Genomic DNA, 57,671 nt, shown 5'->3' with positions numbered 1-57,671 from the left:
TTTCCGGATACGTCCGCCAGGCGGCGGGCCGCCTGGCCATCCTGGCCGGCGCAGGCCTCACGCCCGCCAATGTCGCCGGCCTCATCGCGGCCACCGGCGTCGCCGAAGTGCACGCGTCGGCGAAGGCGCGGCGCGCGTCGGCGATGGCGTTCCGCAATCCGGCGCTGACTGGACTGGAATACGACCGCCAGGAGACCGATCCGGCGATCGTGGCGGCATTCCGCGAGGCGCTCGCGACCGCCTGAGCCACGCCCGGCCGGGCGGCGCGGGAAGGTGCGCGGCAGACCGCGGCGGGGAGACACCGGACGCTTTTCGCGCAGTTCCTTCATGCGCCCGTCATCAAGCTGTGGCAGCCCCTCGTTCTGGGGTCTTGCAACACCTTGATTCCAAAGATTTATTTCGATTCAAAAATCGCCTCCCGAGCGATTGCTGCGGTGCGGAATGCGGCTTGCGTTCACCCATGCTTAATTTGGATCGATCCAGAGAGAGGCATTCGAGTCATTGGAACGATTCAAGTGCAGGGTTAGATCGAGAGAAATTTCTGGACGCCGCCGTACCGCAAGTCAAAAAAACCACACCAACACATCACCCCGAGTACTTCGCAAAATGGCTCAGTCCCCGCGTTATCGTCGCAACGTCCTAAGCAGCGCGTTGTTGCTGGCGATGCTCCCCACGCTGTCCGTGGCCGCCCAGGAGGCCACCTCCGAATCCACCAAGGAACTCGACACCGTCACCGTCACCGGCTCGCGCATCAAGCGCGCCCAGGTGGAAGGTCCGGCGCCGGTCCAGGTCATCTCCGCCGACCAGATCAAGAAGGAAGGCTTCACCACCGTCTACGACATGCTGAGCACGCTCAATGAAGCGATCGGCACGGTCGAGGCGGACGTGCAGTGGGGTTCGCATACGCCGAATGCCAGCCCGCTGAACCTGCGCAACATGGGCCCGGGCCGCAGCCTGCTGCTGGTCAACGGCCGTCGCGTGGCCGACTACCCGCTGCCCTACGGCGGCCAAAGCAATTTCGCCAACTACAGCAACATTCCGGCCGCCGCCGTCGAGCGCGTGGAAGTGCTGACCGGCGGCGCGTCGGCCATCTACGGTTCCGACGCGGTGGCCGGCGTGGTCAACATCATCCTGAAGAAGAATTACGAGGGCGACGAGTTCCGCATCCGTGGCGGTTCCTCCACCGAGGGCGGCCGGGATACCTGGGACATCTCCTGGGCCGGCGGCAAGGTCGGCCAGAACTGGAGCGTGACGTACGCGGCGCAGTACACCGAGCGTGATCCGCTGTTCGGTCGCGATCGTCCGGGCATGGACGACTCCGACGATGCCCCCTACGGCTCCTGGAATCCGGAACAGCGCAAGGTGGGCTTCCGCCCGTTCAGCGGCCTGGCCCTGATTGACGCCAATACCGGCATGCGGCTCGCGCCGCCGGCCGGCACCTGCGAGAAGTTCGGCGGCGAGTTCTATCTGGCCGACCGCCTCACCTACAACCGCAACAGCGACACCATCACCAACACCGGGCAACTGTGCGGCCTGAGCTCGGACTTCGGAAACTGGCTGATCCGCGGCGGCAGCAAGGACCTGTCCGGCTACCTCTACGGCACCTGGGACTTCGAGAACGGCATGCAGGCGTGGGCCAACGTGTCGGTGTTCAGTTCGGAGGCCGAGTGGGGCACCTCGCCTCCGGGCGTGCAGTTCCCGGCGGGCCTGGATGCGCCGGCGTTCTACGATGTCGGCAGTGGCATGTCGCTGATCGGCGTGCGCAACTTCACGGCGCAGGAAGTGGGCGGTGACGCGAATCTGCGCAACCACAACCAGGAACGCTCGTGGGACATCAGCGCCGGGCTGCGCGGAACGGTCGGCCGGTTCGACTGGGATGCTTCGCTGGGCCGCTCGTACTACTCGGTGCGCGAGAGCATCTCCACGGTGGACTGGGACATGGTCAATGCCTATTTCCTGGGACCGCAGGTCGGCGTGGTCGACGGATTGCCGGCCTACAACCTCAATCGTGATCGCTACTGGAATCCGGTCACCCCGGAACAGTACCGCCAGTTCGGCACCCATTCGATCAACCAGTCGGCGTCCTGGGTCAACCAGGCGGCCTTCACCATCAGCGGTGATCTGTTCGAGGGTTGGGCCGGCCCCATCGGTTTCGCGGCGGTGGCGGAAGTCGCCCAGCAGGGCTACAAGCTGAATCCTGATCCGCGTGGCAACCTGGACTACGACGTGCAGAACATCGATCGCGGCGGTGGCGAACGCACCCGCTATTCGACCGGTGTCGAGTTCAGTGTTCCCCTGCTGAACACGCTGACCGCGACCTTGGCCGCGCGCTATGACCGCTACGGCGACTACAAGTCGTACTCGGATGCCTCGACCAACATCGGTACCCAGAGCGAAACCACCTGGAACGCCGGCCTGCAGTGGCGTCCGCTGAGCAACCTGCTGGTTCGTGGCAGCTATGCGACCAGCTTCCGCGCGCCGGACATGCACTACCTGCTGGCCGAACACAGCTCCGCCCAGGTGCGCACGCTGGATCCGTTCCGCTGCATCGACAGTGGCGATTACCTGACCAACAACTGCACGTCGGAGAATACCGACGTCACCTATCCGTTCAACATCAACCGCCAGGGCGCATCGGATCTGAAGTCGGAGCTGGGCAAGTCGTGGACCGCCGGCTTCGTCTGGGACATCCTCGACAACCTGTCGCTGACCGCCGACTACTGGGCGATCAAGCTGGAAGACGAAATCCGCGATATCGGCGAGGACATCGTGCTGCGCGACGAGGCGGGCTGCCGTACCGGCCTGACCACCACGCCGGGCCAGAGCTGGTCCAATCCGGGCGGGGCTGATTACTGCGCCTCGATCATCGACCGGGTCACCCGCGACGAAAACGGCTTCATCACCGATGTGCGCCGCGGCCCGATCAACATCGCGCAGCGTGAAGTGGAAGGCATCGACGTGTCGACCCGCTACCGTCTGTCGACCGAGCGCTGGGGCGATTTCCAGTTCGGGTTGAACTACACCAACCTGCAATCGATGAAGGAGCAAACCTACCGCACCGATCCGAACCCGGAGCGCCGCGACCGCGACGTCCGCAGCAAGATTCGCGGCAGCGTCAGCTGGGCCTACGGCAACTGGAATGCGACCGTATACGGCGATCGCATCGGCGCGGTGCCGGGCGTGCGCTATCACTGGGACACCAACGATCTCGGCAACTCCGGCGGCTGCATTCCGTTCGCCGATGGCGGCGTGCCCAGCGACAAGGCGGGTTGCGTGGACACGGATCCGAACAGCCCGACCTTCGGCCAGGCCACCAAGAAGTACTACGGCCGCGTCGGACCGGCGATCACCTGGAACTTCAACGTGGGCTACCGGATTACCCCGCGCGCGAAGATCAACGTGTACGTGACCAACGTGTTCAACAGCGCCGGCTGGAACCACAAGGACCCGTACAAGCTGGACTACGAGTTCTACAACAGCCGCCTGTTCAGCCCGGTGGGTCGCGAAGTGGCGATGGAGTACGTGTTCAACTTTGAGTAACCCCGGAATCTCTCCCGTCCTCCGGGACGGTCCGGGCAGTCGGCCCGGCTTCGGCCGGGCCATTTTTACCGCTCCAGCAAGTCGCAACACCCGGCATACAATCCGGCGGCATCGCTCCAGGCGGTGCCGTCCGGATCCAGGAAGCTACAACCCGCGGCCGCGATGGCCGCAAGCACACAGGTAATCAGACCGCATGGCACCCACGTCCCGAGTACCGACTTCCCCGCGTCTTCGCACCGCCTCGCTGGCCTTCGCCGGCCTGCTGGCGTTGACGGTTCCCCTGGTCCAGGCCGCTCCGGGGGCGGATCCGGTACGCGAGGTGAATACCTTCATCGGCAGCAAGGACGATGGCAATACGTTCCCCGGCGCCTCCGCGCCGTTCGGCCTGATCCAGGTCAGCCCCATCGGCGAGCACTATTCGGGCTGGCGCTACGACGATCCCAAGATCCGCGGTTTCGGCCATTCGTTCCTGTCCGGCGCTGGTTGCTGGGAACAGGGCGGCCAGGTGTCGGTCCTGCCGGTCACCGGCACGATCGGCCCGGGTGGCGATTTCGACACCAAGGACCCGAAACGTTTCAACCACAAGACCTACGCCTCCCGCTACAGCCATGACGGCGAGGTGGGGCAGGCCGGCTATTACAAGGTGCGCCTGCTCGACTACGGTGGCATCGATGCCGAGGCGACCGCGCTGACCCGCGCGGCGGCCGAGCGCTACACCTTCTCCGCCAACGCCAGCGAAGGCCACGTGCTGGTCAACGTGGCCCAGGCCAACGAGCGCCACTCGGTGATCGGCAGCACCGTCGACGTGGTCGGCGACCGCGTGGTGGAAGGCAAGCTGGTGACCCGCAGTTTCTGCGGTGGCCACCAGTACACCACCTGGTTCCGCATCGAGTTCGATCGCCCGTTCAAGGCGTTCGGCACCTGGGGCGAGGCCGGTGGCCTGCCGGGGGCGCGCCACAGCATGGAAGGCGAGGCCAAGCCGAACGGCGCGTGGCTGAGCTTCGATACGACCAAGGGCAAGGCGGTCACCGCGATCAGCGCGATCTCGCATGTCGATGCCGAGGGCGCGCGCAACAACCTGCGCAGCGACGGCATGCGTGGCGGCAAGCTGCTCGGCTTCGACCAGATGCGCAGGCAGGCCCAGGACACCTGGCGCAAGGAACTGGCGAGCGTGCGCGTGCAGGGCGGCAACCAGGACGACCGCACGGTGTTCTACACCGCGCTGTACCACGCGTTGCTGCAGCCGCTGACCGGCAGTGACGCCGATGGCCGCTACCGCGGCTACGACGAGCAGATCCATCGCGCCGATGGCTGGACCTACTACGAGTACTTCTCGCTGTGGGACACCTATCGTTCGCAGAACCAGCTGTTGGCGATGCTGCGCCCGGAGCGTGCGCGCGACATCGGACGCTCGCTGCTGGCGATCCATGAACAGGGCGGCTGGCTGCCGCGCTGGGGCTATGCGAATTTCGAGACCAACGTGATGACCGGCGATCCGGTCACCCCGTTCATGGTCGATTTGTGGCGGTTCGGCGCGCTCAAGGGCGTGGAGAAGCAGGCCTACGCGGCGCTGCGGCAGAACGCGTTCGAGATGCCGCCGACCAATTCGCGCCACGCCGGCCGCTCGGGCAACGCCAGCTACCTGGCCAACGGCTTCGTCCAGTACGACCGCGCCTGGCCATCGAAGGGCATGGACGTGGATCCGCACCACGGCGGCTCGGCCACGCTGGAATACGCGCTGGCGGATTGTTCGCTGGCACAGATGGCCGATGGTCTTGGCCTGGGCCAGGACGTGGCGGTGCTGCGCGAGCGCGGCCGCAACTGGCGCAAGGTGTGGGATGCCGGCGTGCGTGACGAGGAGGCCGGCTTCGAAGGCTTCCCGCGCCCGCGCATGGAAGATGGCAGCTGGTACGTGCCGGCCGACGGCCACTACAGCCCGCGCTCGCACCATGGTTTCCATGAAGGCACCGCCTGGCAGTACCAATGGCTGGCGCAGCAGGACGTGCCGGGCCTGGTCGAGGCGATGCACGGCGTCGAGCAGACCGGCAAGCGCCTGGACATGTTCTTCGCCTACGACGCGCTGGTGAAGGATCCGCTGCACGCCGCCCGCAAGGAATGGGTGGTGGGTCCGTACAGCTATTACAACCAGTACCGCTACAACCCCAACAACGAACCCGACCTGCACACGCCGTGGATGTACACGCTGATCGGCCAGCCGTGGAAGACCACCACCGTGCTGCGCGCGGCCCAGCAGCTGTTCACCAACGCGCCCAACGGCGTCACCGGCAATGACGACCTCGGCACGATGTCGGCCTGGTACCTGTTCAGCGCGATGGGGCTGTATCCGGCCGTGCCCGGTACCGGCCAGTTCCTGCTGCATGCGCCGCGCTTCAGCCGGGTCGAGATGGATCTGGGCCAGGGCCGCACCCTGCGCATCGACGCGCCCGGCGCCGATGGCCGCACGCTGCAGTACGTGGATGGCGTGCGCGTCGACGGACAGGCGCATGCGCCGGTCTGGCTGGACTGGAACCGCCTGCAGCAGGGGGGCCGCATCGAGTACGCGCTGACCGCCACGCCGCCGACCACCGGCTGGGGCACCCGCGCGGGCGATCTGCCGGCATCGTTCTGCGCCGTCCCGTCCGCGGGAGGCCAGTGAGTTGCGCCATGTCCGCCGCCGCGCCGGCTCTCTCTCCCACCGGTCCGGCGGCCGGCATGGCATTTTCCCCCGCGCGATCGTTTAGGCTTGCGGCTTCCCGGGACGTTACGAACAGATGAAAGACAAAGCCACCGCGACAGGGAAGGGCGCCCGTGCAGGGACCGGCCGCAAGGCCGCCGGCCGCCGGGCGGTCACGGTCACCGACATTGCCAATGCGATCGGGGTTTCGCGCGCGACCGTATCGCTGGTCCTGCGCGGCAGTCCGCTGGTGCACGCCGATACCCGCGCGCGGGTCGAAGCCGAACTGCGCCGCCAGCGGTACGTCTACAACCGCGGCGCGGCCAACCTGCGCCGGCAGACCTCGTCCAGCGTCGCACTGGTCATCAACGATCTCTCCAACCCGTTCTTCGCCGAGTTCGCGGCAGGGGTGGACGAGGCGCTGGGTGCGCGCGGCTACGTGACCCTGCTGGGCAGTACGGCCGAATCGCCCGAACGCCAGCAGGCGGTGCTTTCCACGTTGATGGAACACATGCCCGCCGGGCTGATCCTGTCGCCGGCCGAGGGCAGCGACAGCGCGCAGCTGCGGCAGGTGCTCGGCGCGCACGGCAACGTGCTGCTGTTCAACCGCGAGCTGGACGGCGCGGACTGGGATTTCCTGGCGCTGGACAACCAGCGAGGCGCCTACATGGCGACCCGTCACCTGATCGATCTCGGCCACCGGCGCATCGCCTTCTTCGGCGGCCACGCCGATTCGTCCTCGTGCCGCCAGCGCCGCGCCGGTTACGCGCAGGCGCTGGAGGAGGCCGGGCTGAAGGTGGAGGACGATCGCATGATCGAGTCCGCGCCCAACCGCCTGGAAGCGGCGTCGCGGACCGGCGAGCTGTTCGCCCGCGAACCGGCCCCGACCGCGGCGGTCTGCTACAACGACACCGTCGCGCTGGGCCTGATGCTCGGCCTGGCCTCGCGCGGCATCCATCCGGGACGCGATTTCGCGATCACCGGTTTCGACGATATCTCCGAGGCCGCGGTGACCACGCCGCCGCTGACCACGCTGGCGGTGAATCCGCGCGAGCGCGGCAGGCAGGCCGCCGAGCTGCTGCTGCGCCGTCTCGGCGAACCCGAGGCGCCGCCGCAACGTACCACCGCGTCGGTGGAGCTGCGCATCCGCGAAAGCAGCGGGGCGCCGCGCCCCTGATGTCTTCTTCCTATTCCGCACCAACCGCATCCTGAGGCGAGCCCCGCATGGCCTTTGCTCCGACACCCCAGCCCCGGACCTCCGCCGGCGCCCCCGTGGTCAACACCCGCGTAGCCCTGTCCGTGGTCACCACGATCTTCTTCATGTGGGGCTTCCTGACCTGCCTCAACGACATCCTGATCCCGCACCTGAAGGCGGTGTTCGAGCTGAACTACGCGCGCGCGATGCTCGTGCAGTTCACCTTCTTCGGCGCGTACTTCCTGATGTCGCTGCCGGCGGGTCGACTGGTCGCGCACCTGGGTTACAAGAAGGGCATCGTGGCGGGCCTGGTGATCGCCGGGATCGGCGCGCTGGGCTTCTGGCCGGCGGCCGAACTGCGCATCTACGAGGCCTTCCTCGGCGCGCTGTTCGTGCTGGCCACGGGCATCACCGTGCTGCAGGTGGCGGCCAATCCCTATGTCGCGCTGCTGGGACCTGAGCAGACCAGCTCCAGCCGACTGACCCTGGCGCAGGCGTTGAACTCGCTGGGTACCACGCTGGCGCCGTATTTCGGCGGCGTGCTGATCCTGTCCGGAACCATCAAGAGCGCGGAGCAGATTGCCGCGATGCCGGAGGCCGAGCAGATTGCCTATCGCGTGCAGGAAGCTCAGGCGGTGCAAGGCCCTTACCTGGGCCTGGGTATCGCCCTGTTCCTGCTGGCGGTGTTCGTGTTCCTGTTCCGTCTGCCCGCGCTGACTGAAACTACCGAGCAGGCCGATCACGGCAAGCATACGTTGCGCGAGGCGCTCAGCCATCGCCACGTTTTTTTTGGCGTGCTGGGCATCTTCTTCTACGTCGGTGCGGAAGTCGCCATCGGCAGCCTGATGGTCAACTATTTCTCGCTGCCGGAAATCGCCGCCATTACCGAGGAAAAGGCGTCCAAATACCTGATGGCCTACTGGTTCCTGGCGATGGTTGGACGCTTTGCCGGTTCGGCGATGATGGTGAGGCTCTCGCCGCGCAAGCTGTTGGCGGCCTTTGCGGCCGGAAACATCGTGCTGCTGGCGATCACCATGAGCAATACCGGCATGGTGGCGGTTTACAGCCTGATCGGCGTCGGCCTGTTCAATTCGATCATGTTCCCGACCATTTTCGCGCTGAGCATCGAGCGTCTTGGTCCATTGACCAACAAGGCGTCCAGCCTGCTGATCATGGCCATCGTCGGTGGTGCGGTCATTCCACTGCTGCAGGGCATGCTGGCCGATCGCATCGGTCTGCATCACTCCTTCATCCTGCCGCTGCTCTGCTACGGCTACATCATCTTCTATGGCCTCTCGGGTTCGCGCCCGGACGCCTCGGCGGCCAAGGGAGCGTAAGGCCAAAATGTCGAAGATCGTCTGTTTCGGCGAGGTTTTGATCGATCTACTCGCGCAGCCTCCGGCCACGCCGGACACTCCGCGCGCGTTCCTGCAATACGCCGGCGGCGCGCCGGCCAACGTGGCGGTGGCCGCTGCACGGCTGGGCGCGGACACCCATTTCGCCGGCATGCTGGGTGAAGACATGTTCGGCGACTTCCTGCGCGAGAGCCTGGAATCGGCCGGCGTGGCCACCGATTGCATCGTGCGCACCGGAGAAGCCAAGACCGCGCTGGCCTTCGTCGCCCTGGACGCGACCGGCGAGCGCAGCTTCAGTTTCTACCGTCCGCCGGCGGCGGACCTGCTGTTCCGCACCGAGCATTTCCAGCCGAACTGCTTCCATGGCACCGGCAGTTTCCATGTCTGTTCCAACAGCCTGACCGAGCCGACCATCGCCGAGACCACCTTCAACGGCATGTTGCGCGCACGCGCCGCCGGCGCGGTGGTCAGCCTGGATCTGAACCTGCGTCCCGCGCTGTGGCCGGCCAACGTGGACCCGGCGCCGCGCCTGTGGGAGGCGCTGGTCAATGCCGATCTGGTGAAGCTGTCGCAGGAGGAGCTCGACTATCTGGCGCGGCCGTTCGGCGGCGGCGCCGATGGCGAGGCCCGGGTGCGCGAGCGCCTGTTCGAAGGCCAGGCGCAGTTGCTGATCATCACCGACGGCGCCGCGCCAATCCGCTGGTTCACCCGCGAGGCATCCGGACAGGTGACCAGTTTCCGGGTGGAAACCCGCGACACCACCGCGGCGGGCGACGCCTTCGTCGGCGGCCTGCTGTTCCGGCTGGGCGAACGGGGCGGGGACGGCGCGGGGTTCGCCGCGTTCTGCCGCGATCGCGCGGCCATCGAGGACACCCTCCGTTTCGGCGCCGCGGTCGGCGCGCTGGCGGTGACCCGCAAGGGCGCCTTCGCCGCCATGCCCACCCTGGCCGAAGTCCAACAACTGCTGCAGGACCAACATGAGCACGCCTGACATCGCGCCGGACTTCCGGTCGCCCGCGTTCCTGCGCGAACACATCGCGCAGACCATGGCCTTCTACCATCCGCGCGCCATCGATGCGGCCGGCGGGTTCTTCCACTATTTCCGCGACGACGGCAGCGTCTATGACGCCGGCCATCGCCACCTGGTCAGCAGCACGCGCTTCGTCTTCAACTACGCGATGGCGTTCCGCGAGTTCGGCAATCCGGAATACCTGGATGCGGTGAAGCACGGCCTGCGCTACCTGCGCGAGGTGCACCGCAACCCGGCCACCGGCGGGTATGCGTGGACGCTGCGCGATGGCGTGGTCGAGGACGACATGAACCACTGCTACGGCGTGGCGTTCGTGCTGCTGGCGTACTCCTGCGGTGTCAAAGCGGGTGTCGAGGAAGCGCGCGGCTGGATGGATGAAACCTGGAACCTGCTGGAACAGCGCTTCTGGGAGCCGGAGTACGGCCTGTACAAGGACGAGGCAGACGCACGGTGGAATTTCACCGGTTATCGCGGCCAGAACGCCAACATGCACATGTGCGAGGCGATGCTGGCGGCGTTCGAGGCCACCGGCGAGCGGCGCTATGTCGAGCGCGCCCTGCAACTGGCCGATCACATGACCCGCCGCCAGGCCGCCAAGGCCGACGGGCTGGTGTGGGAACACTACGACACGCAGTGGAACATCGACTGGGACTACAACCGCGACAATCCCAAGCACCTGTTCCGCCCGTGGGGATTTCAGCCCGGTCACCAGACCGAGTGGGCCAAGCTGCTGATGATCCTGGACCGACACGTGGACGCCGACTGGCTGGTGCCGACCGCGCGCCACCTGTTCGACGTGGCCGTGGCGCGATCCTGGGATGACGCGCGCGGCGGCCTGTACTACGGCTTCGCGCCTGACGGCACGGTATGCGACGACGACAAGTATTTCTGGGTTCAGGCCGAATCGCTGGCCGCGGCCGCGCTGTTGGCGCAGGGCACCGGTGACGCGTCCTACTGGCAGTGGTACGACCGCCTGTGGGACTACTCGTGGAAACACTTCGTCGATCACCGCCATGGCGCGTGGTACCGCATCCTGGACGCGGACAATCGCAAGTACAGCGACGAGAAGAGTCCGGCCGGCAAGACGGACTACCACACCATGGGTGCCTGTCATGAGGTACTGAACGTGGTGCGCCCGCGCGGCTGAGCCGGGGCACCACACCGAGCGAGGAGGGAAGGGCTTTGCACGGAATACACGCAGCAAATTTTGGATCGATGCAAGGTTGGTTGGCGACGGCACTGTTGCTGCTGGCATCGGGCTTTGCGAACGCACAGGCATCGGCGCCTTCGCTGGTGCCGCTACCGGCATCGGTGAAGCCGGGAACCGGCACGTTCGTCCTGTCGCCGGCCACGCGGTTGTGCGCGGAAGGCAAGGATTCGCAGGCCAATGCCGACCTGCTCAATGCCTGGCTGCGCGAGCGGCAGGGCTGGGCGCTGCGGGATTGCGCCAACGCGTCGGCGAAGACCGCCGACGTGATCCGGCTGGTGGCCGCCGGCAAGGATGCAGCAACCGAGGCCTACCAACTGCACGTGCAGCGGCACGGCATCACCCTGCGCGGCGACGCCGCCGGCCAGTTCTATGGCCTGCAGACACTGATGCAATTGCTGCCCATCGAACGCGCGCCGCGGCTTGAACTGCAAGCGCAGCGCATCGACGACACGCCGCGTTTCGCCTATCGCGGCATGCACCTGGACGTGGCGCGCCACCAGTTCCCGGTCGCTCTGATCAAGCAGATGCTGGATCGGATGGCGCACTACAAGCTCAACCGCTTCCACTGGCATCTCACCGACGACCAGGGCTGGCGGATCGAGATCAAGCGTTACCCGCGCCTGACCGAAGTGGGTGGACAGCGCAAGGAGACCGACGGCGACGGCAAGCCCTACGGCGGCTTCTACACCCAGGACGAGGTGCGCGAGGTGGTCGCCTACGCGGCGAAGCTGCACATCACGGTGATTCCGGAGATCGAGATGCCCGGCCACGCGCTGGCGGCGCTCGCCGCGTATCCGGAACTGGGCTGCACGCCGGGTCCGTTCGAGACCGGCACCACCTGGGGCGTGTTCGACGACATCTTCTGCCCGACCGAGCCGACCTTCACGTTCCTGGAGAACGTACTGGACGAAGTCATTCCGCTGTTCCCGGCGCCGTATGTCCACATCGGCGGCGACGAGGCGCCGAAGACGCGCTGGCAGCAGAGCGCCGTGGCGCAGGAGGTCATCCGCCGCGAAGGACTGAAGGACGAGCATGAGCTGCAGAGCTGGTTCATCCGCCGGATGGAACGGTTCCTGCATTCGCGCGGCAAGCGCCTGATCGGCTGGGACGAAATCCTCGAAGGCGGGCTGGCGCCGGACGCCACCGTGATGTCCTGGCGCGGCGAGGCCGGCGGGATTGCCGCCGCGCGCCACGGCAACGACGTGATCATGACGCCGACCCGCTGCTGCTACTTCGACTATGGCCAAGGCCCCAAGGACGGCGAGCTGTGGCAGAAGGGCGGCGAGCTGCCGATCGAGACGGTCTACGCCTATGACCCGGTGCCGGTGGAACTGGAGGCGGACAAGCGCCACCACATCCTCGGCGTGCAGGCCAATGTGTGGACCGAGCGCATTCCGCGCGAGGTAGTGCTCGAGTACATGGTGTTCCCACGCCTGCTGGCGCTGGCCGAGATCGCGTGGACGCCGCAGGCGCTGCGGCAATTCGAGGCCTTCGATCGGCGCCTGTCCGGCCAGTACCCGCGCCTGGCGAGCGCCGGCGTCGGCTTCCGCATCCCGGCGCCGTGGGGCCTGCGCGACGACATGGCGGTGGAGCAGGATCGGTACACGCTGGATCTGCGCCCGCGCGTGCCCGGCAGCCGCATCCACTACACGCTGGACGGCAGCGTCCCGACCACGGCCTCGCCGCAGGCGACCGGGCCTGTCAACGTCACCGTGCCGGCTGATGGCGCGGTCACGGTGCGTACGCTGACGATCACCGCCGACGGACGCGAGAGCGGCATCCATCGGGCCACCCTGCGCAACCGCCGCTACCAGCCGGCGCAAGCCGAGCCGACCGGCGCCCGCGAACCTGGCGTCTCGTACCGCTACTACGAAGGCACCTTCGATCGCTTCGCGGAAATGGAAGCCACTTCGCCGGTCCGCAGCGGCAGCGCGACGTCGTTCGACTGGCGCGACTACGGGCGCCACGAGCACTTCGGATTGCGGTTCGAGGGCTGGCTGCACGTTCCGGAGGATGGCCTGTACCGATTCCGCGCGCAGGCCGACGATGCTTCGGCGCTGTACATCGACGATGAGGCGGTGGTGCGCAACGAGACCTACGATCAGCCGGTCGAGGGCAGCCTGCCGCTGCGCCGCGGCTGGCACCGCCTGCGGCTGGACTTCTACCAGCGCTCCGGCGACATCGGCCTCGGGCTTAGCTGGGCGAAGGGCGAGGCGCCGCTGGAACCGCTGGACGCGATGCAGCTGCGGCATTGAGGCATGAGGTCCGGCCGGCTCCGGTAAACCGGGGCATGGAGGGACACACGGGTTGCCGTCGCCTGCACGTCGCGGCAACGGCGCAGGATCAGGCCACGCGGGCTCCGTCGCGACACGGAGCCGGGCCGGCCGCGAGGAGAAGCGAGATCATGAGAGTCCACCGCATTGCCGCCATCGTTCCCGCCTGGGTGCGGCTGGCGTTCTGCCTCGGCTGGCTGCTGCTGGCCTTCACCGCTGCCGCGAAGCCGGCCGCAACGTCGCAGGCGGTCAGTGCCGACTGGCGTTTCCGCCTGCTGCCGGGCGATGGACAGGCCACCGCGCATCCGCAGGCCGGTGCATGGGCGAAGGCCCACGTGCCCGGCACCGTCCACACCGATCTGTTCGCCAACGGCGCGATTCCCGATCCCTACGCCGGCGCGCCAGAAGCGGGATTGCAGTGGATCGGCCTGGCCGACTGGGAATACCTCGGCCGCTTCGACGTCGACGCCGCCACGCTGGCGCGTCCGCACGCGGAACTGGTGTTCGAAGGGCTGGACACATTCGCCGAGGTCGAGCTCAATGGCCAGCCGCTGCTGAAGGCCGACAACAGCCACCGCACCTGGCGCGTGCGCGTGGATGGCCGGCTGAAGGCCGGCGGCAACGAATTGCGGGTGGTGTTCCGTTCGCCCATCCGCACGCTGCTGCCGAAGGTGCAGGCGATGCCGCACAAGATCGCCGGCAACTATCCCTCGCCCTACGGCGACGAGCCGAAGGACGCGATGGTCGGCAACTTCGTGCGCAAGCCCGGCTATCACTTCGGCTGGGACTGGGGGCCGCGCTACGTGACCGCCGGTATTTGGCGCCCCATCCGGCTGGAAAGCTGGGACGCGCTGCGCATCACCGATCTGGCCGTGCGCACCGACGCGCTGGACGAAAACCAGGCGAGGCTGGCGGTGCTGGTGGAGGTGGACGCCGCGCGCGCGGCGCCGGCGGAGGTGGAAATCGAAGTGCTGGATCCGGAAGGCCGCCGGGTCGATGTACTGCGCCGCAAGGCCGCGCTCACCGCCGGCGTGCAGCCGGTCACGGTGGACGTGAGCCTGCCCAAGCCGCGCCGCTGGTGGCCGGTGGGCTACGGTGAGCAGGCGCGCTACACCTTCCGCGCCACCGTGAAGGCCAAAGGGGGGCAGGCGAGCAGCGAGCGCCGCACCGGCCTGCGCACGGTCGAGCTCAAGCGCGACGTCGACGCGGACGGGCAGGGCCAGGGCTTCGCCTTCGTGATCAACGGCGTGCCGGTGTTCGCCAAGGGCGCGAACGTCATTCCGTTCGACGCCTTCCCGCCACGCGCCGACGAGAAGCGCCTGCGCGTCGCCCTGACCGCCGCGCGCGATGCCAACATGAACATGCTGCGCAACTGGGGCGGTGGCTACTACGAGGATGATGTGTTCTTCGACATCGCCGACGAGCTGGGCCTGCTGGTCTGGCAGGACTTCATGTTCGGCGGCGGCATGCAGCCGGGCTACGATCCGGCGTTCCGCGCCAACGTGGTGGCCGAGGCGCGCGACAACATCCGTCGCCTGCGCCATCACCCCAGCATCGTCCTGTGGTGCGGCAACAACGAGGAAGAGACCGCGTGGAAGGACTGGGGCCACCGCAAGCAACTGGTCGCCGCGGATCCGGTATTCGCCGACAAGGTCTGGCAGGGCTACGTGGCGCTGTTCGGCCAGGATCTGCGCCAGGTGGTGGGCGAACAGGGACTGGGCGTGCCGTACTGGTCCAGTTCGCCCAGCAATGACCTGGACGAGAAGGCCAACGATTCGCGCAAGGGCGACAAGCACTACTGGGACGTGTGGGCCGGTTCCAAGCCGGTGCAGGCCTATCTGGATGAAACCCCGCGCTTCATGTCCGAGTTCGGCCTGCAGGCATGGCCGGACATGCGCACCATCGCCAGTTTCGCCCGGCCGGAAGAGCAGGCCGTCGACAGCCCGGTGATCAAGGCGCACCAGAAATTCCTGGCGGGCGAGGGCAATACCCGGTTGTCGCTCTACATCGAGCGCGAGTACGGCAAGCCGCGCGACTTCGCCGGTTTCGTGTACCTGAGCCGGGTGATGCAGGCCGACGGCATCGAACTGGCCGCGCTGCATCACCGCGCCTCCCGGCCGTACACGATGGGGTCGCTGTACTGGCAGCTCAACGATGTCTGGCCGGGCGCGTCCTGGTCGAGCGTGGACTTTTACGGACGCTGGAAGCCGCTGAATTTCCACGCGCGCCGCTTTTTCGCCCCGCTGGCGATCGCCGCGCTGCGCAAGGAAGGCGTGACCCGGCTGTCGCTGCTGTCCGACCAGACCACGCCGACGGACGCCGAATGGCGCCTGCGGGTGATGGATTTCAATGGCCGCGTACTGAAGGAGCGTCGCCAGCCGGCCACACTCGCGGCGTTGGCGGCCACGCCGGCCGGCGAGTTCACCGATGCCGAACTGCTGGAGGGCGCGGATCCGGCGCGCACGCTGGCGGTGTTCGATCTGGTGCGTTCCGGCGAGGCCCTCTCGCGTGGGCTGGTCTACTTCACCGCGCCGAAACAGTTGCGCCTGCCGGTACCGCGCATCGAGACCGATCTGGCCGTCGACGGCGATGGTTATCGCCTGACCCTGCGTTCGCCGGTGTTCGTGCGTGCGTTGTGGCTGGACTTCGGCGACCTGGACGCGACGGTTTCCGACAATGCGCTGGACCTGTTGCCCGGCGAAGCCATCCGCCTGCGCGTGTCCTCGAAGGCCGACGCCGCGGCGTTGCGCAAGTCGCTGACCCTGCAATCCCTCGCCGACGCGATGTCCGTGCCGGCACCCTGACGTTCTCCGCAAAGAGGAACTCCCATGCACGACGTATCGAACCCGACGAATCCCTCCCGTCGCGCCCTGCGTGGCCAGCGCCTGGCCGGCGCGGTAGTGATGGCATTGACCTTGTTGGCCGGCACCGCCTGCAGCCAGAAACCCGAGACCGAAACGGCCATGCCCGCGGCCACCGGAACATCGGCGCCGGCGGCCAAGGCCGCGAACGCGGACGTGCCGGCGGTGGACGAGACCGAGGCCGCGCGCCTGGCCGAACAGGTCAAGGCCGAAACCCGCCACGCCTGGCAGGGCTACATGCAGTTCGCCAAGGGACACGATGATCTCAAGCCGATCAGCGGCCAGCCGCGCGACTGGTACGAGAAGTCGCTGCTGATGTCGCCGGTGGACGCGCTGGACACCCTGATCCTGCTCGGCCTGGACAAGGAAGCGGCGGAAGCGCGCGAACTGATCGCCACCGAGCTCTCGTTCGACCACGACATGGACGTGCAGAACTTCGAGATCACCATCCGCCTGCTTGGCGGCCTGATCTCGGGTTACCAGCTCAGTGGCGACGAACGCCTGCTGAAGCTGGCCGAGGATCTGGGCAAGCGCCTGCTGCCGGTGTTCGAGAGCAAGACCGGCCTGCCGTACACCCATGTCAACCTGCGCACCGGCAAAGTCCGCGGCAATATCAGCAATCCGGCCGAGACCGGTACCCTGCTGATCGAGTTCGGCGCGCTGAGCAAGCTGACCGGCAATCCGATCTACTACGACAAGGCCAAGCGGGCGCTGGTGGAAACCTTCAACCGCCGCTCGAAGATCGGCCTGGTGGGCCTGAACATCAACATCGAAACCGGCGAGTGGACCAATCCCACCAGCCACATCGCCGGCGGCATCGATTCCTACTACGAGTACCTGTTCAAGTGCTGGAAGCTGTTCGGCGACGCCGACTGCAAGCGCATGTGGGACGAGAGCATCGGCCCGGTCAACCAGTACCTGGCCGATGAAGTGCGCGAGGGCGAGCTGTGGTACGGCTATGCCGACATGAACACCGGCAAGCGTACCCAGACCACCTACGGCGCGCTGGACGCGTTCATGCCGGGCCTGCTCGCTTTCGGCGGCGATCTGGAGCGCGCCAAGCGCCTGCAGGAATCCGGCCTGAAGATGTGGCGCCTGCACGGCATCGAGCCGGAGGCGATTGACTACGCGAAGATGGAAGTGACCTCGCCGGGTTATCCGCTGCGGCCGGAGATCGTCGAGTCTGCGTACTACCTGCATCATTACACCGGCGATGCGCGCTATCGCGGGATGGGCAAGGAGTTCTTCGAGGACTTCGTCCGCAACACCCGCACCGAGCATGGTTTCGCCGCGTTGAAGGACGTGCGCAGCAAGGAGAAGAACGACTCGATGGAGAGCTTCCTGTTCGCCGAGACCTTCAAGTACTACTACCTGTTGTTCGCGCCGAAGACCGCACTGGATTTCGACGCGGTGGTGTTCAACACCGAAGCCCACCCGATCCGGAAGACCTGGAAGGATTGAGTCCCGGCTCCATCGCGATGTCGAACGGAATGCCCGTCCCCAGGACGGGCATTCTGTTTTGGGGGACAGCCGCCAGGGCGTCGCCCATCGAGAGGATGGGAGAGCATGCGAGAGTCTTTGGTGCCCTGCGCCGCGGGTGACGCGATCGGTAACCGTTCTCACTACGAATCCGATATGCTGCAAGCGTAATCAAAATCACAAGAATCCAGGCACCCACGCGCTTGATGCCATGTCCGAAGCCACCTTGACGCCCGCCCGCATCGCGGTGACGGAAGACGACGATGAACTCCGCGAACTGATCGTGTCGGAACTGATCGAGCACGGCTTCGAGGCCTCGGGTTTCGCCAGCGCCGAAGCGCTCTACCGGCATCTGGCCGTGCAGGCCTGCGACATCGTGCTGCTGGATATCGGGCTCCCTGGCGAAGACGGCTATGCGGTCGCCCGCCACCTGCGCCAGATCGCCTCGGTCGGCATCGTGATGCTGACCGCGCGTGGAAGGAGCGACGACATGGCGCGTGGCCTCAGCACCGGCGCGGACCTGTATCTGGTCAAGCCGGTGGACATGGACGTGCTCGCAGCGGGCATCGCCAGCCTGCGGCGTCGGATGTCGATGACGCGCCGCGCGATCGCCCCTTCTGAGCCGGTGCCGGCGTGGTCGCTGACCTCCGGCGGCTGGAAGCTGCGCACGCCCGACGGCGTGGAACTGGTGCTGGCCGAAGGAGAGCGCGCGTTCCTGCAACCGCTGCTGGCCCAGCCCGGGCAGACCATCCAGCGCGACGCGCTGATCCAGGCGCTCACCGACGATCCGGCCGCATTCGATCCGCATCGGCTGGAAGTGCTGCTGCATCGCCTGCGCACGCGGGTGAAGAAACAGACCGGTCGCGAACTGCCGATGCGGGCCGTTCGCGGCAATGGTTACCTGTGGCTCGGGGAGAACGGCTGACGGGTTCCGCGCACCGGGCGAGAGGTTTCGAGAGCCAGCGAAAGTGTGCGTGATGTTGTGTTATTGAGGTGATAATAGTCACAAACTAGACTGCGCGCGCCTGTCGGCGTGCACATGCTTTTCACACGCGCCGTCCGGCACCACCGGCCATCGGTGGGCCAACACCATCCGAATCAAGTCGTTCGTTGCGGCCGTCCCGGCCGATGCGGCGGCATCCGTTCGCGATGGCGGAACCGCCGCCCCCACGCGGCGAAACGGAACAGGGGAAACGCGTGTACAAGCAGGACGAGAAGGCGAACGCCGGTGGCGTGTCGCTGGCGGCTGGGTTTTGTGCGGAGCATCGGAACCGGAAATCAGCGGGCCGTGCGACATGTGTTTCCCGTTGGGGCGCGTTGCTGACGACGCTGCTGTTCGCACCGCTGGCGCAGGCCGCGGTGGTCGCCACTTCGGTCGAGTCGCCGCCGGATATCGGCCTGGGCATGACCGCCGATATCGACGTTCACTGGTCGCGCACGTCGAACACGACCGGCGACACCATCAGCATCCTGATTCCCAGCCAGCTCGCGGTAGAACCGGCCAACCTGCCGGCCGGCTGCACCTACACCGCCCCCAACCTGGTGTGCGCGGTACCGAACGGCACCACGGGCGCCAGCGGCACGATCACCTTCCAGGTGCGCGGACAGGCCGTCGGCGGCTTCAACCTGACCGCCACCGGTACCGCGCCGCCGCCGGCGACGGTGTCGGCGGAGGTGCGCAACAGCGGCGATCTGCGGGTGGGCAAGACCCGCACCACGCCCGCGGCCGGTCCGGTGGTATCGGGCAGCCAGGTGCAGTTCCAGCTCACTCCCGGCATCAGCAGCGGCACCGATGTGCCCGCGGGCGCATCGATCATCGTCACCGACAACCTGCCGGGCACCAGCACCGACTTCAATCTCACCAACCGGACCTTCTCCGGTCCGCTGACGCCCACCTGCAACTCGGTCGCCAACGCCAACAGCACGCGCCGGCTGACCTGCACCTACAGCGGTCCCTTCACGATCGCCGACCTGGGAGCCAGCACGATCACCGTGATCGGCACCCAGGGCACCAACGGTTCGTTCACCAACGAAGCGTCGATCGCCTCGGCCAACGCCAGTTACCTGGACACCGACAGCGGCAACAACAGCGCCAACGTGCCCTATACCGCGGTGCCGGGCACCGACATCCAGGCGCAGGGCACCTTCCCGGCGAGCTACCAGGCGACCGGCGCGACCCAGAACCTGGTGATCCGTTTCCGCAACAACGGACCGCAGTCCTCGACCGGCGGTACCGTGAGCACGATCATTCCGGCCGGATTCGTCATCGGCACCTTGCCGGCCGGCTGCACCGCGCAGACCGGCCAGTCGCTGACGGTGGGCGGCAACACCTACACCGGCACCCGGGTGACCTGCACCACCGGCACGGTGGCGGTGAACGGCTCGCAGCCGTTCACGCTGCCGTTGACCATGCCGACCAGCGCCACCGACGGCCAGTTCCCGGTCGTGGTCGATCCGCCCGCCGGCATGGGCGACGCCAATCTCGGCAACAACAGCGTGCTGCTGCCGTTCCAGGTCGCCGAGCCCTTCGCCGATCTGCGCGCCACCAAGGCTAAGAATCCCGGCAGCGGTGCGATCGCGCCGGGCGACACCATCACCACGACGGTGACGGTGACCAACGACAGTGGCAGCACGCACGATGCCACCTACACGGTCGCCAGCCCGCTGCGCGTGGTCGACTACGCGCGACCGGAGGAAGTGGCGGGCGGGCTGGTCACGGCGCTCACCGCGGGCTGGACATGCTCGGCGACAACGGGTGTCACGCCGCCGGCCTTCGTCGGCGACAGCAACCGCACGACCCGGATCGAATGCCAGACCACGGCGGATGGCGTACTGGCGCGCAGCGCCAGCACGCAGGTGCAGTTCCGCACCACCGTGGGCGCGCTGGGCAGCACGCCCATCGAGCTGAGCAACCGCGCCTGCACCGGCACGCGCGCACTGGATGCGCTGGGCCTGGGCGCCAGCGCCGGCCCGAGCCCCGCCGATGGCGGACGCACCGGCAATGATTGCGCCGACGCTGGCAACGGCTTGAACGCCACACCGATCATCAGCGGCAGCGCCGTGGTCAACGTGGTCAAGGAATCCTCGGTCAACGGCTCGGCCTGGTTCGATGCGGTCGGCGACGGTCCGACCCTGGCGGGCGACGCCGACGCCCTGTACTGGCGCATCACCATCACCACCCCGACCACCGCGGTGAACCCGTCGCAGCAGACGATTCCGACCCTGCGGCTGGTCGACAACCTGCCCGGCATCATCAACTTCAACAGTCCCGGCGCGCCGGCCCCGGCGCATCGCACGCCGGCGGTGTCGATCACGACCAGCGTCACCGGCGGCGCAACCGGCAGTTGCCCGGCCACGCTCGCCGCGGGCAATCCCAACCTGGCCTGCACGTTCAGCAACGTGCCGGCGGGCGAGACCATCGTCGTGCGCTTGGCGGTGATGCGCCCGGTAGGCAGCGGCAACCTGGACAACACCGCGACGCTGACCTCGCCCAACGCCATCCTCAGCGGCACCCTGCAGGACGACGCCCGCGTCGTGGTGACGCCGCGCATGGACGTCGCGCTGACTACCAAGGTCGCGAATCCGACGACGCCGGCGGTGGGGCAGGTGATGAGCTTCACCCTCACCACGCAGAACCTGGGACCGGATCCCATTCCGATCCACGGGATCACCGTCACCGACAACCTGTCCACCGGCACGCCGACCCTGACCGATCCGGCCTACGAGATCGTCGAGGTGACGACGGCGAACGCCGCGATGAACTGCTCGGCCAGCAACTACGCGACCGGCGCGATCTCCTGTACGAACGACGGCGTCGTGGCGCGGTACGAAACCCACACGATCACCATCCGCGCGCGCATCAAGAAGCCCGGCAACCTGTCCGGCGCCTCCGGCAGCGTGCTGTATCCGAACGCCACCAACACGGCCAGCGTGGCGCTCAATCCGGCCTACTGCGAGTACCGCACCGAGACCTCGACCACGCCGGTGCAGCTGTCCAGCGCCTGCAACGACGCCGCCGCGCGCTCCAACAACAGCAAGACGGCCACCTTCGACGTGACCGTGCCGGCCATCGATCTGCAGCAGGGCAAGGTGGCGGTGTATCCGGCCGGCCAGACCCGCTTCACCCTGGACGACCCGCTGCGCTACCGCTTCAGCATCCGCAACGCCGGCCCCTCGCGCGCCGAGGAAGTGGAGATGACCGACATCCTGACGGTGCCGGCGGGCTTCACCCTGCAGCAGAGCGGCAACGCGGCCAACGTCAATGCCGCGCCGGCCAGCGCCGGCTACTCGCTGGTCAACAAGCCGGTGCAGTGCAGCCAGTCCGCGGCCAACGCCAACGTCGTCTGCCGGCTGGGCGCGACCCCGGCCGACAGCTTCCTGGACGCGGGCCAGGAAGTGAACTTCGAAGTGGTCATGACCTTGAACGGCACCGCCACCGGTCCGGTGGTGTTCGGCAACCGCGCCTACGTGTGCGCCGACGAGACCAACACCTACGAAAGCTCCGGTCGCTGCACCGACGACGTCACCCAGGCCGGCAACAACATCGCCTCGGTCAACAGCACGATCTTCCCGGCCGCGGATCTGGAACTGGTCAGCAAGACCACGGTGACGCCGTCGCCGGTGGACGTTGCCCAGCCGATCGAATACAGCATCGTCCTGCGAAACAACGGCGCGGCCACGGTCGAGAAGATGCGCCTGATCGACATGTTGCCCAGCGGCTTCGAATGGCTGTCCGGCGGCGCGCAAGCGCCCGTCGCGGTTGCCAATGGCGCGGCGACGCTGTCCGGTCCACTGGCGGTCTCCGCCTCGGTGCCGGCGGCGGGCAGCGACAACGTCTGCTTCATCTCCAACGGGGTGACCAGCGTCACCGCGCCCGCGCAGCGCCAGCAGATCACCTGCGACTTCGGCGGCCAGTTCCCGGGCGGCGCGGGCAATACGGTCACGGTGCGCCTGTACGCGCGGGCCGTGCCGGGCGTCTATGACGGTTCCGCGGCCGCGCCCTTCGACACCAACCGCACCAACGAGGCGCAGGTCCAGCCGGGCAAGGACGCGGACGGCGGCGACGTGTCGATCGACGGCAATCCGGCCAACAACAACGGCAGTTCGGAAGTGCAGGTGCGCAACGCGCGCATCGGTGGCCGCGTGTTCCTGGATCGCAACGACAACGGCGATCAGGACGGCACCGGCGCCGGCGCCGATCAAGGCATCACCGGCGTCACCCTGGTGCTGACCGGCACGGATCGCTATGGCAATCCGGTCAATCGTTCGGTCACCACGAATGCCGCCGGCGACTACCAGTTCACCGGCCTGGCTCCGGCCGACGCCGCGGGCTACACCATCACCCAGACCCAGCCGGCCGGTTACGACAACGGCCTGCCGCAGCCCAACCGGCCGCGCCCGCAACGCAATGGCACCAGCACCGGGGTCGCTCCCGCCGGCGCCGACTACGCGACCAGCAACACCGCCGGCAACAGCGTGATCTCCGGCATCGTCCTGGACAGCGGCGGCAACGGCGTGGAATTCGATTTCCCGGAGCCGCGCCTGTTCTCGCTGTCCGGTTTCGTCTACGTCGATCTCAACAACAACAACGTGCGCGACGCGGGCAGCGATGCGCCGATTCCGGGGGCCACGATCGAGTTGCTGGTCTGGGACGCGGGGAGTTCGGCTTATGTGGTCGAAGCCACCACCATTACCGCGGCCGACGGCAGCTACCAGTTCACCGGCCTGAGCCCGGCGCGCCGGTACGCCGTGCGCGAACCGCTGCCGAACGGTTACCGCAACCAGCCGCTGGCGATCAATCCGGGCACCATCGGCGGCGCGCCCTGCGCGGGTTGCGCGGGCCGCACCAGCGCTTCCGGTGACGGCACCGACACCATCGAGGAGATCGAGCTGACCGGCAACGGCATCCAGTTCAACTTCGGTGAACTGGCCACCGCGGCGATCAGCGGCCGGGTGTACCTGGATCGCGACGACGACGGCACCCAGGACGGCGGCGAACCCGGCTTGCCGGGCGTGCAGATCGTCATTGAGGGCGCCGGCCCGGACGGCGTGTTTGGCAACGGCGACGATACCCGCGAGGCCCTGACCACCGACGCCAACGGCGGCTACCTGTATCCGGACGCCATCGCCGGACAGAACTACCGCGTCACCGAGCAGCAGCCCGGCGGCCTGGCCAATGGCCAGGAAAACTCCGGCAACGTCATCAACATTACCCAGTTGCCGCCGACCGGCTCCAGCAACAACAACTTCGGCGAACTGGCCGCCACCATCAGCGGCAGCGTCTGGCTGGACGCCGACAACGACGGCGTGCGCGATGCGGGTGAACCGGGCATCGCCGGCGTCGTGGTCACGCTGCCTGCCGGCACCCTGGACGTGCTGGGCAACCCGGTGACCCAGGCGATCACCGACGCCAACGGCGACTATCGCTTCATCGATCTGCCGGCGGGGACCTACACCGTCACCGAACAGCTGGCGCAGCCGGTGGTCGGTGGCCTCACCACCCTCAACGGCACCACCGTGGCCGGCAACGTCGGCGGCGTCGCCACCGGCACCGCCACCACGACCGGCACCGTGCCCAGCGCGGTGAACAATCTGGTGCTGCCCGCCGGTGGCCATTCGCAGCGCAACGATTTCGGCGAAACCCTGGGCGTGTCGGTCTCCGGCCGGGTGTTCTTCGACGCCAACAACGACGGCGCGCAGGCCGGCGCCAGCGAAACCGGCATCGAAAGCGTGACCCTCCGCCTCACCGGCACCGACGACAGCGGCGCATCGGTGACCCTCACCACGACCACGGATGCCAACGGCGATTTCCGTTTCGAAGGCCTGCGCCCGGGCACCTACACGGTGACCGAACCGCAGCAGCCGACCGGCACCAGCAATGGCCAGACGATGGCCGGTACCGTCGGCGGCACGCCGTCCGGCACCGCCACGCCGATCACCACCGTGCCGAGCGCGATCAGCGCGATTGACCTGACCACGCCGGGCACGGTCTCGGAGAACAACCTGTTCGGCGAGATCCCGCTCAACAGCGCGATCAGCGGTCGGGTCTGGCGCGACCTGGACAATGACGGCGTCATCGACCCGTCGGAGCAGGGCATCGGCTCGGTGGTGGTGCGCCTGACCGGCACCGATCTGGCCGGCAACACCATCACCCGCGAAGTCACCACCCAACCGGACGGTGGCTACGCGTTCACCGAACTGCCGCCGGGCACCTACACCGTCACCGAACCCGAGCAGCCGACCGGCACGCTCAACGGCACCACCGTGCCGGGCACCGGTGGCGGCACCGCCACGCCGCCGACCACGGCGCCGTCGGTGATCGACGGCATCACCCTGGGGGTGGGCGAGGAAGCCCGCGACAACAACTTCGGCGAGGTGCCCGCCGGCACCATCGCCGGCCGGGTCTACAACGACGGCAACAACAACGGCGTCGTCGACAATGGCGAGGGCGGCTTCCCGAACGTGCAGGTCGTGCTGACCGGCACCAACGATCTCGGCGAGACCGTCAACGTCACCGTCACCACCGACAGCGAGGGTCGCTACCGTTTCGAGGATCTGCGTCCGGGCACCTACACGGTGACCGAACCGACCCAGCCGGCCGAAACCCTCAACGGCATCACCACGCCGGGCACCATCGATGGCACGTCGACCGGTACCGCGACCCCCGTGGCGACCACGCCGTCGGCGATCAGCGGCATCGTGCTGCCGCCGGGCGGCCAGTCGATCGACAACAACTTCGGCGAGATCGGCGATTCGCCGGACCTGGTGGTCAGCAAAACCGCCACGCCGACCACCTTCACCGTCAACAACGTCGGCACCTACACCATCCGCGTGCGCAACATCGGCCAGCAGCCGAGCGCGGGCGAGTACGTGGTGGAGGACCGCCTGCCAGCCGGGCTCACCCTGGCCTCCACGCCGACCGGCGCCGGCTGGGTCTGCACCGGCGCCGCGGGCGACAGCCGTTTCCGCTGCGCGAGCAGCACGGTGCTCGCCGCCGGCGCCACCGCGGCCGACACCATCGTCGCGCGGGTGCGCGTGGCGGCGACCGCGGCGGCGGCATCGCCGGTGCACAACGCGGTGCTGGTCGAGGGTGGCGGCGAGAACGAGTTCCGCACCCCGACGCCGGAGGAGCGCGCCGATTTCGAAGGCAACATCGACGATCTGCCGGCCTGCGATCCGGCCATCACCCAGAACGCCTGCCGCCTGCCGACCCCGGTGCAACTGGCCGCGTCGGTCTCGGGCACGGTGTGGTTCGACCAGGGCAGCGACTTCGGCCTGATCGATGGCGGTGATCGCCGCCTGGCCGGCTGGACCGTGGAAGTGGTCAATGCCGACGGCAGCGTCGCCGCGACCACCACCACCGCGGCGGACGGCAGCTACGCGGTGCCGGACCTGGTGCCCGGCGTGCGCCTGTCGATCCGCTTCCGGGATCCGTCCTCCGGCGTGATCTGGGGCTGGCCGGTCAGCGGTGAAACCGCGGCCGGACCGCCGGCGCCGTGCGACGCCGACACCGCGATGGGCAACGGCAGCGCCAGTTCCTGCCGCAGCAGCGAAGGTGGCAACACCGAGTTGTCCGTGGTGCTGGCGCCGGGCGCCAACCTGCCGCAGCAGAGCCTGCCGCTGAATCCGGGCGGCGTGATCTACGACGCCGTCACCCGCAGTCCGGTGCCGGGTTCGCGGGTCACCCTGACGCCGATCGGCGCGTGCGCGGGCTATTCGCCGGAAGCGCACCTGCTCAACGCCGCGTCGGGTGGTTACAGCGTGGAAGGCAGCAGTGTCTCGATGACCGTGGGCACGGAAGGCTTCTACCAGTTCCTGCTCGCGCCATCGGCGCCGGCCTCGTGCCGCTTCCAGATCGCGGTGGTGCCGCCGGCGGGCTACACGTTCCAGTCCGGGATGATTCCGGCGGAAACCTCGCCGCTGACGCCGCCGGCCACGCCGGGCGTGGGTCATCCGGTGCAGACCAATGCGACCGCGCCGACCGCCCCGGTGGGCAGCGGCACCACGTACTACCTGGAGGTCAACCTGGGCTCGGGCGTGGCCGCGCCGGTGCACAACCACATCCCGCTGGATCCGCAGGTCGCGCCGGGCCTGGTCATCACCAAGACCGGCGATCGCAAGACCGTGGAAGTGGGCGACAGCCTGGTCTACACGATCACCATCCGCCAGACCGCGGGCGCGGCGCTGGGCACGGTGAACGTGGTCGATCGCCTGCCGCATGGATTCACCTTCATCGCCGGCACCGCCCGCGTGGACGGCAGCGGCATCGCCGATCCGCTGGGCAAGCCGGGTCCGACCCTGGTGTTCGACGTCGGTTCGCTGGCGGTGGGTGCGCAGAAGGTGCTGAGCTACCGCGTCCGCGTGGGCGTCGGCAGCCAGCAGGGCGACGGCATCAACCGCGCGCGCGCCTGGGGCTGTTCGATCGCCGGCGGCTGCGTGGATCCGAACACGCTGGCGCCGTACCCGGATGGCGGCACCGTGCCATCCAACCCGGCCGAGTACCGCGTGATCGTCAGCGGTGGCGTGTTCGCCGACGAGGGCTGCGTGCTGGGCAAGGTGTTCGTGGACTGCAACGTCAACCACGTGCAGGACAAGGAAGAACTGGGCATCCCCGGCGTGCGCATGTACTTCGAGGACGGCACCTGGCTGATCAGCGATTCGGAAGGCAAGTACAGCTACTGCGGCCTGCCGCCGAAGAGCCACACCCTGAAGGTCGACGCGTCCACGCTGCCGGTCGGCTCGCGCCTGACCACCAGCAGCAACCGCAACCTGGGTGACGCCGACAGCCTGTTCATCGACCTCAAGAACGGCGAGCTGCATCGCGCCGACTTCATCGAGGGCAGTTGCTCCAATCCGGTGATCGAGCAGGTCAAGGCCCGCCGAACCCAAGGCGAGATCCGCGCGCCGGAAACCGAGACCGGGCAGGCGCCGTTGCGCTTCGAGAGCAAGCCGGCGCGCAGCCCGCAGCAGGGCACCGATTCGGCCAACCAGCGGCCGATCGTGGATCCAAGGCCGACCGCCCCGAGTCCCGCCGCCGGCACGGAGGTGCAGCCATGAGCCGCACCCCGCGTCCCGCCCGCGTCCGCCAGGCCAGGAATCCCATGCGTCCCCAACGTTTCTCCCGCAAACCGCTGAGCCTGGCGCTGTCGCTGGTGCTGATGCCGGCCATGGCGCTGGCGCAGAACGTCTCCGGTGATCAGCGCTTCACGCCGGTGCTGGGACAGGCGGCGCCGCTGTTCCCGCAATCGCCACAGGGCCAGCAGACCGCCTCGCAACCCCTGTATGCGCAACCGGGCAACGTCGACTACCGGGTCAATGCCGGCGTGCAGCGGGTGGTGGTGGAAGTGGACCGCGATGGCGCGCCGGCCGATGGCCAGTCGCCGGTGCATGTGGTCGTCCACCTGTACGGCGCCGACGGCAAGCCGCTGGCCGGCGAGTCCTTCGCCACGATCGAAAACTCCGGCGGGCGCATCAAGCTGCCCGACGGCCGCACCGACGAACTCGGCCCGGGCCACCTGGACGCCGACAAGGTCACGCCGGGCGTGCAGTTGCCGGTGCGCGATGGTCGCGCGGAGTTCGACCTGCTGGCGCCGCACGACCCGCAGGACGTGCTGCTGCGGGTGACCGCCGGCGGCGAGACCGCCGAGGGCGTGGTCGGCTTCGTGCCGGAAATGCGCGAGATGATCGCCACCGGCCTCATCGAGGGCGTGATCAATTTCCGCCGCAAGGGTGACAACCTGATCGACGGGGGTACCCGCGGCGATGGATTCGAGCGCGAGATCCGCCGTTGGGAAAAGCAGTTCAACAACGGCAAGGCCAATGGCGCAGCGCGCGCCGCATTCTTCGTCAAGGGCCGGATCAAGGGCGAGTACCTGCTGACCGCCGCCTACGACTCGGACAAGGAAGTGCGGGCGCGCCTGCTGCGCGACATCCAGCCGGAAGAGTTCTATCCGGTCTATGGCGACGCCTCGCTGCGCGGCTTCGACGCGCGTTCGGCCGAACGCCTGTACGTGCGGGTGGACAAGGAGCGCAGTTATCTGCTCTACGGCGACTTCCAGACCGGCGACAGCATCGCCACCCAGACCGGCGTGGACTTCGGTGCGCGTGCCTCGCAGCGGGTGCTGGGCACCTACAACCGCACCGCCACCGGCCTGGGCTGGCACTTCGAGAACGAGCGGATACGCGGCAACGTGTTCGCCATCGAGGATTCGCTGCGCCAGGTGATCGAGGAGCTGCCCAGCCAGGGCAGCGGCCCCTACGGCCTGCGCAACAACGCGGTGCTGGAAGGCAGCGAGCGGGTCGAGGTGGTGGTGCGCGATCGCAACCAGCCTTCGCGCATCGTGTCCGTGCGTCCGCTGGGCCGGCTGGTGGACTACAGCTTCGAGCCGTTCTCCGGCCGCATCCTGCTCAACAGCTTCCTGCCATCGTTCGATGCCGATCTCAACCCGGTGTCGCTGCGCATCACCTACGAGCTGGACCAGGGCACCGAGAAGTTCTGGGTGGTCGGCGGCGACGCGCAGTTGCGGATCGGCGAGAACGGCGAAGTCGGCGGCTCCTACGTGGACGACCGCAATCCCTTCGCCAGCTTCGAGATGGGCAGTGCCAACATCGGCTACCGTTTCGGCGCCAACACCTGGCTGGTGGCCGAGGCCGCGCGCACCCGTAGCGAGGTCAACACCAATTCCATCAACCAGTACGGCACGCCCGCGTTGCAGGGACTGAGCGGCCTGGTGGAAGGCAACGCCTGGCGGGTCGAGCTGGGCCATGCCGGCGCGAAGACGGACCTGAAACTGTTCGCCGGCCAGTCGGATCCGGAGTTCAACAACCCGGCCTCGCCGCTGTACGGCGGTCGCGGCGAATACAGCCTGACCACCCGCTGGCGCCTGACCGACCGCTTCGAACTGTATGCCGAGGGCCTGCGCAGCGAGGATCGCAATCCCGATGGCGGCGAGCGCAATGCCGGCAGCGTCGGCACGCGCATCAAGGCCACCGACAAGCTGACCCTGGATTTCGGTTACCGCGCGATCCGCGAGACCGTCGGCGCCTACTACACCTGGGCGACCAACAGCGGCTACGGCAACCTGGGCGGCCTGTCCGGCGGCTACGCGACCGGCGCCGGCGGCGGCGCGCTGGGCTACGGCCAGCAACCGCTGGATCCGCTGACCGGCCTGCCGATCATCAACAGCGGCAATCCCAACGATGTCGCCAGCGGCCTGCCGGTCGGCACCGAGCTGTCCTCGGACATGCTGCGCTTCGGCGTCGGCTATCGGGCCAGCGATCGCCTGAGCCTGGGCGGCGAGGTGGAGCAGGACATCCATGGCGAGGATCGCAACCGGGTCGCCTTCGGCCTGGACTACCAACTGCGCGAGCGCAGCCGCCTGTACGGCCGCTACGAGAAGCAGACCGGCATCAGCGGCGTCAACGGACTGACCCAGGACGGTCGCGAAGCCGACACGGTGGCGCTGGGCGTGGACACCAGCTTCCTGCGCGATACCCAGCTGTTCTCGGAATACCGGTTGCGCGACGCCATCGCCGGCCGCGACATCCAGGCCGCATCGGGCATGCGCAACCGCTGGGACCTGAGTGAAGGCCTGCGCCTGGATACCTCGCTGGAGCACACCAACGTGATCTCCGGCAACGTCGGCGATTCGACCGGGATAGGCGTGGCCCTGGACTACAGCGCCAATCCGCTGTGGCGCGGCAACATCCGCCTGGAGCACCGCATCTCCGACGACGTCGCCGACACGCCGACCGACGAGGCGTACCACACCACGCTGCTGCAGTTCCTGGCCGCGCGCAAGCTCAACCGCGACTGGACGGTGCTGGCGCGCAACTACCTGCTGCGCACGGTCTACGCGGCCCGCGGCGACGTGCTGCAGGATCGGTTCCAGGTGGGCCTGGCCTATCGCGACACCGACACCAACCGGATCAACGCGCTGGCGCGCTACGAGTACAAGCTGGAGAAGGACGAGAGCGGCATGGATGGTTCGGGCTTCGGTTCCGACACCGGCCAGGACATCCGCACCAGCGCGCACATCGTCTCCGCGCATGCCGACTGGCATCCCTCGCGGCCATGGTGGCTGACCGGCCGGGTGGCGGCGAAATGGCAGCAGGACAGCTTCTTCTACGCCGACACCGGACGCGTCAACGACGATTTCCGCGCGGTGCTGCTGTCGGGCCGGGTCGTCTACGACATCACCGAGAACTGGGACATCGGCGTGCTGGCCTCGACCTTCCGTGGCCAGTACGGCGCCAACCAGTACGCGTTCGGCGTCGAGGTCGGGCGGCTGCTGCGGCAGAACCTGTGGCTGTCGGTGGGCTACAACGCCACCGGTTTCCGCGGCGACGAGGACCTGACCGGCTACGAGTACACGCAGCAGGGCGCGTTCATCCGCCTGCGCTTCAAGTTCGACGAAGACCTCTTCCGCAGGGAAGACGCCCGCTACCGCGATCCGGTGCGCTGAGGAACCCCATATGACCATCACCAAATCCACGCTCATCGCCGCCGCCGTGCTGGCCGTCCTGGCCGGCACCGCCGGCGCGCAGCAGACCCAGCTGACCCCGCCACCCGAGCGCATCACCGACGAGGCCATCCACGCCGATCTTTCCGGCTACGAGGCCACCCAGTTGCGCATCAAGGCGCTCAACGACGGCGGCCGGCCGGTGCGCGACTACCACCTGTCCAAGGCCCAATGCTGGCTGGACGTGTCCTTCCACGAATACACGCGCAACGATCGCAGCGCCTTTCCGCAGGAAGCGCTGACCGAATCGGAGAAGCTGATCGTCGGCATGGAGCAGGGCGTTTCGCCGCTGCCCACCGACACGCCGCTGGTCAACGGCGCGGCGCGGCTGCGCGAGGATCTGTGGAAGCGCCTGGGCGCCATCCACGGCACGCCCGGCTTCACCTGCGCGCAGCAGGCGGTGGCCTGCGGCGAGGTGGAACTGGTCCATGCGGGCAACGAGTTCAACCAGCAGCAGTGGCGCCATGCCAAGCCCTACATCCAGATCGCCGAGGACATGGTCAGCGACGCCGAGGCGCTGTCCCGGCAATGCGGCGCCGTGCCCGCGGCGCCGGCCGCCGATGCGGTGCTGACCGCCAACGTGCTGTTCGAGTTCGACCGCGACGGACGCAACGACATCCGCGCCTACTCGCTGCAGAGCCTGGCACGTGAACTGGCGCGGCTGCGCGAGGAAGGCCGGACCCTGCAGTCGGTGGAACTGGTGGGGCACGCCGATCGCCTGCAGGGCAGGGGCTACGACTACAACCAGGGCCTGTCGGAACGCCGCGCGCGCACGGTGCGCGAATGGCTGGTCGAGAACGGCGTCTCCGCCGATGCGATCCGCTACAGCTTCCGGGGCGATACCGAACAGGTCCAGGCCTGCGACGGGGTCAAGCCGCGCGAAGCCCTGCGGGAATGCCTGATTCCGAATCGCCGGGTCGAGGTGAGGCTGCATGCCTCCGGCGGCACGGAGGCCATGCCCGGCAGATAACGCACCCGGCCTATAATCCGGCCAAGCCGGGAGTCGGGGTGTCAGGGGGCATCACCGCGACGGCAACCCGAGAGGATCACCATGCCCGAAACGTCATCGGCAGCCGCCCCCCCGCTCCTGACGCGCATTCCCCTGTTCGGCCCGCTGCTTCGAAGGCCATTGCGATGGCTGCGGGACGTGCCGATCACCGATCCGGTGGCGCGCCGCAACGCGCCGATGATCCAGGTGATCTCGCTGTTGCTGGCGGTGCTCCCGCCACTGGCATGGGTCTACCGGGCATCGATGGATGTCCCGTGGCGTCCCGGCGAGGTCGCCAGCATGGTGTTCAGCCTGACGGTGTGCGCGGCCGCGGGCATCAGTTTCTGGCTGATCCGGCGCGGCGCCTTCTTCGGCGCTTCCTACCTGTTGCTGGCGGTGTTCGCGGTCACCGTGGTGCCGTCCTACCTGTCCACCGGTTTCGCGGCGCAGGTGTACGAGCAGCCGATCCTGGTGCTGTGGATGGCCATCGCCGGGTTGATCGTGGGCCGGCGCGCCCTGTGGATCATGTTCCTGTGCGTCGCGCTGGCATTCTGCGGCGGCATGTGGGTGGATTACACCCGATCGGGCGATGGTGGCGCCTTGCTGGTGGATCTGCTGTCGCGCACGGCGATGTTCCTGATGATCGCGGTGGTGCTGGATCGCAGTTCGGCCGCGCTGCGCGAGAGCCTGCGCGAGGCCACCGCGCGCGGCGATGCGCTGGTGGAGAGCAACCGCCGGCTGGAGCAGGAGATCCGCGAACGCGAACGCGCGCAGGAACAGTTGATCCACGCCCAGAAGGTGGAAGCGGTGGGCCGCCTGGCCAGCGGCGTGGCGCACGATTTCGGCAACCTGCTCACCCTGATCCTCGGCTATGCGGGACGGGGCCGGCGGATGGACGAACCGGCCGACCTGAAACAGGCGCTGGCGGGCGTGGAGTCGGCCGCGCGCCGCGCGACCCTGGTGACCCACAAGCTGCTGACTTTCAGCCGCCAGGACGAGACCGCGCCGGAAACGTTCGACCCCGCCCAGGCATTGCAGGAACTGCAGCCGATGCTGCGCCAACTGTTCAACCCGCAGGTCGACGTGCGGCTGTCGCTGCGCGAACCCTTGCCATCGATTCGATTGGATCGGACCCAGTTCGAACTGATGACGCTGAACATCGCCGCCAACGCCAATCACGCGATGCCTGAAGGTGGCCTATTCGATCTGGAAGCGGAGCCGACCGGCCCGGACAGGATCGCGATTGTCTTCCGCGATAGCGGGGCCGGCATGGGACCGGAGGTGCAGGCACGCGTGTTCGAGCCTTTCTTCACCACCAAGCCGGCGGGCGAGGGCACCGGCCTGGGCCTGTCGGTCGTGCGCGACCTGATCCAGCGTGCCGGCGGCAGCATCGGCGTGCAGAGCGCCGTCGGCGAGGGCACGGTGATCCGGATCGAACTGCCGGCGGCCGGCTAGGGAACAAGGCGCCACGCCGCCTGCCGGTCACCTTCCCGCGCGCGGGGCGATGTTCCTTCCCCCGCAACGCGGGGGAAGGTGGCGCGCCAGCGCCGGATGGGGGCGCTCTTCGCAGCCCCCCTTGCCCCCATCCGCCTTCGGCACCTTCCCCCGCTCTGCGGGGGAAGGGAACGGCGAACCGACCCGTTTTCCCCAATCGGACAAACGGAACCAACAGACGGCATCCATTCACCCCGCCGCCTGCCGGTCGCCTTCCCATGCGCGGGGACGATGTTCATTCCCCCGCAAGGCGGGGGAAGGTGGCGCGCCAGCGCCAGATGGGGGCGCTCTTCGCAGGCGCCCTTGCCCCCATCCGCCTTCGGCACCTTCCCCCGCTCTGCGGGGGAAGGGAACGGCGAACTGGCCGGTTTTTCCAACTGGACAAACAGAACCAACAGACGGCATCCATTCACCCCGCGCGCTTGGATCCGCTTGCGAACGGCACCATCTCAGCTTCCGGTTTTCACCGTTTTCCGGGAAATTTCCCGGTATCGTCGCCGCCATGCCACTGGACGCCTTCCACCCCGCCGTCGCCCGCTGGTTCGGGCGCGCTTTCCCCGGACCGACCCCGGCCCAGCAGGCCGCGTGGCCGGCGATCCGTGCCGGTCGCCATACGCTGGTGGCGGCCCCGACCGGCTCGGGCAAGACCTTGACCGCGTTCCTCGCCGCGCTGGACGATCTGGTGCGGCGCGGGCTGGAAAACGGCGGCTTGCCGGACGAGACCGCGGTGGTCTACGTCTCGCCGCTGAAAGCGTTGTCCAACGACATCCACCTGAACCTGGAAGCGCCGCTGGCCGGCATCCGCGCGGCACTGGCGGAGATGGAACTGCCGGACGTGGACATCCGCACCGCGGTGCGAACCGGTGACACGCCCGCGGGCGAGCGCCAGAAAGTGTTCCGCACGCCACCGCACGTGCTGGTCACCACCCCGGAGTCGCTGTACGTGCTGCTGGGTTCGGCATCGGGCCGGACCATGCTGTCCACGGTGCGTACCGTCATCGTGGACGAAATCCACGCCGTGGCCGCCAGCAAGCGTGGCAGCCACCTGGCGTTGTCACTGGAGCGATTGCAGGCCCTGTGCGCGCAGCCGCCGGTGCGGGTGGGCCTGTCGGCCACCCAGAAACCGGTCGAGGCGGTCGCGCGTTTCCTGGTCGGCGCGGGCGAGGGCGCGCAGCCGCCCGCCTGCGAAATCGTCGACATTGGTTACGGCAAGCAGCGCGATCTGGCGCTGGAACTGCCGCCGACACCGCTGGGCGCGGTGATGTCCAACGATCAATGGGAACAGGTCTATGACCGGGTCGCGGCGCTGGTGCGCGAGCATCGCACCACGCTGGTGTTCGTCAACACGCGCCGCATGGCCGAACGCGCCGCGCGCCACCTGGGCGAGCGCCTGGGCAAGCAGGGCGTGGCCGCGCACCACGGCAGCCTGGCGCGGGAAGCGCGGCTGGATGCCGAACAACGGCTCAAGCGCGGCGATCTGCAGGTGCTGGTGGCGACCGCTTCGCTGGAACTGGGCCTGGACATCGGCGATGTGGATCTGGTCTGCCAGTTGGGCTCGCCGCGTTCCATCGCGACCTTCCTGCAGCGCGCCGGCCGCTCCGGGCATGCGGTCGGCGGCATTCCCAAGGCGCGCCTGTTCCCGCAGTCGCGCGACGAACTGATCGAATGCGCGGCGCTGCTGGACTGCGTCCGCCGCGGCGAACTCGACGCGCTGCGCATCCCGGTCGCGCCGCTGGACGTGCTGGCGCAGCAGCTGGTGGCCGAGACCGCCAGTCGCGAATGGGACGAGGATGATCTGTATGCGCTGGTGCGGCGGGCGGCGCCGTACGCGTCGCTGTCGCGCGAGGACTACGCGGCGGTGGTGCGCATGCTCGCCGACGGCTTCAGCACCCGCCGTGGCCCGCGCGCCGGCTACCTGCACCGGGACGCCGTGCACCGGCGCCTGCGCGAGCGCAAGGGCGCGCGGATGACCGCGCTGATGTCCGGCGGCACGATCCCCGACACCGGCGACTACGCGGTGATCCTGGAGCCGGAGGCGCACACCATCGGCACGGTCAACGAGGACTTCGCGGTCGAGAGCCTGTCCGGCGACGTGTTCCAGCTGGGCAACGCCAGCTACCGGATCCTGCGGGTGGAGCCGGGCCGGGTGCGGGTGGAGGACGCGCGTGGCGCGCCACCGAATATTCCGTTCTGGCTGGGCGAAGCGCCGGGACGCAGCGACGAACTGTCCGCCGGCGTGGCGCGCCTGCGCGAGGCGGTGGCGCGGGCGCTGGCCGGGGGTGGCGAAGCGGCGGGCCTGCACCTGCTGGTCGCGGAAATGGGATTCGACGAGGAGGCCGCGCGCCAGATTGTCGATTACCTGGGCAAGGCGGTGGCCGCGCTGGGCGAGCTGCCGACCCAGTCGCGCATCGTGATGGAGCGGTTCTTCGATGAATCCGGCGGCACCCAGCTGATCATCCATTCGCCGTTCGGCAGCCGGCTCAACCGCGCCTGGGGCCTGGCCCTGCGCAAACGCTTCTGCCGCCAGTTCAATTTCGAGCTGCAGGCGGCGGCGACCGAGGACGCGATCATCCTGTCGCTGTCCACCAGCCACAGCTTCCCGCTCATCGAGGTGTCGCGCTACCTGCATTCCTCCTCGGCGCAGGACGTGCTGGTGCAGGCACTGCTGGATGCGCCGCTGTTCGGCGTGCGCTGGCGCTGGAACGCCACCACCGCGCTGGCGTTGCCGCGCTTCGTCGGCGGCCGCAAGGTGCCGCCGCAACTGCAGCGGATGAAATCCGAGGACCTGCTGGCGACGGTGTTTCCTGATCAGGTCGCCTGCCTGGAGAACATCGTCGGCGAGCGCGAGATCCCGGATCACCCGCTGGTGGCGCAGACCCTGGACGATTGCCTGCACGAGGCGATGGATACCGAGGGCTGGCTTGCCCTGCTGCGCCGGCTGGAGGCGGGCGGAATCGACGTGATCGCGCGCGACCTGCCGCTGCCTTCGCCGCTGGCCGCCGAGGTGATCAACGCGCGTCCCTATGCGTTCCTGGACGATGCGCCACTGGAGGAACGCCGTACCCAGGCGGTGCAGAGCCGGCTGTACCGCGAGGCCGAGTCCGCCGACGAGCTGGGGAAGCTGGACCTGGCCGCGATCCAGGCCGTGCGCGAGGAAGCCTGGCCGCGACCGCGCAACCCCGACGAGATGCACGAGGCGCTGACCGGCGTGGGCGCCATCACCGTCGACGAGGCGGAGGACAACGCCGGCTGGCGCGACTGGCTGCGGGCGCTGGCGAAGGAGGGGCGCGCCACCCGCATGCAGGTGGCGGACGGCCGATCGCAGGCGCTGTGGCTGGCGACCGAACAGTTGCCGATGCTGCGGGCCCTGTTTCCCGAGGCCTCGATCGACCCGGTGGTCGAGGCGCCGGAAGAATACGCGCAGGCCGACTGGCCGCGCGAGACCGCATTGCGCGAACTGCTGCGTGCACGGCTGACCGCGCTGGGGCCGGTGTCGCCGTCATCGCTGGCGCGGTCCCTGGCGTTGCCTCCGGCCGAGGTCGACCAGGCCCTGCTGGCGCTGCAGGCCGAAGGTTACGTGATGCAGGGCCACTTCACTCCCGGCGGCGCGGAGGAGGAATGGTGCGAGCGGCATCTGCTGGCGCGCATCCACCGCTACACCCTCAAGCAACTGCGGCGCGAAATCGAGCCGGTCGAGCCGCGTGACTTCCAGCGGTTCCTGTTCGACTGGCAGCATCTGAGCGAAGCCGAGCGCGTGAGCGGTCCGGAAGCGCTGGCCAGCGTGCTGGGGCAACTGGAAGGGTTCGAGGCGCCGGCGGCCAGCTGGGAGGCCGACCTGCTGCCGGCGCGCGTGCGCGGCTACGCCATCCACTGGCTGGATGATCTGTGCACCGCCGGACGCACCCTGTGGACGCGGCTGCGTCCGCCCGCCAACGAAGGCGGCGGGCGCGGCAACGTGTCCCTGCGCGGCACGCCGATCCTGCTGCTGCCGCGCCGGCAGGCGGCGTTGTGGAACCGGTTGGCGCCCGCACCGGTGGATGATGATGAACTCGGCTCGCGCGCACGTCGCGTGGTGGACTATCTCGGCGGACAGGGGGCGTCGTTTTTCGACGAGATCGGCGATGGTGCGCACCTGCTGCGCACCGAACTGGAGGATGCGCTGGCCGAACTGGTGGTGCGTGGCCGCGTCCATTGCGACAGCTTCGGCGGATTGCGCGCCTTGCTGGTGCCTGCGTCCAAGCGCGACGGCGGCTCCCGCCATCGCCGCCGAAAGCCGATGTTCGGCATCCAGGACGCCGGTCGCTGGGCGCTCATCCGTACCGGTGCGCCCGCGGGCAGCGGCAACGCCCAGGCCGAGGCGGTCGAACATGTCGCACGCGTGCTGCTGCGCCGTTATGGCGTGGTCTGCTGGCGGCTGCTGGAACGCGAGGCGGCCTGGTTGCCGCCGTGGCGGGAACTGGCACGGGTTTACCAGCGCCTGGAGGCGCGCGGGGAAATCCGCGGCGGGCGCTTCATCACCGGCATTCCGGGCGAGCAGTTCGCACTGCCGGAAGCCGTCGCGGCGCTGCGGCAGGCGCGGCGGCGCCCGGCCGACGGCAAATGGCTGGCGATAGCCGCCACCGATCCGGCCAACCTGCTGGGCACGCTGCTGCCCGGTGACAAGGTCGCGCGCGTCCCCGGTTCGCGCGTGCTCTATCGCGATGGCCTGGCGGTCGCGGTGCTGGTGGCGGGCGAAGTGCGTTTCCTGGAGTCGCTGTCCTTGTCCGAAGCGCAGGAGGCCGGCCGCGTGCTGCAACGTGCCATGCACGCCGAGATGGATCTGCCGCAGGTACCCGCGCAGGCGGGATAGCCGGGGCATCCGCGGGACGGCGGCGCGCATGGACTGTCCACGGCGCAGCGGCCGCTTGATCGCGATCAATTGGAATCCGCGCACGATGCGATACGGTGCGCCGGGTCGAAACTCTGGTCCGGCGTCATGCGCATTCCTCCCCTTGAAGACGGTGGCCCGGGTCTCGGGCTGTGCAGCGAGGCCGACGTCGTCTGGCTGGTGGAGACGTTCTACCTGCGCGTGCGCCAGGATGATCTGCTCGGGCCCTTCTTCGAGGCGCGCGTGCGCGACTGGGCCGCGCACCATTCGCTGCTGGTCGCGTTCTGGTCGTCACTGCTGCGCGGGACCCGCCGGTTTCATGGCGCGCCGGTCAGTTGCCATCTGGGCATGCAGGGGCTGACCGAAGCCATGTTCCTGCGCTGGCTGGCGTTGTTCCGGCAGACCACCGCCGAATGCGGCAACGGGGGGATGCGCCGCGAGGCCGATGACGCCGCGCTGCGCATGGCCAATCATTTCTGGCAACGCTACCAGGCCAGGCAGGTGCCCGGCGTGGCGCCCTTGCCGCTGCCGATGCGCTGAAGCGGGATCCCCGGCGGATGCCCATGCGTAGTCCTGCCGGCGCTGGACCTTGCCGAAGTTTCCGGGTTCAGGTGGCCGTGCCTGTATAGGGCGTCTGGCAGACGGGGGGAACGCAGGCGGGATCCGTGCTTCCGGCGTAGTGGACCTGGCAGGTCCAGCTCAGCGCGGTCGCGTTGGCGTCCAGGGTCGGGACCAGCACCACGGTCAGTGCTCCACCGCCGGCGGTGTGGCGACAGCGGACCACGGCATCTCCCATCATCCGGACGAATATTTCGCCGCCAGCGTTGACGTCGACCAGGAAATTGTAGCTGCCGGGTTTGCCTCTGAAGGTCTGATAGGGCCGGTAGCCCAGCTGCTCCGACGTCCGCCAGGGCGCGCTACCGATGGCGCCCGGACGCCAGCCGATACCGCGCAGCCGATCGCGCGGGTTTCCCTCGGTGAAGACATATTCGTTCACCGCCAGCTTGATCTGCGATGCCGCGTTCAGGCCCTCGCTGAAGGCGGCACGGATTCGGTAGTCGCGATACGCCGGCAATGCGAGCGCCAGCAGCAGCGAGATGACGGCCAGGGCGATCATCAATTCGACAAGGGTGAATCCTTGATGGCGGGTCTTCATGAACGATCATGGGAATCGAAAGCCCATGAGCATGCGCATGAGACTCGCCCCGCAACATCGGATTCTTCCGAATCCTGAAAACGGGCGGACGATCCGATGCGATCGCCGGCTTGCCGTGCTCAGCCGCTGCAGCCTCCGCAGCACACCGAGGGGATGCGTTCGATCTGGGTCAGGCGCACCGGATGTCCGGCCTGTTCCATGATGAACACCAGTTCGATGTCCATCACCACGGTGGAGATGCGCAGCTTGCCCGCCTTGGCGTCCAGGTCGACCAGGCCGGCGGGATCGAATTCCTGCAGTACCCGTTCGATGGTGATCGGATCCACGGACGGGCCGGGCAGGGGGATGTGGTATTCCATGGGGCGGCACCAGTGAGGGGTGGGAGGAAAGAACGGCGATGAAAGCAGGAGCGCCGGCAAACCGGCCCCGGCGCTCCTGTCCCCGGTGGATTACTTCGTCACCACCAACTTGCCCTTCATCAAGGTGGAGTGACCGGGGAAGCTGCAGAAGAAGTTGTAGTCGCCGCCGGCGGTCAGCTTCTTGCCCGGCAGGGTGATCTTGGTTTTCTGGCCGCCGCCGATCAGGGTGGTGGCGGCGAGCACCCGGGCATCGCCCTTGGGCACGTAGTGGTTGCCCACGCCGGCCTTGATGGCGTCGCGGGCGATGCCGTCCATGTCCTTGGCGGCGGAGATGACCACGTTGTGGCCCATCGCGGCGGCCGGCATCTTTCCGGTGTGGACCAGTTCGATGGTGATGGTCGCGCAGCTGGCCGACACGGTCGCCGTCTTCAGATCGAACTTCATCGCATCGTCGCCCTTCAGGCTGACCGTGCAGTTGTTGGCGGCATGGGCCATGCCGGTGGCGGCCATCAGGCCCAGGGCGAGCAGCGAAGCGGAAACGATTTTCATGGGAAACTCCTTGGTGTGGTTGCGGGGTGTGAGTGAACGGTCAGTGGGCGGGAGTGGCGGCGAGGGCGGTGCGGACGGCGGCGACGAAGGCCGGGTCCGGTATCGCGCTGGCGACCTCGGAACGGGCGAGGACACGGCCGTCCGCGTCGACCAGCACCAGCACGCTGGTGTGGTTGATGCTGCCGTCCTCGCGGGGGCGGTAGCGCACGTCGAGCACGCTGGCGATCGCGCGGGCGTCGTTCGCGCCGGGCTGCAGGAATCGCCACTGCGCCGGCACCCGGTGCCGTTGCGCGGTCTCGCGCAGGGCCTGCGGCGTGTCACGGGCGGGATCCAGGCTGATCATCACCATCCCGACGCGCGCGCGTTCGGAGGGCGTGAGCTGTTTCTGCACCGCCTTGCCGTTCTCGATGATGAGCGGGCACATGAGGTGGCAATTCGTGTAGAACATCGACATGACACGTGGCGTGCCGCGCAGGTCGCGCCACTGGCCGGCGTTGCCGTCCTGGTCGGTGACCGTCGCCTCGAGTTGGTAGAGGGAATCGCCCGGCAGCGCCTGCGCGGCGACCGGGGCACCGGACTGGAACAGCGCCAGCCCGAACAGCAGGAATGACAAGGGCATCTTCATGGCTGGCTCCTTGCGCAGCGGAATCCGAGGTTGCCGAGGGTGTTGACCGGTTGCAGTGCGGACAGCAGGGCGAAGCGTTTCATCACGCCGTAGTGCTGGCGATCGTTGAAGGCCAGCGCGGTGGCGCCGCAGTACTTGAGCTTGTCGCCGTCTTCGGCGCCGCGCTTGTCGCCGTCGCCCATCAGGGTGGCGAAGTCGTCCACCCATTCCCACGCCACGCCGTGCAGGCCGTGGATGCCATAGGCGTTGGGCGGCGCGTCGCCGGCATCGACGGCGCGGGCGGTGGCGTCGTTGAGCAGCAATGCCTGCCAGCCCTGGTCGCCGCGGGCGTCGCGGCGATGGGCGTCGGCGGCGGCCGCGTATTCCCATTCCAGGAAGGTGGGCAGGCGCGCATCCTGGGCGCGGCAGTAGGCGTCGGCGGCATACCAGCTGACCTGGACGACCGGCGCATCCGCGTCGACCGCAGCGCCCGGGCCCGCGGCCCCGGCCCAGTGGCCGAGATAACCGGGGCCGGCGAACAGCGCCGGCACCCGATCACGCCGCCATTGCGGCTGGCGTTCGACGAAACGGGCGAAGTCGGCGTTGCTGACCGCGCGTTCCATCAGGGTGAAAGCCGCGACCGGACGTGCTTCGCTGCTTTCCTCGTAGCGGATGGCCGAGCGGAAACTTCCGCCCGGCACGCCCACGTAGCCGGGACCACCCGCCATCGCCGGTGCGACGAGGGATGCAAGCAACAGGGCGGGCAGTCTCCGGTACATGGGCGTCCTCACGGGTCTTTCGATTACTTGCCCGCGGGTTCGCCCTGCGGGTACTCCTTGCTGGACTGCTGGCCGGTGTAGATGTCGTGCTTGGCCTCGCCATCGACCTTCAGGATGCCCAGCGAACCCTTGTGGAAGGTGCGGAAGATGCTGTGGTCGACCAGCACGAAGTTGCCCGGCACGTCGGCCTTGAACTCGACGATGGTCGCGCCGCCCGCCGGTACCAGCGTGGTCTGCACGTTCTCCTGGTACTTGCTGCCGCCTTCCGTGTAGACCTTGTCGAAGATTTCGCCGATGACGTGGAAGCTGGACACCAGGTTGGGGCCGCCGTTGCCGACGAACATCCGGATGGTCTCGCCAGCCTTGGCCTGCAGCGCGTTGTCACCGGTCAGCGAACCTTCGGCACCGTTGAACACCACGTAGGTCGGATGCTCGTCGATGGCCTTTTCCAGGCTGAAGGGCTGCAGGCCGGGTTCGCCGTACTTGCCTTCGGTGTAGAAGTCGCCCTGCATCACGTAGAACTCCTTGTCCACCTTGGGCAGGCCCTCCGGTGGCTCGACCAGGATCAGGCCGTACATGCCGTTGGCGATGTGCATGCCGACCGGCGGCATCGCGCAGTGGTACACGTACAGGCCGGGATTCAGCGCCTTGAAGGTGAACTGCGTTTCGTGGCCTGGCAGGGTGAACGTGGCCTCGGCGCCGCCGCCCGTGCCGGTGACGGCATGCAGGTCGATGTTGTGCGGCATGTGCGAGCTGTGGTGGTTCTTCAGGTGGAACTCCACCGTGTCGCCCTGGCGCACGCGGATGAAGCTGCCGGGCACCGAACCGCCGAAGGTCCAGAAGTTGTAGGTCACGCCGTCGGAGATCTTCATCTCCTTCTCGACCACTTCCAGATCCACGATGACCTTGGCCGGCGTGCTGCGCGTGATCGGCGGCGGCACCATCGGCGGTGCGGTCAGGACCGCCTTGATCGGCTCGCCCTGGGGGGCGCCATTGTCGGCGGCGAAGGCGTTGCCGGCGAGGGTGGCGCCCATCGCGCAGGCGAGGGCGTAATAAAGCAGGGAGTTGCTCTTGCGCTTCATGGCGCGTTCCTTGTCATGGCCTTTGGCCGATGGGGGAACGTTAGTTGTCCCACCTTCGCGGTCGCCTTGATTTGCATCAATCGATGCCCCCGATTCGGCGAAAAACACCGGCAACTTCATCCGGCTTGACATGGATCAAGTTCGCTTTCGACGAACCCGTCCCTGCGACAACTTGACGCATCCCAACGTTGGAGCGGCTCCAGACAATGGCGTCGACCAAAACGGAGTGTCGTGTCATGCGTAGAGATTGTCTTGCCGTCGCCCTGTCCCTCGCGCTCGCACCGGTTTCGATGGTGTTCGCCGCCGAGGCGCCGCCCAACGATGCCGGCCAGCATGTGCATGACGCCGGACCCGTCGCGCCGACCGAGCTCGATGGCGTGGTGGTGGTGGGCGTGGCGCCGGCATTGGCGACGACCTTCGTCACCGATCCGAAACTGCCGCGCCAGCCGGTGCCGGCCAGCGACGGCGCCGACTACCTGAAGACGATTCCCGGATTCGCCACGCTGCGCAGTGGTGGCACCAACGGCGATCCGGTGCTGCGCGGCATGTTCGGATCACGCCTGAACCTGATGACCAACGACGGTGCGTTGAGCGGTGCGTGTCCCTCGCGCATGGACAATGCGATGTCCTACATCGCGCCGGAAACCTATGACCGCCTGATTGTCATCAAGGGACCGCAGACGGTGCTGTGGGGTGGCGGCGCGTCGGCGGGCACGGTGCGCTTCGAGCGCGAGATTCCGTACTTCGATCGCCCCGGCGTGCGCGTCAATGCCAGCGCGCTGGCCGGCAGCCGCAACCGCAACGATCAGGTGGTGGACGCCACCGCCGGCAACGCCACCGGTTACCTCCGGCTGGGCGGAAATCGATCGGAGGCCGACGACTACCAGGATGGCAACGGCGATGAAGTGCCGTCCGCGTGGCGCAAGTGGAACACCGATGTCGCGCTGGGCTGGACGCCGGACGAGAACACAGTGCTGGAGTTGAGCGCCGGTACGGGCGATGCGCAGGCCCGCTATGCCGGCCGCGGCATGGACGGCTCGCGCTTCCGCCGCGACAGCCTGGGCCTGCGCTTCGAGAAGAGCGACATCGGCGGCGTGCTGGATGCGATCAAGGCCAACCTCTACCTCAATGATGTCGATCACGTGATGGACAACTACACGCTGCGGCGTCCGGATCCGGCCAGCAGCATGCCCATGCCGATGGCCAGCAACGTCGGCCACCGCACCTGGGGTGGCCGGGTGGCCGCGACCTGGCAGCGCGACGACTGGGAAATCACCGCCGGCGTGGACCTGCGCGACAGCCGCCATCGCCAGCGCAGCGGCATGGGCCGCGGTACCTATCAGCAGCAACCATGGACCGTGGATGCGCGCTTCCGTACCTTCGGCGCCTTCGCCGAATCGCATTGGCACCTGACCGACAAGCACCATGTGATGAGCGGCCTGCGCGTGGATCGCGCGCGGGTGGAGGATCTGCGTCGCAGCACCGGCGGCATGATGCCGATGCCCAATCCCACCGCCGGGCAGGCGCGCAGCGAAAGCCTGCCCAGTGCCTTCGTGCGCTACGAGTACGACATGTCCGGCAAGCTGGGCGCATACGCCGGCATCGGCCACACCCGGCGCATGCCCGACTATTGGGAACTGTTCTCGCCCAAGCGCGGTCCGGCCGGTTCGGTCAACGCCTTCGCCGGCATCCAGCCCGAGCGCACCACCCAACTGGATCTGGGCCTGCAATACCGCGGCGAGCGTTTCGATGCGTGGGTGTCGGTCTACGCCGGCCGCATGCAGGACTACATCCTGTTCGATTACCTGCCCGGGATGATGGGGATGGGCGCGACCACCCGCGCGCGCAATATCGACGCCGATATCCGTGGTGGCGAGGCCGGGGTGGAATGGCGTCCCGGCGCGGGCTGGAAGCTCGGCGGATCGCTGGCCTATGCCTGGGGCGAGGATCGCGCCAGCGGCACGCCGTTGCCGCAGATGACGCCGCTGGAAGCGCGGCTGTCGGCCAGCCGCGAGCACGAACGCTGGTCGTGGGGCGCGCTGTTGCGCCTGGTCGATTCCCAGCACCGGGTCAGCACGGGCCAGGGCAACGTGGTCGGCCGCGATCTCGGCCCCAGCGCGGGCTTCGCGGTGTTCTCGGCCAACGGCGGCTATCGCTTCAGCGACCGCCTGCAGCTGACCGCCGGCATCGACAACCTGTTCGACCGGGCCTACAGCGAACACCTGAATCTCGGCGGCAACAGCGCCTTCGGCTATCCGGCCGATCCGGTCCGTATCAACGAGCCCGGCCGCACCGCATGGCTGAAGCTCAATCTCACCTACTGAGCGTGGCCATGGCCACCCACGAAGACCACAAGGGGACTCCATGAAACACCACATCCGCTGCCTGCTCGGCATTCCCTGCCTCGCCATCGCGCTTCCCGCCGTCGCCGCATCACCGGACGACACCGCCGGCAAGGTGATCCTGGATGCGCGCTACCGCTACGAGCAGGTCGATCAGGACAACGCGCTGGACAACGCCAAGGCGCATACCCTGCGCACCCGTATCGGCTACCGCACGCCGCGCTGGCACGGGTTGTCGGGCCTGGTCGAGATCGACGACGTGCGCCACCTGGGCGGCGAACGCTTCAACGACACCCGCAACGGCCGGGCGCGCTACGCCACGGTCGGCGATCCGGAAGGCACCGAGGTCAACCAGGCGCTGCTGCGGTACACCGCCGACTGGGGCAACCTGCAGGTCGGTCGGCAGCGCATCAACCTGGCGAACCAGCGCTTCGTCGGCGGAGTGGGCTGGCGCCAGAACGAGCAGACCTACGACGGCGCGATGATCGAACTGACCCCCGCGCCGGCCTGGAAGCTGACCTACGCCTACCTGGACAACATCAACAGCGTGTTCGGCCCGGATGACACCCGTCCGATCAGCCGCACCGCGCCCGCCGACATCGAGGGGCACAGTCATCTGTTGCAGGCGCAGTACGCGTTCTCGCCCCATCTGACCGCGATCGGCTACCACTACCGCCTCGGACTGGACAACCTCGCGGTGGCCGCGGGCGCGCCGCTGGGCACGCTGTCCAGCCGCACCAGCGGCCTGCGCCTGCAGGGCAAGGCCGGTGCGTTCTCTTATGTTCTGGAACATGCGCGCCAGCGCGAGCTCGATGGCAATCCCTGGCAACTCGATGGCCGTTACTGGCTGGCCGAAGGTGGCTATCGCTGGCAGGACATCCAGTGGAAGGCCGGCTACGAAGTGCTGGGCGCCGGTCGCGGCGGCGCGGGAAACCGGGCGTTCCAGACACCGCTGGCGACCAAGCACGCGTTCCAGGGCTGGGCGGATCAGTTCCTGACCACGCCCGCGGACGGTCTGCGCGACGCCTACGCCGGTTTCAGCCTGCCGCTGGCGGGCGGCGAGTGGCAGGCGTGGTACCACGATTTCCGCAGCGACCACGGCGGCCACCGCTTCGGGCGCGAACTGGATCTGTCCTGGCGTCGCGCGATTCCCGGGGTGAAAGGCCTGGACGGCATGCTCAAGCTCGCCAGCTACCGCAGCGCGGACGGCGTCCGCACGGTGGATACCGACAAGTTCTGGGTGCAGGTGCAGTACAGCTACTGAGCCGTTTCGACTTGACGTGGATCAATGTGGCCGGTGGCGGGGCGTGAGGACAATGCGGCCTCTTCCCCCGCCATCGGAAGCGGCATGCCTTTCCACGATCTGCGCGATTTCCTGGATCACCTGAGCGGGCAGGGCGAGCTGCTGGGCATCGACGCCCGCGTCGAACCCGAGCTGGAAAGCACCGCCTTGAGTCTGCGCGCCCTGCGCGAATCCGGGCCGGCGCTGCTGATGAACAACGCCGGCTCGGCGCATCCGCTGTTGGGCAACCTGTTTGGCCACCGCCGGCGCATCGAAATGGCGCTGGATGGCCGCCCGCTGGCCTCGCTGCGCGAGCTCGGCGAACTGCTGGCCTGCGTGAAGGAACCGCGCTGGCCCGGCAACCTGCGCAGCGCGCTGGCCGACTGGCCGGGGCTGGCGCAACTGGCCTACGTGGCCCCGCGCGTGGTCCAGGACGCGGCCTTCAACGAGCAGGTGCTGGAAGGCGAGGACATCGATCTGGGGCGGCTGCCGATCCAGCGCTGCTGGCCGGAGGATGCCGACCGTCTGATCACCTTCGGCCTGGTGATCACCCGCGGCACCCGCCAGGAGCGCCAGAACGTGGCGATCTACCGGCAGCAGGTGATCGGCCGCAACCGCGTGATCATGCGCTGGCTTCCGCATCGCGGCGGCGCGCTCGATTACGCCAGCTGGCAGGCCGCGCATCCGCACAAACCCTTTCCGGTGCTGGTGGCGATCGGCGCGGATCCGGCCACCCTGCTGGCGGCGGTGGCGCCGGTGCCGGACACGTTGTCCGAGTACGAATTCGCCGGACTGCTGCGGGCCGCGCGCACGCGGGTCTGGCGCAGCGCGCTGACCGGGCTGGATGCGCCGGCGGGCGCGGAGATCCTGCTGGAGGGCTTCATCCATCCCGGCGACACCGCGCTGGAAGGCCCGTTCGGCGATCACACCGGCTATTACAACGCGCAGGCGCATTTCCCGGTGCTCACCATCGAACGCATGCGCCTGCGGGCCGGCGCCATCTACCATGGCAGTTACATGGGCCGCGCGCCGTTCGACGAGCCCTCGGTGCTGTCGATGGCGCTGAACGACATCTTCGTGCCGATCCTGCGCAAGGTATTTCCGGAGATCGTGGATTTCTACCTGCCGCCGGAAGCATGCTCGTACCGGGTGGCGGTGGTCAGCATCCGCAAGCAGTACGCCGGACATGCGCGGCGGGTGATGATGGGGGTCTGGTCGTACCTGCGCCAGTTCACCTACACCAAGTTCGTCATCGTCACCGACGAGGACATCGACGTGCGCGACTGGTCGCAGGTGATCTGGGCGGTGTCGACCCGGGTGGATCCGGCGCGCGACAGCCTGCTGGTGGAGAACACCCCGATCGACTACCTCGATTTCGCCACCCCGGTGTCGGGCGTGGGTTCCAAGCTGGGGCTGGACGCGACCCGCAAGTGGGCCGGCGAAAGCGCGCGCGAATGGGGCCGGCCCATCACCCTGGATCCGCAGGTCGAGCGGCGCGTGGACACCCTGTGGCGGCAGATCTGCCGGACCGCCGAATCCGAGGCCGGACAGGACGCCGAACCCGACACGATCGACGCCTGGGCGCCGCGCCGCCGGTCTTCCCCCGCCTGGAGAAATTCCTGATGCAACTGGTATGTCCGGCCGGCAACCTGCCGGCCCTGAAGGCCGCCATCGATGCCGGCGCCGACGCGGTCTATGCGGGCTTCCGCGACCAGACCAACGCCCGCGCGTTCCCGGGGCTGAACTTCGACGACGTGGAGATGCGCGAAGGCATCGCCTATGCGCATGCGCGCGGGCGCAAGGTGTACCTGGCGCTGAACACCTATCCGGACAGCGCGCGCCTGCCGCAATGGCATCGGGCGGTGGACCAGGCGGCCGCGTTCGGCGCCGACGCCATCATCGCCGCCGAGATGGCGGTGCTGCACTACGCGTCGGTCCGTCATCCGGATCTGGCGCGGCATCTGTCGGTGCAGGGTTCGGCGACCTCCGCGGCGGCCTTGCGCTACGCGCATGATCGCTTCGGCATCGCGCGCGCGGTGCTGCCGCGGGTGCTGTCGGTGCAGCAGGTCGAACGCCTGTGCCAGGCCGCGCCGGTGCCGCTGGAGGTGTTCGCATTCGGCAGCCTGTGCATCATGGTCGAAGGCCGTTGCCAGTTGTCGAGTTATGTCACCGGCGCTTCGCCCAACCGCCATGGCGTGTGCTCGCCGGCCAGCTTCGTGCGCTGGGAGGAGCACGCCGACCAGGGCCGCAGCGTGCGCCTCAACGGCATGCTCATCGATCGCTTCGGCGCGACCGAACCGGCCGGCTATCCCACCGTCTGCAAGGGCCGCTACGACGTCGGCGGCGAGGTCTTCCATGCGCTGGAAGAGCCGACCAGCCTCAACACCCTGGAACTGCTGCCGCGGCTGGCCGCGGCCGGCGTGGCGGCGCTGAAAATCGAGGGACGCCAGCGTGGCGTGGCCTACGTGCGCACGGTGACCCGGGTCTGGCGCGAAGCGATCGACGCGCAGCTGCGCACGCCCGCGGCGTGGCGCGTACGCGAGGACTGGCAGACCGACCTGTCGGCGCACGCCGAAGGCCAGCAGACCACCCTTGGACCCTACCACCGCGCCTGGCATTGAACGATGAAACTCAGTCTTGGACCCCTGCAATACTTCTGGCCGCGCGAGCGGGTGCTTTCCTTCTACCGCGACGCCGCGCAGTGGCCGCTGGACATCCTCTACCTGGGCGAAACCGTCTGCAGCAAACGGCGTGAACTGCGCACGCGCGACTGGCTGGCGCTGGCGGAGGAACTGGCCGGCAGCGGCAAGCAGATCGTGCTGTCGTCGCTGGCGCTGATCGAAGCCGAATCGGAACTGTCGACGGTGGTGCGGCTGGCCGAAAACGGCCGCTTCCTGCTGGAGGCCAATGATCTGTCCGCCGTGCAGGTCTGCCGCGAGCGCGGCCTGCCGTTCGTGGCCGGGCCCACCCTGAACGTCTACAACCAGGTGGCGCTGGGCCTGCTGATCGAGGATGGCCTGGTGCGCTGGGTGCCCGGGGTGGAACAGGGGCGCGAACTGCTGCGGGAACTGCGCGCGGCGATGGCGGAGCAGGGCACGCCGATGCCGGAACTGGAAGTGCTGGCCTGGGGACGGTTGCCGCTGGCGTATTCGGCGCGCTGTTTCACCGCGCGCGCCTACGACGTGCCCAAGGATGATTGCGGTTTCCGCTGCATCCATCACCCGGACGGCCTGCCGATGGCGACCCGCGAGGGCGAGCCGTTCATGGTCATCAACGGCGTGCAGATCCAGGGCATGGAAGTGGTCGACATGGCGCCGGAGCGCGACGAGCTGATCGCCTGCGGCGTGGACATCCTGCGGCTGTCGCCGGTGCAGGAGGACATGGCCGGCGTGGTCGATCACTTCCGGCGCATGCTCGACGCGCCGCTGCCGCCGCCACGGCTGGGCGCGCGCAACGGCTACTGGGAAGGCAGGCCCGGGCGCGCGTCGCTGTCGGCGCCGACGATTGCCTGAGCGCGACGCGGGCTTGCCTGTACGCGATGGCCGGCGCACGCGGGAGGCCGCGCGGACGTGCGCTCAGTCGACGGGTGAGTCACAGCGGAAGTGCGCGCCGAGGCTGTGCGTGCGCGCCAGCGCCGCGTGCAGCAGGCGGCCCACCAGTTCACCCTGCCAACTGCCGCCCATGCCGGCATCCTGCGCCAGTTCGTCCAGCGCCTCGCGCATGATCGCGCCGTCGCGCACCGGCCCCAGCGCACGCCAGCTCAGCGCCCGCAAGCCGATCAGCGCGGCGGCGTCCGCGTCGCACCCGCGCTCGACCCAATCTCCGCCGCCCGCGGGCACATGCCGGCGGATGCCGGCCAGCGACTGGCCCAGGCGGCGGCCGTAGACCACGCCTTCCAGCAGCGAATTGCTGGCCAGCCGGTTGGCGCCATGCACGCCATTGCAGGCGGCTTCGCCCACCGCGTACAGGCCTTCCACCGTGGTGCGTCCGTCCAGATCCACGGCGATGCCGCCCATGTGGAAATGCGCGGCCGGGGTGACCGGGATGCGCTGGGCGCGCGGATCGATGCCGTGCGCGCGGCACAGCGCGTAGACGGTGGGGAACTGCAGCAACCAGGTTTCATGCAGGTGGGTGGCGTCCAGCCAGATGCGCCGGCCGTCCTGCTGGGCCAGCCAGACCTGGCGCGCCACCACGTCGCGCGGCGCGAGATCGCCCAGGGGATGCTGATCGGACATGATCGCGACGCCGTCGTCGTCGAACAGGCGCGCGCCGGCCCCACGCAGCGCCTCGGTGATCAGCGGCAGCGCGCCGTTGACCGCCACCGACAGCGCGGTCGGATGGAACTGGATGAATTCCAGATCGCGCGCCTGCGCGCCCGCGGCCAGCGCCAGCGCCAGGCCGTTGCCGTCGGCGCCGGAAGGATTGGTGCTGGCGGCGAACAGCGCGCCACAGCCACCGGTGGCCAGCACCACCTCGGCGCAATCGATCTCCTCGCCGCGCGGTTCGCCGGGCCAGCGCAGGCGCAGGCCGCTGACGCCGTGGGCGCCGACGCGCAGCGCGTCCAGCATCGCCGGCGGCCGCCAGTCGATGTGCGGTGAATTCTGCGCCGCCCGGATCAGCGCCAGCAGCAGCGACGCACCGCTGGCGTCGCCACCGGCGTGGACGATGCGATGGCGACGATGGCCGCCTTCGCGGCCGAGCAGGAAGCGGGTGCCTTCCAGGTCGAAGGGCACGCCCTGCGCCTGCAGCCAGCGCACCGCCATCACCGCGTTGTCGACCAGGTAGCGGACCGCATCGTAGTCATTGTGATCGGCGCCGGCGGCGAGGGTGTCATGGGCGTGCGCATCGGCGCTGTCGCCGGTGTCCAGGGCGGCGGCGATGCCGCCCTGCGCCAGCGCCGTGCAGCAGTCGACGCCGGCCGGCGCGCGGCCGATCAGCAGCACCCGCCGCGGCGCGGCCGACAGCGCCGTGGCCAGGCCGGCGACGCCGCAGCCCACCACCACCAGCGGCGGCGCGCCGAGGCTCATGCGCGTTCGCCCCGGCCCACCGCGAGCATGCGCGCCAGCGCCGCGCGCGCGCGTTCGGCCACGTCCGTCGGCACTTCGACCGGGTGACGCAGATCCTGCAGGCAGGCGTGGATGTTCGGCAGCGTGATCCGCTTCATGTGCGGGCACAGGTTGCAGGGCTTGATGAACTCCACGTCCGGGAAGCGATGGCGCAGGTTGTCGGCCATCGAGCATTCGGTGATCAGGGCGACCCGGCGCGGGCGCTCGCGTTCCAGCCATGCGCCCATGGCGGTGGTCGAACCGACGAAGTCGGCTTCGCGCTGCACCTCCGGCGGACATTCCGGATGCGCGACCAGGCGGGCGTCGAAGGTCTCGCGCGTGTGCCGGGCCTGCTGCGCTGTGAACTGCTCGTGCACTTCGCAGCGGCCGTCCCACAGGACCAGTTCGACACCGGTCCGGGCGGCGACGTGGTGGCCCAGGAAGGCGTCGGGCAGGAAGATCACCTTGTCGGCGTTCATCGCCTCGACCACCTGCACCGCGTTGGCCGAGGTGCAGCAGGCATCGGATTCGGCCTTCACCGCCGCGCTGGTGTTGACGTAGCTGACCACCGGCGCGCCGGGATGGCGCGCACGCAGCGCGCGCACGTCGGCGGCGGTGATGGAGGACGCCAGCGAACAGCCGGCCTCGGGATCCGGAATCAGCACCGTGCGCTGCGGCGCGAGGATTTTCGCGGTCTCGGCCATGAAGTGGACGCCGCACAGCACGATGATCTCCGCGTCGCAATCCGCCGCCGCCTGCGCCAGCGCCAGCGAATCACCGGTGACGTCTGCCACGCCGTGGAAGATCTCCGGGGACTGGTAGCTGTGCGCCATGATCACGGCGCCGCGTTCGCGCTTGAGCGCCTGGATGGCGTCGATCCATGGCAGGTGCAGCGGCCATTCCAGGCACGGCACGGTGTCGCCGACGCGTGCGGTCAGGTCGGCGTAGCGGTCCTCCAGTTCCGGACTCCAGCGGGGGCGGAAGGCGGCGTTCATGCGGCCTGTCCGCGGTGGCGGCGATGCGCGCCGCGCGCATCGCGGGCCAGGCGGGCGCCGCGCTGGAGCAGGATGCGCGACCCCAGCGGGAAGGATTCCCACGGCAGCCGGTCCAGCAGGTTGCGCACGGTCAGGCCCAACTCGGTGTCGCCGGTCAGCATCAGCCGGCGCTGGAAGAACAGGGTGTCGGCATCCTCCAGCCGGCTGGCGAGCAGCAACAGATCGGTGGTGGTGCCGCTGACGGTGGCCTCGGCGGCGCCGTCGCCCAGGCGCAGACCATCGGCGTCCAGCGTGAACACCCAGCGCAGATCCAGATCCTGCACTTCGATGCCGAGCCGGCGGCCGTTGATCGGTTCCAGGATCCGCCGCACCTCGGGCGCGGCGAGGGCCGGCGCCAGCAGCCGCAGCAGCATCCGCTCGCGCAGCGGACGCGGCAGTCGCGCCAGCCAGGGACGCAAGCGACGCGGCGGCGGCAGCCAGCGGAGCAGGGAGGCGGCGGCGGATTCACCGCGCGAAGACGACAGGCCGGAAATTGCCATGGGACGGAATGGCTCGGAAGTGAAGGGGGAAGGACGCGCCTGCCAGCGATGCGCCTCGGCGATCAGCAGGCGCATCAGCCGTTCCGCGCTCGCGGGGGAAATGCCGCAGCGCCGCGCCAGCCGGCTGGCACGCAGCCGGACCTGGTGTTCGCGCTGCTCGTCGACCTGGCGCAGGCTGGCCTGGCGCTTGATCCGGCCGGCGAGGCCGGCCAGGCGCTGGCGCCCGCCCAGCAGGATCACCATCGCGTCGTCGACCCGATCGATCGCGGCACGGGTACCGCCCAGGGCCATCCGGCTCAGCACGGCGCGCCGCCCGCAAGCGAACGATGAAAACCGGATGGGCCCGGCGGGGTCTGCGGCAGGAACGACGGCATGGTGGCTCACCTGTGCGGTGGCCACATGCTAGGCAGCGTGACCGGCGCTGCCATTGACCCAGATCAAGCGGACCGATCCACGCCCGCCGCCGGCCTGAAGCGCAGCGCCCGCCGCCAGCAGTCCAGCACCGCCCAGCCGCTGGCGCCCCAGGCCAGCGCCAGCGCCGCCCCGGCCGGCCGGGCAAGCGCGGGAGGTTGCCAGATGGCCGCCAGCAACAGGCATGCGGCGAACAGGTGCAGGTACAGCAGCCATTGCTTGCGCGCGTCGTCCAGCAGCCGGTCCACGCCGGGCACGCGGACACCGCGCGGATGACGCCTGCGCAGTTCGATCCAGGCCAGGAAGCCGATGATCTCCAGCAGCATGCCCAGCACCAGCAGGGGCAGGCCGATCGCGATCACCAGCGCGCCGATCAGCAGCAGTCCACGCGGCGACGGCGGCGCGGCCAGCGCCAGCAGGCAGGCCAGCGCGAGGGCCGCGCAGCCGGCCTGCCAGAAGCGCCGCAATACCGGATTGCGCGGATGCGGCGCGCGCCGTTGCAGGATCAGCACCGCGATGCAGAACACCAGGCCGGGCAGGGCCAGCGCGCGTGCCGGCGATGCGGATTCGCCCCACAGCAGGGTGAATCCGGCCCAGGCCAGCGCCAGCACCAGCACGCACAGCCACGCCAGCAACCAGGCGGCGGGAATGCGCCGGGTTCCCTGCAGCATGGGAACGGTGATGCTGGCCACCGCGCCCAGCAGCGCGAGCGCCCAGCCCGCCAGCCCCAGCGCGGCATGCAGATTGGCGATCCGATCCAGCGGCAGGGCCCACAGTCCGGCCAGCGCGGCCAGCAGTGCCAGGCCCAGGCCGATGGTCGCGAGCAGGCTGGCCAGTGCGATGCCGATGCCCAGCCGCGGCGCGCGCGGTCCATTGCCGCGCGCCACCGCGATCAGCCCGCACAGGGCGAACAGCGCCAGCGGCGGCACCAGCAGCAGGCTGGCGCCGCCGGCAAGCGCGTGCGACGGAAACACCAGCGATGCCAGCAGCAGCAACAACCCGGCGTTGAACGCGGCGTGCAGCCACGCGGCCTGGCGCGGCAACGGCAAGGGACAGCCGGCGGCCACCGGCAGGAACTGGAACAGGCTGCCGACCATCGCGTTGCCCAACACCCCCAGGGTGAACAGGTGCACCAGCACCAGCGTGCGCGGCGCCCAGCGCGTCAGCAATGCGGTTTCACCGGTCCACAGCAGCCACAGCCCCGCGAAGGCGCCCCAGGCCAAGGCGGACAGCAGGAAACGCAGCGGTTGGCCGGGAGGCGGCGCCTGGGCGAACGCCAGCCCGCTCATGCGATCCGCGGTGGATCCAGCGCCGCGTGATCATCGCCGTGGCAGATGGCGATGCAGGCGTCGCCGGCGGGCAGATCATGCACGCGATAGGCGTAGCCCCAGGCATCGAGCAGCGACATCAGCGGCAGCGGGCGGAACGGCGTGAACGCGACGAGCCGTCCGCCACGCGGCAGGGTTTCCAGGCTGGCGAGAATCCGCTGCATCGGTTCCGGCGGCGCCAGTTCGCGCAGATCCAGCCGGGTCAGCAACATGGCCGATCTCCGTGTGCGTCCCCGTCTTCGCCGCCTTCGCCTGCCGGGCAGTCCAGCGTGGCGCCGGCGGCGTCGAAGGATTCGCGTATCCAGCCGGCGCAGGGCGAGCAGGGATCCGGCGGCAGCAGCGCTTCGTTCATGGCGATTACCCCAGCAGGGCCAGCAGGCCCATCGGATGGTGGGTGCGCGCGATGCCGTAGACCTGCAGGAAGCACAGCAGCGCGGCGGCGTACAGCGCAACGCGGGACAGCCTTGCGCGCGCCGGCTGGAAGGCGAGCACGCCCAGTACGACATAGGCGAGGATGAAACCGACCTTCACGACCAGCCAGCCGTTGGCGAACAGGCCGGCCGGCAGGATCGTCAGCAGCATCATCGCCGCGGTCAGCAGCACCGTGTCGATGGTGTAGCTGAGGTAGCGCAGTGGCGCCACGCGCGGCCAGCGCATGCCCAGCGACAGGCCGAGCCCGCGCAGCGCGAACAGCGTGCCGCTGGTGAGGGCGGCGCCGAGATGCACGAGCTTGATGTCCGGGTAGAAGGTGATCATGGCGTCAACCCGGTCGTCCGTCGGCACGCGGACTCAGGTAGATGCTGCCGATGCGGGCCACCCACGGCAGCAGCGCGACCAGCCAGCCCACCGCCGAGGCGACCTGCCAGAACAAGGCGTCCGGCGCGATCTCGGCGACCACCCGCATCACCGCCACCGCCTGCAGCGCGGCGAAGGCGAACCACGCCAGCGCCGGCATTTTCAGCGGCCGCCCGGAATGGCCCTGGGTCACCCGGGTGACCATGGCCACCAGCACGCTGCCGAAGAAGCCGATGAACATCGCGTGCATCGGCGCGCGCCCCAGCATGAACTCGCCGGTGAGCAGGTAGATGACGCTCTGGGTGGTATACAGCGCGAAGGTGATCGGCAACCATGCGGTGCCCACGAACAGCACTGCCAGCAATCCGGGCATGCGTCCGCGCGGCCACCAGTGCCACAACGCCACGCCGCTGGCGATCAACAGCGCCGCGTCTGGCAGCCACAGCCAGGTATAGGCATGCCGCAGTTCCAGCACCAGGTGCAGCAGCAGGAAGCCCCACATCGCACCCAGCCACGCCATCGGTCGCCATGGCGTGTAACCCGGCACGGCATTGGCGGCGAAGAACGGGAACATGCGGTGGGCGACGGTCAGGTAAATCGGCAGCAGCATCACCACGCCGCCGAGTTTGATGCTGGCGAAGGCATACCACGCGTCGCCGGTCAGCACGAACACCAGGAAGCAGGCAAGTCCGGCGCAGCCGAGCAGCAGCGCGGCGAAGCAGGAACGCGCATGCCAGGTGCGCGCGGTGTCGCGCAGCAACAGGCGTCCGAGCGTGGCGACACCGGCCAGCCAGCCGGCCAGCGCCATCCACAGGCCGACCGTGAAGCCGGCTTCCCAGCCCAGGGTGGACAACAGGATCGCCAATTGCCCGCCCATCAGTCCGGCGCCGACCGGCGCATAGCGCCAGCGCGGCAGATCCGGCATGCCCATCCAGCGCGGGAACACGGTGAGCAGGAAACCGAAGATGAAACTCGGCAGCACCAGGTACTGCATCAGGAAGGCGTGCAGCCAGCCCGGCGGCACCGCGGTGTCGGGCATGCGCCAGGCGCCGCTGTACTGCGCGGCCAGCCAGGCCGCCCACCACAGCATCGCCAGCAGCACGTTGCCGGCGCCGATGAAGAACATCAGCCGGTGCGGCGCCTGCAGCAATTGGCGCACGGACATGCCGGCGGAAGAGGACGGGTTGGAAACGGGAATCGGTCGCATGACGGCAGTCTGCGCCGGGGCGTCGGGGCCTTCCTTGACCTGGATCAGGCGGAATGCGGATCAACGCCGGTGGAATCCCACGGCATCGTTACGCCGATGAAGTACCGGCACCGTCATCCCGGCGCACGCTGGGACCCGGGTTGACGTTCGGCCAGCGTTCGCGGCAGCCCGGAATCCCAATGGATTCCAGCTTGCGCTGGAATGACGACGGGAATGACGGCATGGGAAAGTGAGACTCCAGCCCGTCGTCCCGGCGTAGGCCGGGACCCAGGTTGACGTTCGGTCCGCGTTCCCGGTGGTCGGGAAGCTGGATGGATTCCAGCTTGCGCTGGAATGACGGCGGAAAGGGCGGCGTGGGAAAGGGAGACTCCAGCCCGTCGTCCCGGCGTAGGCCGGGACCCAGGTTGACGTTCGGTCCGCGTTCCCGGCGGTCGGGAAGCTGGATGGATTCCAGCTTGCGCTGGAATGACCGCGGAAAGGGCGGCGTGGGAAAGGGGGACTCCAGCCCGTCGTCCCGGCGTAGGCCGGGACCCAGGTTGACGTTCGGTCCGCGTTCCCGGCGGTCGGGAAGCTGGATGGATTCCGGCTTGCGCTGGAATGACGGCGGAAAGGGCGGCGTGGGAAAGGGAGACTCCAGCCCGTCGTCCCGGCGTAGGCCGGGACCCAGGTTGACGTTCGGTCCGCGTTCCCGGCGGTCGGGAAGCTGGATGGA

Annotated in this window: 36 protein-coding genes and 2 pseudogenes (1 of these 38 running past the window's edge); 23 read left to right on the top strand and 15 right to left on the bottom strand. The window is 68.6% G+C overall.

The window, feature by feature from the left end; translation table 11 throughout:
• The 18 genes and pseudogenes from AC3DE2_RS16745 to AC3DE2_RS16660 form a co-directional block, all read left to right on the top strand.
• Positions 1 to 245 carry the 3' end of a copper homeostasis protein CutC gene (locus AC3DE2_RS16745; RefSeq protein ID WP_488427119.1) on the top strand. Its footprint begins 499 nt before the window's first position, so only the last 245 of its 744 coding nucleotides appear in the window; its start codon lies beyond the left edge, outside the window; its stop codon occupies positions 243 to 245.
• A 418-nt stretch (positions 246 to 663) separates the two neighbouring features.
• The gene (locus AC3DE2_RS16740; RefSeq protein WP_295378562.1) at positions 664 to 3,540 is read left to right on the top strand and encodes a TonB-dependent receptor plug domain-containing protein; all 2,877 of its coding nucleotides are present in this window, start codon (positions 664 to 666) and stop codon (positions 3,538 to 3,540) included.
• A 193-nt stretch (positions 3,541 to 3,733) separates the two neighbouring features.
• Positions 3,734 to 6,196: a GH92 family glycosyl hydrolase gene (locus AC3DE2_RS16735; protein WP_295378531.1), complete on the top strand. Its 2,463-nt coding sequence runs from the start codon at positions 3,734 to 3,736 to the stop codon at positions 6,194 to 6,196.
• Positions 6,197 to 6,311: 115 nt separating this feature from the next.
• Positions 6,312 to 7,391, top strand: coding sequence for a LacI family DNA-binding transcriptional regulator (locus AC3DE2_RS16730; RefSeq protein WP_295378528.1), 1,080 nt, complete (start codon positions 6,312 to 6,314; stop codon positions 7,389 to 7,391).
• Positions 7,392 to 7,438: 47 nt separating this feature from the next.
• Positions 7,439 to 8,746 (top strand): L-fucose:H+ symporter permease, encoded by a 1,308-nt coding sequence (gene fucP / locus AC3DE2_RS16725; RefSeq protein ID WP_295378526.1) that lies wholly within the window; start codon positions 7,439 to 7,441, stop codon positions 8,744 to 8,746.
• A 7-nt stretch (positions 8,747 to 8,753) separates the two neighbouring features.
• Positions 8,754 to 9,755, top strand: a complete 1,002-nt coding sequence (locus AC3DE2_RS16720) for a carbohydrate kinase family protein (RefSeq protein WP_295378525.1) — start codon at positions 8,754 to 8,756, stop codon at positions 9,753 to 9,755.
• Positions 9,742 to 10,941: an AGE family epimerase/isomerase gene (locus AC3DE2_RS16715; RefSeq protein ID WP_488427118.1), complete on the top strand. Its 1,200-nt coding sequence runs from the start codon at positions 9,742 to 9,744 to the stop codon at positions 10,939 to 10,941. The genes AC3DE2_RS16720 and AC3DE2_RS16715 overlap by 14 nt, the downstream gene beginning before the upstream one ends.
• Positions 10,942 to 11,009: 68 nt before the next feature.
• On the top strand, positions 11,010 to 13,259 hold the full coding sequence (locus AC3DE2_RS16710) for a family 20 glycosylhydrolase (RefSeq protein WP_488427117.1): 2,250 nt from the start codon (positions 11,010 to 11,012) through the stop codon (positions 13,257 to 13,259).
• Positions 13,260 to 13,408: 149 nt separating this feature from the next.
• Complete coding sequence (locus tag AC3DE2_RS16705; protein ID WP_488427116.1) at positions 13,409 to 16,081, top strand: beta-mannosidase; 2,673 nt, start codon at positions 13,409 to 13,411, stop codon at positions 16,079 to 16,081.
• 24 nt (positions 16,082 to 16,105) lie between these two features.
• Complete coding sequence (locus tag AC3DE2_RS16700) at positions 16,106 to 17,599, top strand: glycoside hydrolase family 47 protein (RefSeq protein ID WP_295378516.1); 1,494 nt, start codon at positions 16,106 to 16,108, stop codon at positions 17,597 to 17,599.
• 229 nt (positions 17,600 to 17,828) lie between these two features.
• Positions 17,829 to 18,542 carry a response regulator transcription factor gene (locus tag AC3DE2_RS16695; RefSeq protein WP_488427115.1) on the top strand — a complete coding sequence of 238 codons (714 nt, stop codon included), beginning with the start codon at positions 17,829 to 17,831 and terminating at the stop codon, positions 18,540 to 18,542.
• 392 nt (positions 18,543 to 18,934) lie between these two features.
• Positions 18,935 to 27,673 (top strand): SdrD B-like domain-containing protein, encoded by an 8,739-nt coding sequence (locus tag AC3DE2_RS16690; protein ID WP_488427114.1) that lies wholly within the window; start codon positions 18,935 to 18,937, stop codon positions 27,671 to 27,673.
• 44 nt (positions 27,674 to 27,717) lie between these two features.
• Entirely contained in the window at positions 27,718 to 31,080 is a 3,363-nt protein-coding gene (locus AC3DE2_RS16685) for a hypothetical protein (RefSeq protein WP_488427113.1), read from the top strand.
• A 10-nt stretch (positions 31,081 to 31,090) separates the two neighbouring features.
• Positions 31,091 to 32,107: an OmpA family protein gene (locus AC3DE2_RS16680; protein ID WP_488427112.1), complete on the top strand. Its 1,017-nt coding sequence runs from the start codon at positions 31,091 to 31,093 to the stop codon at positions 32,105 to 32,107.
• Positions 32,108 to 32,284: 177 nt separating this feature from the next.
• Positions 32,285 to 33,580, top strand: a complete 1,296-nt coding sequence (locus AC3DE2_RS16675) for a sensor histidine kinase (RefSeq protein WP_488427111.1) — start codon at positions 32,285 to 32,287, stop codon at positions 33,578 to 33,580.
• A gap of 541 nt (positions 33,581 to 34,121) precedes the next feature.
• Positions 34,122 to 35,877 (top strand): annotated as a pseudogene (locus AC3DE2_RS16670) (DEAD/DEAH box helicase); the annotation flags it as partial.
• A 71-nt stretch (positions 35,878 to 35,948) separates the two neighbouring features.
• Positions 35,949 to 38,468 (top strand): annotated as a pseudogene (locus AC3DE2_RS16665) (Lhr family helicase); the annotation flags it as partial.
• 126 nt (positions 38,469 to 38,594) lie between these two features.
• Positions 38,595 to 39,026, top strand: a complete 432-nt coding sequence (locus AC3DE2_RS16660; RefSeq protein WP_295378500.1) for a group III truncated hemoglobin — start codon at positions 38,595 to 38,597, stop codon at positions 39,024 to 39,026.
• A 67-nt stretch (positions 39,027 to 39,093) separates the two neighbouring features.
• On the opposite strand, the gene AC3DE2_RS16655 is transcribed toward AC3DE2_RS16660, so the two are convergent.
• The 6 genes from AC3DE2_RS16655 to nirK form a co-directional block, all read right to left on the bottom strand.
• The gene (locus AC3DE2_RS16655) at positions 39,094 to 39,642 is read right to left on the bottom strand and encodes a pilin (RefSeq protein ID WP_295378498.1); all 549 of its coding nucleotides are present in this window, start codon (positions 39,640 to 39,642) and stop codon (positions 39,094 to 39,096) included.
• A gap of 119 nt (positions 39,643 to 39,761) precedes the next feature.
• Positions 39,762 to 40,001, bottom strand: coding sequence for a hypothetical protein (locus AC3DE2_RS16650; RefSeq protein ID WP_141452760.1), 240 nt, complete (start codon positions 39,999 to 40,001; stop codon positions 39,762 to 39,764).
• Between the two features lie 90 nt (positions 40,002 to 40,091).
• Complete coding sequence (azu, locus tag AC3DE2_RS16645) at positions 40,092 to 40,550, bottom strand: azurin (RefSeq protein ID WP_295378496.1); 459 nt, start codon at positions 40,548 to 40,550, stop codon at positions 40,092 to 40,094.
• A 40-nt stretch (positions 40,551 to 40,590) separates the two neighbouring features.
• Positions 40,591 to 41,175, bottom strand: a complete 585-nt coding sequence (locus tag AC3DE2_RS16640; protein WP_488427110.1) for an SCO family protein — start codon at positions 41,173 to 41,175, stop codon at positions 40,591 to 40,593.
• Positions 41,172 to 41,909 carry a formylglycine-generating enzyme family protein gene (locus tag AC3DE2_RS16635; RefSeq protein WP_488427109.1) on the bottom strand — a complete coding sequence of 246 codons (738 nt, stop codon included), beginning with the start codon at positions 41,907 to 41,909 and terminating at the stop codon, positions 41,172 to 41,174. The genes AC3DE2_RS16640 and AC3DE2_RS16635 overlap by 4 nt, the downstream gene beginning before the upstream one ends.
• 47 nt (positions 41,910 to 41,956) lie before the next feature.
• A complete protein-coding gene (gene nirK / locus AC3DE2_RS16630) occupies positions 41,957 to 43,015 on the bottom strand; it encodes a copper-containing nitrite reductase (protein ID WP_488427108.1) in 1,059 nt (352 codons plus the stop codon).
• Positions 43,016 to 43,251: 236 nt separating this feature from the next.
• On the opposite strand from nirK, the gene AC3DE2_RS16625 reads away from it, so the two are divergent.
• The 5 genes from AC3DE2_RS16625 to AC3DE2_RS16605 all read left to right on the top strand — a co-directional run bounded on the left by AC3DE2_RS16625 (position 43,252) and on the right by AC3DE2_RS16605 (position 50,151).
• Positions 43,252 to 45,339, top strand: a complete 2,088-nt coding sequence (locus AC3DE2_RS16625; protein WP_488427107.1) for a TonB-dependent copper receptor — start codon at positions 43,252 to 43,254, stop codon at positions 45,337 to 45,339.
• 40 nt (positions 45,340 to 45,379) lie between these two features.
• The gene (locus tag AC3DE2_RS16620) at positions 45,380 to 46,621 is read left to right on the top strand and encodes an alginate export family protein (RefSeq protein ID WP_488427106.1); all 1,242 of its coding nucleotides are present in this window, start codon (positions 45,380 to 45,382) and stop codon (positions 46,619 to 46,621) included.
• Positions 46,622 to 46,705: 84 nt separating this feature from the next.
• Positions 46,706 to 48,262: a UbiD family decarboxylase gene (locus tag AC3DE2_RS16615; RefSeq protein ID WP_295378485.1), complete on the top strand. Its 1,557-nt coding sequence runs from the start codon at positions 46,706 to 46,708 to the stop codon at positions 48,260 to 48,262.
• The gene (gene ubiU / locus AC3DE2_RS16610; RefSeq protein WP_488427105.1) at positions 48,262 to 49,260 is read left to right on the top strand and encodes a ubiquinone anaerobic biosynthesis protein UbiU; all 999 of its coding nucleotides are present in this window, start codon (positions 48,262 to 48,264) and stop codon (positions 49,258 to 49,260) included. The genes AC3DE2_RS16615 and ubiU overlap by 1 nt, the downstream gene beginning before the upstream one ends.
• Before the next feature lie 3 nt (positions 49,261 to 49,263).
• Positions 49,264 to 50,151, top strand: coding sequence for a U32 family peptidase (locus AC3DE2_RS16605; RefSeq protein WP_488427104.1), 888 nt, complete (start codon positions 49,264 to 49,266; stop codon positions 50,149 to 50,151).
• A 63-nt stretch (positions 50,152 to 50,214) separates the two neighbouring features.
• On the opposite strand, the gene AC3DE2_RS16600 is transcribed toward AC3DE2_RS16605, so the two are convergent.
• From AC3DE2_RS16600 to AC3DE2_RS16560, 9 genes are all read right to left on the bottom strand, one after another.
• Entirely contained in the window at positions 50,215 to 51,666 is a 1,452-nt protein-coding gene (locus tag AC3DE2_RS16600; protein WP_488427103.1) for an L-aspartate oxidase, read from the bottom strand.
• On the bottom strand, positions 51,663 to 52,679 hold the full coding sequence (gene nadA / locus AC3DE2_RS16595) for a quinolinate synthase NadA (protein WP_488427102.1): 1,017 nt from the start codon (positions 52,677 to 52,679) through the stop codon (positions 51,663 to 51,665). Before nadA ends, AC3DE2_RS16600 begins: the two co-directional genes overlap by 4 nt.
• Positions 52,676 to 53,521 carry a ubiquinone anaerobic biosynthesis accessory factor UbiT gene (gene ubiT / locus AC3DE2_RS16590; protein ID WP_488427101.1) on the bottom strand — a complete coding sequence of 282 codons (846 nt, stop codon included), beginning with the start codon at positions 53,519 to 53,521 and terminating at the stop codon, positions 52,676 to 52,678. The genes nadA and ubiT overlap by 4 nt, the downstream gene beginning before the upstream one ends.
• A 134-nt stretch (positions 53,522 to 53,655) precedes the next feature.
• Positions 53,656 to 54,918: a hypothetical protein gene (locus tag AC3DE2_RS16585; protein WP_295378473.1), complete on the bottom strand. Its 1,263-nt coding sequence runs from the start codon at positions 54,916 to 54,918 to the stop codon at positions 53,656 to 53,658.
• A complete protein-coding gene (locus AC3DE2_RS16580; RefSeq protein WP_295378470.1) occupies positions 54,915 to 55,169 on the bottom strand; it encodes a DUF2249 domain-containing protein in 255 nt (84 codons plus the stop codon). Before AC3DE2_RS16580 ends, AC3DE2_RS16585 begins: the two co-directional genes overlap by 4 nt.
• Positions 55,160 to 55,309, bottom strand: a complete 150-nt coding sequence (locus AC3DE2_RS16575; RefSeq protein ID WP_295378467.1) for a hypothetical protein — start codon at positions 55,307 to 55,309, stop codon at positions 55,160 to 55,162. Before AC3DE2_RS16575 ends, AC3DE2_RS16580 begins: the two co-directional genes overlap by 10 nt.
• Positions 55,310 to 55,314: 5 nt before the next feature.
• Complete coding sequence (locus AC3DE2_RS16570; protein WP_295378465.1) at positions 55,315 to 55,713, bottom strand: SirB2 family protein; 399 nt, start codon at positions 55,711 to 55,713, stop codon at positions 55,315 to 55,317.
• Between the two features lie 4 nt (positions 55,714 to 55,717).
• A complete protein-coding gene (locus tag AC3DE2_RS16565; RefSeq protein ID WP_488427100.1) occupies positions 55,718 to 56,959 on the bottom strand; it encodes an NnrS family protein in 1,242 nt (413 codons plus the stop codon).
• Positions 56,960 to 57,047: 88 nt separating this feature from the next.
• Positions 57,048 to 57,671: hypothetical protein (locus AC3DE2_RS16560; RefSeq protein ID WP_488427099.1), on the bottom strand; the 624-nt coding region annotated here is incomplete at its 5' end.

The organism is Pseudoxanthomonas sp. 68-E7 (assembly GCF_057773145.1).
The sequence above is the reverse complement of the archived record's forward strand: the minus strand, read 5'-3'. Positions and strand labels throughout refer to the sequence as shown.

What these genes read in the sequence shown, in the direction of transcription:
- AC3DE2_RS16740 (WP_295378562.1), top strand. Translation starts at nt 664, where the DNA reads ATGCTCCCCACGCTGTCCGTGGCCGCCCAGGAGGCCACCTCCGAATCC.
- AC3DE2_RS16735 (WP_295378531.1), top strand. Translation starts at nt 3,734, where the DNA reads ATGGCACCCACGTCCCGAGTACCGACTTCCCCGCGTCTTCGCACCGCC.
- AC3DE2_RS16730 (WP_295378528.1), top strand. Translation starts at nt 6,312, where the DNA reads ATGAAAGACAAAGCCACCGCGACAGGGAAGGGCGCCCGTGCAGGGACC.
- fucP (WP_295378526.1), top strand. Translation starts at nt 7,439, where the DNA reads ATGGCCTTTGCTCCGACACCCCAGCCCCGGACCTCCGCCGGCGCCCCC.
- AC3DE2_RS16720 (WP_295378525.1), top strand. Translation starts at nt 8,754, where the DNA reads ATGTCGAAGATCGTCTGTTTCGGCGAGGTTTTGATCGATCTACTCGCG.
- AC3DE2_RS16715 (WP_488427118.1), top strand. Translation starts at nt 9,742, where the DNA reads ATGAGCACGCCTGACATCGCGCCGGACTTCCGGTCGCCCGCGTTCCTG.
- AC3DE2_RS16710 (WP_488427117.1), top strand. Translation starts at nt 11,010, where the DNA reads ATGCAAGGTTGGTTGGCGACGGCACTGTTGCTGCTGGCATCGGGCTTT.
- AC3DE2_RS16705 (WP_488427116.1), top strand. Translation starts at nt 13,409, where the DNA reads ATGAGAGTCCACCGCATTGCCGCCATCGTTCCCGCCTGGGTGCGGCTG.
- AC3DE2_RS16700 (WP_295378516.1), top strand. Translation starts at nt 16,106, where the DNA reads ATGCACGACGTATCGAACCCGACGAATCCCTCCCGTCGCGCCCTGCGT.
- AC3DE2_RS16695 (WP_488427115.1), top strand. Translation starts at nt 17,829, where the DNA reads ATGTCCGAAGCCACCTTGACGCCCGCCCGCATCGCGGTGACGGAAGAC.
- AC3DE2_RS16685 (WP_488427113.1), top strand. Translation starts at nt 27,718, where the DNA reads ATGCGTCCCCAACGTTTCTCCCGCAAACCGCTGAGCCTGGCGCTGTCG.
- AC3DE2_RS16680 (WP_488427112.1), top strand. Translation starts at nt 31,091, where the DNA reads ATGACCATCACCAAATCCACGCTCATCGCCGCCGCCGTGCTGGCCGTC.
- AC3DE2_RS16660 (WP_295378500.1), top strand. Translation starts at nt 38,595, where the DNA reads ATGCGCATTCCTCCCCTTGAAGACGGTGGCCCGGGTCTCGGGCTGTGC.
- AC3DE2_RS16655 (WP_295378498.1), bottom strand. Translation starts at nt 39,642, where the DNA reads ATGAAGACCCGCCATCAAGGATTCACCCTTGTCGAATTGATGATCGCC.
- AC3DE2_RS16650 (WP_141452760.1), bottom strand. Translation starts at nt 40,001, where the DNA reads ATGGAATACCACATCCCCCTGCCCGGCCCGTCCGTGGATCCGATCACC.
- azu (WP_295378496.1), bottom strand. Translation starts at nt 40,550, where the DNA reads ATGAAAATCGTTTCCGCTTCGCTGCTCGCCCTGGGCCTGATGGCCGCC.
- AC3DE2_RS16640 (WP_488427110.1), bottom strand. Translation starts at nt 41,175, where the DNA reads ATGAAGATGCCCTTGTCATTCCTGCTGTTCGGGCTGGCGCTGTTCCAG.
- nirK (WP_488427108.1), bottom strand. Translation starts at nt 43,015, where the DNA reads ATGAAGCGCAAGAGCAACTCCCTGCTTTATTACGCCCTCGCCTGCGCG.
- AC3DE2_RS16625 (WP_488427107.1), top strand. Translation starts at nt 43,252, where the DNA reads ATGCGTAGAGATTGTCTTGCCGTCGCCCTGTCCCTCGCGCTCGCACCG.
- AC3DE2_RS16620 (WP_488427106.1), top strand. Translation starts at nt 45,380, where the DNA reads ATGAAACACCACATCCGCTGCCTGCTCGGCATTCCCTGCCTCGCCATC.
- AC3DE2_RS16615 (WP_295378485.1), top strand. Translation starts at nt 46,706, where the DNA reads ATGCCTTTCCACGATCTGCGCGATTTCCTGGATCACCTGAGCGGGCAG.
- ubiU (WP_488427105.1), top strand. Translation starts at nt 48,262, where the DNA reads ATGCAACTGGTATGTCCGGCCGGCAACCTGCCGGCCCTGAAGGCCGCC.
- AC3DE2_RS16605 (WP_488427104.1), top strand. Translation starts at nt 49,264, where the DNA reads ATGAAACTCAGTCTTGGACCCCTGCAATACTTCTGGCCGCGCGAGCGG.
- AC3DE2_RS16600 (WP_488427103.1), bottom strand. Translation starts at nt 51,666, where the DNA reads ATGAGCCTCGGCGCGCCGCCGCTGGTGGTGGTGGGCTGCGGCGTCGCC.
- nadA (WP_488427102.1), bottom strand. Translation starts at nt 52,679, where the DNA reads ATGAACGCCGCCTTCCGCCCCCGCTGGAGTCCGGAACTGGAGGACCGC.
- AC3DE2_RS16585 (WP_295378473.1), bottom strand. Translation starts at nt 54,918, where the DNA reads ATGAGCGGGCTGGCGTTCGCCCAGGCGCCGCCTCCCGGCCAACCGCTG.
- AC3DE2_RS16580 (WP_295378470.1), bottom strand. Translation starts at nt 55,169, where the DNA reads ATGTTGCTGACCCGGCTGGATCTGCGCGAACTGGCGCCGCCGGAACCG.
- AC3DE2_RS16575 (WP_295378467.1), bottom strand. Translation starts at nt 55,309, where the DNA reads ATGAACGAAGCGCTGCTGCCGCCGGATCCCTGCTCGCCCTGCGCCGGC.
- AC3DE2_RS16570 (WP_295378465.1), bottom strand. Translation starts at nt 55,713, where the DNA reads ATGATCACCTTCTACCCGGACATCAAGCTCGTGCATCTCGGCGCCGCC.
- AC3DE2_RS16565 (WP_488427100.1), bottom strand. Translation starts at nt 56,959, where the DNA reads ATGCGACCGATTCCCGTTTCCAACCCGTCCTCTTCCGCCGGCATGTCC.